The organism is Frankia sp. AgB1.9 (genome assembly GCF_016786355.1).
GTDB lineage: Bacteria > Actinomycetota > Actinomycetes > Frankiales > Frankiaceae > Pseudofrankia.
Genome location: NZ_JADWYX010000010.1, coordinates 48,373 through 106,043, shown reverse-complemented (window position 1 = coordinate 106,043; position 57,671 = coordinate 48,373). Strand labels below are relative to the sequence as shown.

The following is a 57,671-nucleotide window of genomic DNA, read 5'->3' as shown; positions in this document are numbered from 1 at the left end:
CACGAGCAGTCAGGCATAGCGGGAAATGGTGAGCCCATCGTCTGCCAGGACAACAACGGCTGGCGCTGGGAGCCGGCGTAGGCGCCGGCAGCCACCCACGCGGCTGAACTGGTCACATCGCCGGCCCAGACCCCGCCGGCTCGTCGAACGGCCCCGGTGCTCGGGGCAGTCTTGTAGGCGGCTGCTGGACTCAGCAGTAGGGCGCCTCTGTAAGGCTACGCATCGCCAAAATCTTCCTCCGGTACGGCTGTTTAACCTAAGTACCTCGTGCGACAGTGCCATCCGAGCCTATTTGGAGAATCTGCGACAAGAAAAGCGTCAACAGCGAGTTATTGGCCTTTCCGAATCGTGGATGGGCGTCGTTTTGGCCGCTTGCGCTTTTCCGAATGAGCGTTACGATGGGCGTATGTTCTACACGTTGGACGGCCCTGATCCGCCGTCACTTGATTTAACTTCACTCGATTCGCCGGCTCGTGTTTCACAGGGTCCCGATGCACGGCATCTTGACTGCCCTGCTCCGAATCGCTGGTCTGGTGCGTCCCGGCGCCACCGGTCGGCTGACTGCCGAGCGGTTGTCGATTCGCCAAGAGAAGACGGCCTCGTCGGTGCCCGCGCTGTCGACGGCTTTCCTACGCCCGATGTTGATCCCGTTGGTACCCCGCCTACCGACGGCCCGCCTACGCCCGACAGCGACGCTGCCGGTGATCTGTTTGGGCGGTTGGGGTTGGTCGATGGGGTGTTCGACGAGGTGCTGGCTGGGCTGGCCTGCTGTGACGCGTCGGCGACGTTGGCGCTGGCGGGGCGGCTCGCGCGGTTGACTGCCCGGTTGGAGGGGTTGACGGTCCACGCCCAGGTGCATCTGGCCCGTCAGCGTCCGGCCGACCCCGGCGCTGGCGACGGTGAGCGTGGTGACCTGTACTCGCCGTTCGTCGCCGATGAGTTGGCGGCGGAGCTGGGGCAGTCTCCGCGCACGATGTCGAGCCGGTTGGCGACGGCCTGGGAGATCGCTTCCCAGCTTCCCTCCGCGTTGGCGGACCTGACCGCGGGGATGCTTGATCACACCCGGCTCGCCGCGCTCCACCAGCTCACCCTCTGCCTCACCGCCGGCCAACGCGCCACCGTCGAGGCGGCGATGCTCGCCGGTAGCCGGCTGGCGTCCCCACCCCAGTGGCGCCGCAAGATCCACCGCCTTGTCGCGCGGCTTGACCCGGACGGCGCGGCGAAACGCCGCCGCCGCGCCCACACCGAACGCAGCATCGGTGTCCAATCCCTCGACGACGGCATGGCGTGCCTGACGGCGATCCTCGCCGCCGAGGACGCCCAGGCGATCTACGACCGGATCAACCACATCGCCAGGACCGACGCCCACACCGACAACCGCATGGACGGCGACACCCGCCCGATCGACGCCCGGCGCGCCGACGTCCTGACCGCCCTACTCCTGGGCAACCGCCGCGAACACGTCAGCGTCGAGCTTCAGGTCATCGCCCCCGTCGGCACGTTGGCCGGCCTCGACAACAACCCGGCCGAACTTGTGGGCTTCGGCCCGATCCCCGGCGAGGTCGGACGGGCACTGGCCGCCGACGCCCGCTGGCGACGCGTCCTGACCGACCCCGTGACGGGCACCGTCCTAGACCTCGGCCGGCGCCGGGTCCCCACCCCCGAACTGGCTCGCCTCATCCGCCACCAACAAACCCGCTGCCTATTCCCAGGCTGCGGCATGCCCGCGACCCAGACCGACCTCGACCACACCATCCCTCATGCCCGCGGAGGCCCGACTGCGCTGGACAACTTGGGACTCCTCTGTCGGCACCACCACCAAGCGAAACACCGAGGAGGCTGGCACCTGCACCAACCGCGACAGGGCGTCTTCACCTGGACCAGCCCTACCGGCCGGACCTACACCACTGACACCCACAAGAATGACGAGGAAGGACTGATCCCTGGCGAGGACCATCGCGCCGGGTCAACCACGACACCAACCCGGACGGGACGAGTGTCACCCGCCAACCTCTGCCCCACCAGAGGTCTCCCAGCGATGGGCCATGCCGTTTCTAAGCTCGACGCGGGCCTGGCCACGGTCAATACGTTCCCGATCTGCGGACGCTCCGGGCCCGCCGGGTTCGGCTGGTCTCAGCTACAGGCGGGCCGGGGGTTGCGGCGCGGGATTGCCGACGGGGACGCCGAGACGGGCCACCACGATGCGGGCCAGCGCGGTGAGCAGATCGCGCCGGTCCTTGACGTCGCGGCCGGTGATGTCAACGGCGACGGCGAGATCGCCGACGAGGATCACCGCTCGGACGTGGCCGCGTAGGTAGACCTCGCCGGGCACGGGTAGCCGCCGCCGGCGGGACATGGTCATCAGCAACGTCCTCAGCGGGCCGGCGGTGAACACCAGGCACTGGACGATCAGCTTGGGGCTGCCCGCTCGACGGACGTGGAAGCTTCTGATCTGCCTGAGCGCCGCCGGCAGGGCCTCGATCTGGCTTCCCGGAAACACCTGCCTCAGGTCCGCGACGTCGAGGAGCGCCGTCGGATCCGGCCGGGCCGCGACGACGGCCTGCGCCGGTGCCGGCTCCAGGACGTCGACCGACCAGGCGCGTGCGCCGGCGTCCCGAGAAAGGCGCACGATCGCCCCGACGCCGGGGGCGGGATCCGCGTCATGCAGCTCGATCCGGCGCGCGATCGCGTAATCGGAGGCACCGTCGTGGACCGCAATCCACCATGCGCCGGCCGGTGTGCGGCGGGCACGCACCACCTCCCCGACGGTCGGCCGCTCGCCGACCGTCCCACCGGCCGGATCGCCGAAGCCGCCGTCGTACCCGCGGCGGTCATGGTCGACGCCGTCGCTGCCGACACCTCGCGGCTCACCGTGACTGTCGGTGTCGATCGCTGGGTCGAGTCGAATGGCGACCCGCCGTGGCGTGCCGCTTCGGGCGGTCCAGGCCGCTGCCTCTGGTGACTCGTCCGGCGCGAACGGCTCGACCGCCGCGGGGGCCTGCCCCAGCGCCGCCGCGTACACGAGCCGATGATCGAGGGCGCTGATCGCCTCCGGTCCGGCCGCCGCGAGGTCTGGATCCGCGGCCAGGCCCGAGGTGGCTCGTTGCCAGCGTCCGCGCCGGCGCCTGTCGTCCTCGTTGCGCGCGCCGCCGATCAGGATCACCGAGGTCGTGGCGGTGGCCAGCAGGACGAGGATGAAGGCGAAGAACCACTGCTCGGCGGGGCTGTTGATGCTGCCCTCGGTCTCGATCTCCGGCTTCACAAAGCGACGCGAGGCCGTGAACCCGGCGAGCATCGAGGCGGCGAGGAGCAGGAAGACGCTGGCCGTGGTGAGGTGGCGGACTCGGCGCCGCCGTGGGGTCTGGAACCGGGTGGCGGCGCGTTCGGCCTCCGCCACCAACTCGTCCCGCCACTGCGCCGGCGACGGTGCCGCCTCCTGGAACAGCGCTGCGGCGGGAAGCGGTCCCGCCGTCGTGCGGACCGTCACGAGGCGTAGCACCGCGATCTCGTGCGCGGCGAGCGGTGGATCGCCGGCGCCGTCCGCGGGCCCGGCGTAGGCGTGCTCGGCCCGGTTCGACCAGGCAGGCGTCGGCCCGCGGCCCGCAGACCGCGCTCGCTCCGGCCGTACCTGGACCAGCACGCCGAACCGGTCATCGCGCCAGATCTCGACGAGTCCGCGCCGGGCGAGATCGAGAACGACGGTCGCCACCGCCGTCGACGGCACGGCCGCGGGGTCGGCGGCCAGGGCGGCGGCCAACGCCGGTTCCGGCCCCGCCGCGACCGGCCGTCCCTCGTACCGCAGCTCCCTCCTGATCCCGAACCGGGTCAGCGCCACCATGGCGGTCACCGCTGCCCAGGCCAGGAGCGCCGCCGCCGTCGCGACGTCCACCCACCCTGCCTCGATGCCCAGCACGATCATCGCGTCGGCACCTCGAAAGGTCCGCACGGTTCCGCCCTGGCGGCGGGTTCTGGCTGGGAATCCCTCTTGAGCGCGTCCTCAAGATCCGAAATCACGCCCGAAATGTCGCATGCTGGCGCAGGCGAGACAATCCGACGGCGCTGTCGCCTCCGCGACCCGACCGGGCATCGACGTCGGGCTCACGGACGGCCGTAGGGAGCGACATTCGGCGTTGCCTTCCGCTCAGCCCAGTCGGTCGACGAGGTCGGGGAGGTCTGGAGGCCAGACCGGTTCGGCGAGGCGGCGGATTTCGCCCGTTGTCAGCCACGCTCGCAGGACGATCCCGTCCTCGGGGTCTGGAAGGTGACGCGGGACGTGCCGGCTGGCGGTACGGGCCAGGAAATACGTCTCGTGCTGGGTGACGGGTTCGCCGGCGAAGAAAAAACGGTGGCGCCACTCCCAGAGCTGATCGCCTGGTTCGTCGTCGCGCCCGGTTTCCTCGAGAAGTTCTCTGCGGGCCGCGGCGAGGGGGTCCTCGCCGGGCTCGATACCGCCGCCGGGGCAGGCCCAGTGTGGCTCGTGCGGCCCGCCGTGCAGCTGGAGGAGTACCGCGCCGCTGGTATGCAGAAGAACCACCCGTGCGGCGAGGCGGACGGAATCACCAGATTGTTGTCCGGCCACGGACGCTCCCCCTGATCCACACATTTTCCGTTCGCACTGCTGCCGGCCGGCCATGACCATCCGATCCCCGGCCCGGCCCGGTCTTCGCCAGGAGGTCGGGGATCGGCGCGAGCCGCCAGCGCACCGGCTTACGGTCATCGGTCGTCCTCGTCAGCGGCCCCTCAGCCGCGGTCAGGCACGGTGCACCCGGATGTCGCCGAAGGAGGTCTGCACGCGGACCTCCACCTTGTGCTCGGCCTCGCCGGGCTCGTCGGTGACGTTGTCGAGCTCGTTGTGCACGTTGCCGTGTGCGGTCTGGACGTCCAGCCACGCCGCGGTACCGGCCGCGATGCCCACCTCGACGTTGCCGGCGGCCGTCCGGAGCGAGACGGCGCCGCTGACGACCCCGCCTACCTGGATGGCGCCGTTGGCCGTCCGGGCGTCGACGCCGGCGACCGCGCGGTCGATCACGATCTCCCCGTTGGAGTTGCGGACCCGGACCTCCCCGGTCACCGCTCCGACCCGGGTGGTCCCGTTGGAGTTGCGGACCACCGCGTCCCCGTCGACCGCGCCGACCCGCACCGAGCCCGTGCCGGTCTTGACGTCGGCGTCGCCGGTCACGCGGTCGATGGTGATCGGCCCGGCCCCGCTGCTCAGCCGGACAGGTCCGCAATGCTCCAACCGGATGGTGCCCATGGTCGTCTTGACCCTGCATTCCCCCAGCTCGCCGGAGCTGGTCACGTCGCCGACGGACGCCTCGAAGTCCACCTGGGACGTGGCCGGGAGCTCGATGGTCACGTCGACGGATCTCGTCTGGCGGGAGAAGGCCCGGGCCCGGGCCCGGGGTGCCCGCACGAGCAGCGCGCCGTCGGCGTACTCGACGCGGGTCTGCTTGGCGGCCTCGACGTCGGACTCGTCGTCCGGGTCGGTCGGGCGGACGTCGACGACCGTGTCCACGCGGTCGGTCGCGATGATTCTCGCGTTGCCGCAGATAAGCTCCAGGGTGGCCAGAATCGGTGCGGGTGTGTCGAAAATGGGCATGGCTGTCCTCACGAATGTGCCGATGGTTTGTTTGGGTGCTCGGAATGGGTTCCGGCGGACCAGGGGTGGGTGTTAGCGGACCCAGCCGGTGACGTGTTGCGTACCGCGTTTCCCGCCGGCCGGCCGGGTCGCGGCTTCCTGCGGCGACCGCAGCGCGGTGGCCGCGGCGCGGACGAGCCAGGCGTTCACCGAGCGGCCTTCCTTGGCGGCTGCCTCCTCGACGGCGGTCTTGAGCTGTTCGGGCAGTCGTACGTTGATCCGCGCCGTCGCGCCTTCCTCCGACACGGGGTCCGGCACTGCCGCGGGTGGCTGCTCCTCGGCCGGCTGGTCCGTCAGGGGCACCGCGACGACGAACTCGGGCTCCCGCCCGCGCAGCCGCAGCTCCACCGACCCGGGCGCGAGGTCCCTGGTGATCTCGTCCGCCGCCGCGGACAACGTCTCCAGCAGCGTCAGCCGGATCGCTGACTCCAGCCCGCCCGTCAGCCGCTCGACCAGCTCGCGAACGTCGTCGCCGCCGGTCTCCAACAACGTGACGAGCTCCTGTCCGAGCCTGTCCACATACTTGCTGAGCTCCATGGCGCCATCATGGCACCATCATGGCTCCGATACAAGAGTCTTGGCATCAATTTGGCACCAGAACGGTGCCATCCCGGCTGGCCTCGGCCTGCCGCTACCGCGCGAGGGCCACCAGGATCGCGTCGCGGACCGCCGATGGCTGTTCGACCCACGGAGCGTGCCCGGCCCCGTCGAACACGATCCGATCTCCATGCGGCAACGCGGCCAACAGCGAATCCGTCGCCTGCCAGGGGCGCGGATCGTCGGCGCCGAGGAGCATGGTGACCGGCACGAACAGCCCGGCGGCGACGGTGAGCAGGTCTTCCGTCTTGCGTTCCGCCCAGAGCTGTCGGTTGGCCGCGAAGTTCACCTCGGCGTCCGGGGGACGGGTGGCCCACAGCGCGGCCGCGTGACCGGCCGCCGCCGGACCAGGGGAGAAGTCGGGCCGCCACTGCAGCAGGCACCACTCCCGTTCCTCGGCCGGACTGCGGCGGCGATCGGCGAGTTCCGTCCATCGGGGCAGGTCCGCGCCCAGGCGGCGCTGCCGCTCAGCGATGTACCGGTCGCGGAATCCGTTGCCCGCGCCGACGCCGGCGACGTAGGCGACGCCTGTCACCCGGTCTGGCGAACGCGCGGCGTAACGCAGGCCCAGCTCAGCGCCCCAGGAATGCCCGACCACGCCCCAGCGGTCCACTCCGTAGGCGGCCCGAACCTGGTCGAGGTCGTCCAGGGCCTGCGCGATCGTGAACCGTCCGCCACCGCCGTCGGTGGAACGTCCGCACCCACGCTGATCGAACCGGATCACCGTGAACACGTCATCCAGCAGCCCGGCCAGCGGCGCGAGATAATCCCACAATCCTGGGCCGCCATGACACAGCACGATGGGCGGACCGGCACCGCTGGCCGTGGTCCACAGCTGCGTACCGTCGGTCAGTTTGATCACACCGTATTCCTAGCAGCCGCTCCGACACGGCCACCAGGCAATCTCCACCGGGAAAGCCCCGCGTTAGTGTTGGCGGATGGAACGGGTGACTGGCATCGGCGGCGTTTTCCAGCGAGCAGGGGGAAGCGCGAGTCTTCGGGACTGGTACGCGAAGCACCTGGGTATCGACCTGGCCGAATTCGGCGGCATCCAGTTTGCCTGGGGACCCGGTGGCTCCACCACCTGGGCGATCTTCGACGCGGATACCGACTACTTCGGTCGGCCCGAGCAGGCGTTCATGGTCAACTTCCGGGTGACCAGTCTGGACGGGATGCTCGCGCAGCTACGCGCCGAGGGCGTCGAGGTGATCGACGACGTCGCCGAATCCGAGTACGGACGGTTCGGCTGGGCCGTGGATCCGGAGGGGACCCGATTCGAGCTGTGGGAACCCCCGCCCGGCCAGTAACGAAGCCGTCGTTCGCCGTGGGTGGGGGGGGGGGGCCCCCCCCCCCCCCCGCCCCGGGGGGGGGGGCGCGGGGGGGGCGGGCCCCCCGCCCGGTCGGTCGTGCCCGTCACCGTCGGGTGGGCCGGGCCTAGCGCCTGGTCAGAGCCGCTCGACGGCGTATTCGATCGCGCCGGTGAGTGCCTGGACGTCGCTCGGTTCGATCGCGGGGAAGCAGGCGACCCGCAGCTGGTTGCGCCCGAGCTTGCGGTACGGCTCGACGTCGACGACGCCGTTCGCCCGCAGCACCTTGGCGACCGCCGCCGCGTCCACTCCGTCGAAGTCGATCGTCACGACGACCTGCGACCGCTGCGCCGGATCGGCGACGAAGGGCGTGACGTAGGGCGTCTTCTCGGCCCAGTTGTAGAGGATCGAGCTCGACTCGGCGGTCCGGGCGACGCACCAGTCCAGACCGCCCTGACCGTTCATCCAGTCCAGCTGCTCGGCGAACAGGAACAGCGTCGCCACCGAGGGGGTGTTGTACGTCTGGTCCTTGGTGGAGTTGTCGAGCGCGGTCGTCAGGTCCAGGAACGGCGGAATCCACCGGTCCGTCGCCTTGATCTCGCCCAGCCGGGCGAGCGCCGCCGGCGACATCAGAGCCACGAACAGACCGCCGTCGGAGGCGAAGCACTTCTGCGGCGCGAAGTAGTAGACGTCGGTCTCGGCCACGTCGACCGGCAGGCCGCCGGCGCCGGAGGTCGCGTCGACCAGGTGCAGCGCGCCGGCGTCGGCGCCCACCGGGCGGCGGACCGGCTTGGCGACGCCCGTCGACGTCTCGTTGTGCGGGGTCGCGTAGGCGTCGACACCGGCCAGCGGCGACCAGTCCGGGTGCGAGCCGGGCTCGGACCTGATCACCGACGGGTCAGCCAAGAATGGGGCACCTGTGGTCGTCTCGGCGAACTTGCCGCCGAACTCGCCGAAGACGAGGTGCTGCGAGCGTTCCCGGACCAGGTTGAACGCGGCCGCGTCCCAGAAGGCGGTGGACCCGCCAACACCGAGGACGACCTCGTAGCCGTCGGGCAGCGAGAACAGCTGCGCGAGCCCGGACCGGACCCGGCCCACCAGGTTCTTGACCGGCTTCTGCCGGTGGGAGGTGCCAAGGAGGCTGGTGCCGGTCGCGGCGAGGGCCGCCACCGCCTCCGGCCGGATCTTCGACGGCCCGCAGCCAAAGCGGCCGTCGACCGGGCGAAGATGATCAGGCAGAACAATCGTCGTTGACGTCTGCTGCGTATCAGGCACTTGCCACATCCCCCAGGGGCCGAGGCGCCGGACCGATGTAGCGCGCGGACGGCCGGATCAACCGTCCGGTGCGCTTCTGTTCCATGACGTGCGCGCTCCACCCAGCGGTCCGCGCGCAGGTGAACATGGACGTGAACATATGTGCCGGCACCTCGGCGAAGTCCAGCACCACGGCCGACCAGAACTCGACGTTCGTCCGCAGCGGGCGGTCCGGGTACCGGTTCGTCAGCTCCTCGATGGCCGCGGCCTCCAGGGCCTCGGCCACCTCGTAGCGGTGCGAGCCGAGGTCGCGGGCCGTGCGCCGCAGCACCCGGGCGCGGGGGTCCTCGGCCCGGTAGACCCGGTGGCCGAAGCCCATCAGCCGCTCGTGGTTGTCCAGCGCCTGCTTCACGTAGCCGACCGGGTCGCCGGTCCGCTCGACCTCGTCGAGCATGGCGAGCACCCGGGACGGCGCCCCGCCGTGCAACGGGCCGGACAGCGCGCCGACCGCGCCCGACAGCGCCGCGGCGCAGTCGGCACCGGTGGAGGCGATGACCCGGGCGGTGAACGTCGAGGCGTTCATGCCGTGCTCGGCAGCGGACACCCAGTAGGCGTCGACGGCCTGAACGTGCTTCGGGTCCGGCTCGCCGCGCCAGCGGATCATGAACCGTTCGGTGATCGTCCGAGCCTTGTCGACCTCGGTCTGCGGCACCGCCGGGAGCCCGAGGCCGCGGGCGGACTGCGCGACGAAGGACAGCGCCATCACGGACGACCGGGCCAGGTCCATCCGGGCCTGCTCGTCCGGGATGTCGATCAGCTGGCCGAAGCCCCAGTACGGCGCGAGCATGGCCAGCGCGCTCTGCACGTCGACTCTTATGTCACCGGAGTGCACCGGCACCGGGAACGGCTCGGCCGGCGGAAGGCCAGGCTCGAAGGAGCCATCGACGAGCAGGCCCCAGACGTGGCCGTAGTCGACCTTGCCGACCAGGTCCTCGATGTCGACGCCGCGATAGCGCAGCGCACTGCCTTCCTTGTCCGGCTCGGCGATCTCGGTCTCAAAGGCGATGACGCCTTCCAGCCCGGGCTTGAAATCGCTTGTCTTCTCGGCCATCGAGTCCGGATCTCCGCTCTGAGTACGCGACTGATTCCTGTTGTCGTTCGGTGTTGCCTGGTTCGGGTCGGATCCCGTGTCGCCCGGGTGGCGAGCGTCCTGCCGCCGCGGCTGTGCGTGGCTGACGGAGCCCGCCAGGTTGGGCGCCCTCCGGCCATCCCTCCATCCAACTCTTCTCGACGGACCTTCGCCTCAGTAGTGCCGCGGAGAAACCCCCATGACGACGAGGTGTCGTACCTCACATCTGGCCGAAGCCGACCGGGTGCTGAAACCGGCGTGTAACGGTCATCGGCGGTGCGTCGCCGCCGGTCTCCCGCAGGTCCGACGGGGCGCCGCGGGATCACGGGCATCGCGGCGGTGCCAGGATCGGGCCTATGGCCGCCCGCGACGCCGCACCCGCCAGGCTCCCCGGGCCAGCCGGGCCCCCCGGGCAGGCCGGCGACACGGCCAGCTCCAGCGAGCCGCCGCCGCGTTCCGCGGAACGCGAAGATCGTGGGGACGACAAGCAAGTCGGCGTCTTCCACGGCCGCCAGCGGCCTGGCCGCGCCGAGCTTGCCGGTTCCGAGGGCGACACCGCGGACGCGACCGCGAACCTTGGCGGCCTGCGGCGCGTCTACGACTCCGGCTGGCTCGACGAGCGTGACCTGGCAGCCGGCTGGGTGGAACAGTTCGCCCGCTGGTTCGCCGACGCCGAGGCCCCCGGCTCCGGGGTGCTCGAGCCGAACGCCATGGTCTTCGGCACCGCCGACGCTGACGGCCGGCCAAGCGCCCGCACTGTGCTACTGAAGGGCTTCAGCGCCGAGGGGTTCCTGCTATTCACCAACTACTCCTCGCGCAAGGGCCAGGAAACCGCCGCCAACCCGCACGGTAGCCTCGTCTTCCCCTGGTACTCGCTGGAACGCCAGGTGATTGTCGTCGGCGCCGTCGAACGGATCTCACGAACCCATTCGGCCGACTACTTCCGTTCTCGGCCGCGTGGCAGCCAACTCGGCGCCTGGGCCAGCCGGCAGTCCGCCGTGCTGGCCTCGCGTACAGAGCTGGAACGGCGCGACGCGCACTTTGCCGAACGCTGGCCCGAGGGCACCGAGATCCCTGTCCCGACCTTCTGGGGTGGCCTCCTGGTCGTGCCCGAAACGGTCGAGTTCTGGCAGGGCCGCCCCGACCGCCTCCACGACCGCCTTCGCTACCGCCGCTCCACCGCTCCCGGCCCCAATGGCCCGGAAAACTGGGTCATAGAACGCCTGTCTCCCTGAACCGCGCCGGCCGTGGTCAGGGGCGGCCCCATTGATCGCCGTTCAGGCCCTCGCGTGGTCGTGTTCGTGGCACGGATACAACCATCGGAAGGCCAAAACGGCGATCAAGATGCCGGGGGACGACGAAAGGCCGGCCCGCCCCCGTGGATCAGGGGTCGGGCCGGCCTTTTGGTCGTACCGCGTGGGCTGCTGGACCGGCTAAGTCAGGCAATGCGGGCTCGGCTGGCGAGCGCAAATCAGGAACCCCAGCCAGGCCCAGGCCGGACTTAGCGCAGCGGGCGCTCCGGGGCGGCCTGGGCCGCCTGGGCGGCGATGGCGTCCACGTCGGCGTCGATGTCGGCGGTGCGAGCCGACATCGGGACGTATGGGCGCTCGTCGTAGCCGACGTAGAGCTGGCGCGGGCGGGCGATCTTCTGCTCGGGGTCGAGCAGGCCCTCCTCCCACTGGGCGAGCCAGCCGGGCATGCGGCCGATCGCGAACAGCACCGGGAACATCTCCACCGGGAAACCCATGGCCTGGTAGATGATGCCCGTGTAGAAGTCGACGTTCGGGTACAGCTTGCGGGAGATGAAGTACTCGTCCGAAAGGGCGATCCGCTCCAGCTCCATCGCCAGGTCGAGCAGCGGGTTGGTGCCCGTCACCTTGAAGACCTCGTCGGCGATCGAGCGGATGACCCGGGCCCGCGGGTCGTAGTTCTTGTAGACCCGGTGCCCGAAGCCCATGAGCTTCTTCTTGCCGTCCTTCACCTGGGCGATGAAGGTCGGGATGTTCTCCACCGAACCGATGTCGCGGAGCATCCGCAGGACCTGCTCGTTGGCGCCGCCGTGCAGCGGGCCGTAGAGCGCGGCGATGGCCGCGGCGGCGGCCGAGAACGGGTCGGCCTCGGAGCTGCCGACCGCGCGCATGGCGTTCGCGGAGCAGTTCTGCTCGTGGTCGGCGTGCAGGATGAACAGCACGTCGAGCGCGTGCTCGAGGTTGGGGTCGGGCTCGTACTTGAGCTCCGTCGCCTTCCACATCATGTTGAGGAAGTTCCCGGCGTACGACAGGTCGTTGTCCGGGTACGCGTACGGGAACCCGACCGAGTGCCGGTAGGAGTAGCCAGCGAGCGTGGTGATCTTCGCGATCAGGCGAACGATCTGCAGGCGGCGCAGTCCCGGGTCCTTGATCTTCTTGGCGTCCGGGTAGAACGTCGACAGTGCACCGACGGACGAGACGAGCATGCCCATCGGGTGCGCGTCGTGATGGAAGCCGTCGATGAACTTCTTGATCGACTCATGCACCAGCGTGTGGTGCGTGATCTCGTCTTCCCAGGTGGCCAGCTCGTCCTTCGACGGCAGCTCGCCCGCCAGCAGGAGGTAGGCGACCTCCAGGAAGCTGCTCTTCTCGGCGAGATCCTGGATCGGGTAGCCGCGGTACCGCAAAATGCCGGCGTCGCCGTCGATGTAGGTGATCTCGCTCCGGCAACTCGCCGTGTTCGTGAACGCCGGGTCGTAGGTCATCAACCCGAAGTCATCGTCGTCGACCTTGATTTTGCGGAAGTCCGCGGCGCGCACGGCGCCGTCTTTGATCGGTACTTCGTAGCTACGACCGGTGCGGTTGTCGGTCACGGTCAGGGTGCTGACCTGCTCGGACACGCCGGGCTCCTCTCGCTGTGGCAGCGCAGTCGGTCGACGGGCTGGCACGACGCCGGCGTCCGAGTCCGGGGTTGCGGAGCCCTCACGCCGGTTTGCTGGCAGTTCGTTGCTCCCAAGTCTCGTCGCTGGAGGCGCCACATGCGCGTGATCGGTGCGGAACATCCGACGTGGGCTGCGCCACCCGGTCTGTCCCCCGTGGTCGAGTTGGTCCGTACTGTTGTGAACCCACCGCGTAGCGCCGTGACCTGGCCACCTGGCGTGTTGGTCTGGCCGGCGAACGTTGCTCGGGAAGGGTGATACCCAGCGGCGATGGGGATGTGTTGAGCGTTGTCGCGACGGCCGGCGGGCGCGCCGCGACCGGCGGCTGTTTCGGGTGCAAGTCGTCACAGTCGGTGGCAGATCGCCAAGCGGATGGTTGTTTCGTGGGCCGCAGGTCTCGCGCCACGCCGTCGGGCCGGCTCGGTCGGTTCGGTCGGCTCAGGAGCCGGCGAGCCGCTCCAGGATCGGGGCCGCTCGGCGAAGCGCGGCGATCTCGAGGTCGGAGAGCTCCGCGAGCCGTTCGGCCAGCCATTCGTCGCGACGGCGCCGGTCCGCCTCCAGCAGCGCCCGGCCGGCCTCGGTGACCTCCGCGATGACCTGCCGACCGTCGGTGGGGTGCGCGGACCTCGCTACCAGGCCGGAATCCGCGAGATTGCTGATGACCCGGGTCATCGAGGGCGGCTGCACCCGCTCATGCGTCGCGATCTCGCCCAAGGTCATCGGGCCGTGCCGCTCCAGCGTGGCGAGTACCGCGATCTGCGTCGGCGTGAGGCTGCTCGACCGCTCCTGGCGCATCCGACGCGACAGCCGCATCACCGAGAGACGCAATGCCGACGCAAGCTCGGTCTTCGCGGCGCTGTCCATCATCTGACGGTACTCATGACCCCAGTTCGGGATCTAGCCGCCGCTCGGCAAGCGCCCACCGAATCGGCTTTCACCGGACGACAGCGGACATCTGACCGGCCCGCGGGACTAAAGCTCCACCCAGCCGCCGGCGTCGCGGGAGCGCCGAGCCGCGTCCTGCAGCCGGGTCACGGTGAGCAGATCGTGGACGGTGGCGCCGCGGACCATCGCCGGGTCGTCCTGCTCGACCGCGCGCAGCAGGTCGTAGGTCGCCTCGACCAGACCCGGGCGATCCGAGACCGGCGGCGGCATCCACACGGTGCGCACACCTTCGTGGTCGGACCGGCGGACCCGGCGCCCCTCGACCACGATCCGGCCCGCCTCGCCGCACAGTGTGAAGGTCGCGTCGGTGAGCCTGGCGCCCATCTGCTCGTGGACGAGGACCGTCGCGCCGCTCGCGGTCAGCAGCGCGAGGGTCACCGGCGCGGTGCTGGTCAGCAACTGGGCCGGCATAACGGCCGGGTCGGCGCAGACCGCCAGCACCTCGCCACACCAGCGAACGGTCAGGTCGAGGATCTCCGCCCGGCCGAGCGGCCCCGACGGAGCGCCGACGACGGTCATCTGGGTGAGCCGGCCGAGCCCGGGCACCGACGCCTGCACGTGCCAGGCCGCCGGCCAGGCCCGGTCGTCGAACGCCACGACGTGCGCGAGATCCGCGTCCTCCGCGACGTCGGCGACGGCGCGCAGCGCCTCCGGGTCGGCGGTCAGCGCCCGGACCAGCAGCACGTGGAGCCCCGCCTCGGCGGCCCGCTGGGCGATCAGGTCGGACGCCGGCGGCGCCAGCTCGATACAGACCGCCTCGACGTCGTCCGACAGCAGCGCGGCGAGGTCGCCGTAGGCGCGCGGGGCCCCCACGTCGGCCGCCCAGGCCAGCGACTCCAGCGGCTCCGGCGCGAGCAGCCCGACCACGTCCATGCCGGCCTCGCGCAGCAGTCGCGCGGTCAGCCGCTCGGATCCGTCGGTGACCAGCGCCGTGGCGACCGGAAGCTGTGGGTCGCGTCGCCGGGCCGCCCGCCGCTGCTCTCGCCAGGTCTGCGCCGCGATCGGGTCGCGCGGACCGACGAGCTCGGGAACGGTGGTCATGGCACCAGATAGTGCCTCCGCCTGCGCGCCGGCGACGACCGGTTGGGCCGAGCCGTCGCCGGCAATCTTCTCGATCTCTGGCGGTCGGGCTGGTCTGACCAGGATGGGCGATGATCGGGGGCATGGCGAGGCTGTTCGTCGCCGTGACGCCGCCGGCCGAGGTCATCGAGGCGATCGGCGTGGCGGTGGCCCGAGCAAGACCGACGGCGCCGGCGCTGCGCTGGGTGGACCTGGCCCGCAGCCACCTGACGCTCGCCTTCCTCGGCTCGGTCGATGACGCCCTGCGCGCCGAGCTGGCCGAGCGGCTCGGCCGGGTCGCCCGGCGCCATCCGCCGGTGGACGCGCGCCTGGCCGGCGTCGGGCGGTTCGGCGACCGGGTCCTGTGGGCCGGGGTCGACGGCGACCTGGCCCCGCTGGCCGCGGGGATCCGGCGCGCGGCGCAGCGGTCGGGCGTGGCCGACCTGGACCCCCGCCCGCTGCGGGCCCACCTCACCCTTGCCTACGCCCGGGCCTCGACCGAGCGCGTGGACCTGCGGGCGGTGATGGCCGCCCTCGGCGAGCTGCCGCCCCTGGCCTGGACGGTCGATCGGTTCGACCTCATGAGAAGCGTGCTGGGCCCCCAGCCGGTCTACGCGGTCGAGTCGACCTGGTCGTTGACCGGGTCCTGACGCACTTAAGTCCAGTTTGTTAAGTCAAGAAGTGGAAAAGTGAATCACGCCACACTGTAGAAACGTTGGCGGGCCGGCTACGGGTGTGTTTCTGTTGGCTTGTGCTGAAGCCGGCTTACCTGGTCACCCGGGGCCACATCGACCTGCTCCGGGTCGCTTCCGCGGCCTGTCCGGTCCGCTGAGGACCCCGCCGACCCTGCCGCCAGCCACTCCAGGCCGCACCGCTCACTGACTCGGTCAGCAACGCGGCCCGCATCGCCTCCCGGGATTGCCTCCGGGGGCTAGCCGCGCCGGGCTTCGCCCGCCGCCCCTCCCCGCCCACTTCCTGGTCGGCGCGCCGTCGCGTCGCCGGGAACCTGCCGGCGCAGCCACCGGCGGCCTTCCACCCCGCGAAGCCCTGGGCGCGAGCCCCAGAGGGCCGACCGCCCGGCGGGCGGCCGCCGCGGGCGGAACCCGCCCTCGCGCGCCACCACCCGAAGCCTCTCTCGCGCAGCCGCCACGCCCAAGGAGAACGCCATGTCGCCCCAGCCCGCCACGGTCCGCGCCGCCTCGGAGCAGCTGGCCGCAACGCGCTCGCTCGCCCCGGTCGCCCCCGTCCGCCGCCTGTCCGGCCCGGCCAGCCCTGCGGCACCGGTGGCGCAGCCGGCCCGCGGCCCGCTGAGCCGGCCGGGCGGCGTCGCTCGCCCGGGCGAGCGGTTCGACCTCCGTCAGTTCAACCGTGCACCGCTGGTCGCGGGCGCGCCGGGCGGCGCCACGGCGACCAGTGCCTACGCGGCGCCCATCCCGAGCAGCCGCGCGGGCCTGGCCGTCGACCGGTCAGCCTGGGCCGCGTGGCTCGACGGCGAGCTGCTGAACCTGACCTACCTGGAGTTCGAGGTGCTGGACTTCCTGGTCCGCCACCCCGGCCGGGTGTACTCGCGTGCCGCCCTGCTGCGCCATGTCTGGGGACACCGGGTCGACGACGACCCCGGCCAGGCCGGCCGGACCGTCGACGTGCTGGTCACCCGGCTGCGCCGCAAGCTCGGTCCGGACAACCGGTCCCGGATCGAGACCGTGCGCCGCGTCGGGTACCGCTACCGCCCGGCCTCCGTCGACACGGTCGCCTGAGCGGCCTGTCGGGGTAACGCCGCCTTCGTCACGTCGCGTCCGGGGGACCGGCCGGGCAAGCCGTGTGAGACTTCGACTGGGACATTCGGCTAGTCGTTTTCTGACTCGAAGGGTGGTCATGACCAGCGTGCCGGGGGTTGCCAGGGACACGCGGCGGGCAGCCGCCGCAGGCCCGACGATCGAGCCGGACGCGCTTCGGCAGGCATTCCGCAGGCATGCCGCCGGGGTCGCGGTGGTCACGTGTGTCGGCGCGGCCGGCCCGGTCGGGTTCACCGCCACCTCGGTCGCGTCGCTGTCGGCCGCCCCACCGCTGCTGTCGCTCTCGCTGGCGGTGACGTCGTCCAGCGCTCCTGCGGTACTCGAGGCCGACACGCTGATCATCCACCTGCTGTCGTCAGGGCACGAGGAGATCGCCCGGCGGTTCGCCACCCGCGGTATCGACCGGTTCGCCGCGCCGACCCGGTGGGAGACCCTGCCGACAGGGGAGCCACTGCTGTCGGACGTCGCCGTCTGGCTGCGGGCCCGGATCGAACACCGGATCGTGGCCGGGGAGAGCTACCTCGTCGTCGCCGAGGTGATCGACTGCCAGATCGACCGGGCCGACGAGCCGCTCGTCTACCACGACGGCCGCTACGCCACGCTGACCGACGTCACCCCGCCCGACGAGCCGGCCCAGCAGCCAGAGGGCTGAGCCCGGGCCCGGCCGGACGGTTCAGTTCGCGCTGGACCGCTCGCCGCGCCGGATTCGGTCGCGCCGGCGGATGACGATGAACAGGCCGACCAGGCCGAGGCCGAAGCCGCACGCGGCCGTCGCCAGCCACCACAGGTGGCCGTCGTGGCGCAGCGTGCCGACCATCGCGATCATGACGATCAACGCGATCAGCCACAGGACGGTGCCCACGGCGACCGAGCCGACGCCGTCGTAGGGCAGCGGCGCCAACCCGCCGCCTGCCGGCGCGCCGCCGTCGGTCACGCCGTCGACCCCGTCCGCACCGGCCTCGACGGCCTTGACCGCGGTCGGCGTTCGGCCGGACGGCTGCCGTCCCGACGTGCCCGCGTCCTGGTCCAACGGCGTTTTCGCCTCCACCCCGGCGACGTTACGCTCAGCCTCCCCACAGGGGGACGCCGGAGTCGTCGAGGTCGTCCTCGGCGTCGCGGAAGGCGGTGCCGCCCGGGTCGCGCAGCGCGGCCGCCAGGGCATGCCGCCGGTGCCAGGTGCCGGCGTGCCAGGCCAGCGCGCGGGCCAGCGCGTCGGTGCCGGCGGAGGCGTCGACGTGGATCTCGCCGCCGATGCCGCCGACGACCCGCCAGCCGGTCCGGGTCGGCCGGCCGGACAGGTCCGCGACCGTGAGCCGGGTGTGCTGGACGTACGGCGTCCCGTCCGGAGCGTGCTGACCGATCGCGGCGTCCTCCGGGTCGGCGAGGATCGCGCAGTCGGCCAGCGCGGTGGCCAGCGGGACGCCCAGGACATGGCCGACCTCGGCCGAGCGGTCCAGCGGGAGCCGCAGCGGCGCCGCGTCACCGACAAGCGTGAGCAGGTCGGGCGCGTCCAGGATCACCGCGTCGCCGGTGGGGACGACGCCGATCGGGGTGCGGACGGTCAGCGGCGGGTCCAGCCTGCCGTCGGCGAGGCCGCCGCCGGGCCGGCCGTCCGGACCGGTCGCGAGCAGCGTCGCGGCGGTCACGGCGGCTACGTAGAGGGCGCGGGCACTGGGCCAGGCGATGTCCCGGTCGGCGTCGCCGAGCCGGTCGAGCAGATCGAGCACGCCGGCCAGGTCGCCGAGGACGTCGTCCAGCGTGAACCGGCAGCCGAGCGCGCGCAGCAGCTCCGGGTCGACGCCCGGCAGCGGGGCCGCCGGGGCGAACAGTCCGTCGAGCAGCGGGTCCGCCTCCGGCAGCCGCAGCTCCGGCGGTGGCAACCGGACCACCCTGGCGGCCCGCGGCCCCAGATCGTCGAGGTCGTCGTCGAAGCCGCCCCCGCCGACGCCACCGACCGAGACGCCCGACCGGGTGACGGCCCGGCTCGCGACCGGCAGCAGGGCATGGTGGGCCAGCCACCAGCGGGTGTAGGACGGCTCGTCGCCGAGGACGACGTCACGCAGCGGCGGCCGGGCCAGCTCGGCGAGCGCCCGCGGCCAGGCGGCCGAGTCGACCAGCTCCAGGTCGCGCACGGCGGCGAAGCTCGCGAGCACGACCGGGGCGCTCCCGGCGAAGTCGCCGTCACCGTAGGAGCCCCGGCCCGCGCCGGCCCGCGCCGCCGCGGCCCGGGCGGTGGCCAGGGCCGGGGACTCGGCCGCTTCCTCGACCCAGGTGTCGCTGTCGTCCAGGTCGAGCAGCACCGGCTCGTCCGGGTCGAGGGTCACGTCGCTCGCGTAGAGCACGCCGAACGTCCGCAGAACCCCGACGGCCTCCAGGACCTCCGGCGACCAGGCGTCGGTCAGCTCGGGCGCGAGGACGGCGAACGGGGCGTCGGCGGCGACCAGCCGGTCCAGCGGGCCGCCGGCGATGAGCAGCTCGGAGGCGGGGACGAACTCGCCCTCGACGTCCGGCAGCAGCAGCTCGCCCAGCCAGTCCAGCCCGCCCGCGATCTGCTCGGTGGTGAGGCCGGCGTCGCGGACCAGCGCGAGCACCGCGGCGGCGAGCGCCCGCAGTTCCTCTGGATCGTCGTCAGGGTCGGCGTCGACGACCGCCTCGTGCACCGCCGGGTCGCGCAGCACGCCCGCCGGGGTGCCCTCGACGGCGCCGAGCGTGCGCAGGGCGTCGCGGGCGCCGCCGAGACAGGCCTCAGGGTGCACCACCCGCAGCGGCAGCCCGGAGGCCGCCAACGCGACCACGTCCAGCCCGTCGGTGGGCAGCAGCACCCCGCGCGGCCCGGTGACCATCCGGACCCGCAGGGCCGCCCCGATCGCCGCCTCGTCGCCGGCGGGCGCGTCCTGGCCGGCCGTGCCGCCGGAGCCGCGGAAAGTCCGCGTGTCCTCGTCGGCCACCGTCGCGATCGGGACCGGCAGCGCGCCGAGGGCGTCCCGGTCCGGCGCGGTGATCAGAGCCGAGTACAACGCCGACCACCAGGTCGGCGGCCGGCGCAGCCCGGCCAGCACCTCCACCAGGCCGGCGCTGTCCAGCCTGCGCACGCCGAGCGCGTCCAGCGCCCGCCGCCAGTGCCGGGCGGCGTACCGCGCGGGCAGCAGGCCGGCGACGGCCGCGGCCGCCGGGTCGTCGGTCTTCCCACCCAGCTCGACGGCGACCCCGAAGCCGCTGTCGAACTCGGCGTCGACAAGGTCGGGGCTGGAGGCGACCCCGTGGTCGGTGCGATGGGCCGCGTCGACGCGGCCGAGCGGGTGCGGGCCGGCGAGCAGGGCGGTCACGGCGTCGGTGGCCGGGCCGAGGTCGCAGACGACGCATTCGCGGCCGAGCCGGCCGCCCGGCAGCAGCGCGGCCTCGGGCAGCAGCGCGGCGACGGCATCCCGCAGCCGGCCGTCGACGGCACCGGCGGGCAGCCCGGCCGGAACCAGCTCGAGCGCCGCCAGCGGATCCGGCGGTACCAGCGGATCCGCCCCGGGCACCGCGGCGGCATCCCCCCGCGTAGTGCCGGACGTCGCGGCAAAGGCGGCGAACAGGTCGTCATCCGCGCCGTCGGCCCCATTGCCCTCGGGGCCGGCGAAACCAGCGGGATCGTCGGTGGATCCGGCGGTGCCGAGGTGGATGGCGAGCGCGACGACCGCCTCGGCGAGCCGGTCGGTCAGCCAGTCGCGCAGCGGACCGGCGACGGTGTGCCGGCGGGACGGCTCCAACGGCAGCTCGACGCTGGCCAGCACCGGCAGCGACAGCGCCTCGTCGGTCGGCTGCGGCGCTCGGACCACCTTCGGCACACCGGTCGGCCAGCCGCCGTCGCGCACCATCACCCGGGCCACGTAGCCGGTCCTGGTCCGCTCCTCGACCGGGCGGTCGGCGAGCAGGCCGGCCGGGATCGTGCCGCGCCGCACGCAGCCGCGCCAGCGCTCCCCGTTCAGCAGCGCGATCTCCAGCCGCGCGTCCAGCGGCGTCTCCACGGGTCCCGAGTCCACGTCGGCGCCAAGCTCGCCGCCGCGGGCCTCGAGGACGGCGGCCGACAGCTCGGACCCGGGCTCGCCGGCACCGACGTACTCCCAGGCGCAGCTGTGCGTGCGCAGCTGGCCGTCGATCTCCAGCACGACCTCGCTCAGGCCCGGCAGCACGACCAGCAGGGTCGGGTCGAAGGCGGCGAGCAGGTCGTGCGCCGTCGCGACGGCGTCGGCGTCGCGCAGCGGGAGGCGCACGACCGTGTCGTACCCGGCGGGCGGCCGGGGCGGCGCCGAAGCGGCGAACGGCAGCCGCAGCACCGGCGCGGCTCCTTCTCTGCGGCCCAGCTCCGTGCGCAGCCCGGCGGCGCCGATCTCGTGCACCGCGGTGGCGGTCCAGTCCTTCGACCAGCGGACCCCCCGTGCGGCCTCCGGGTTCCTGGGGTCGCGCGAGACGACGGACGGGTCGTCGCTGACGGCCAGCACGGCCGCGAAGCCGGCGCCGAACCGGCCGACGGCGGCCACGTCCCGTTTCGCCGACGCGCGCAGCGTGCTGAGCGCCTCGACGCCCTCGGCGGTCAGCGGCGACCCGGTGTTCGCGACCTCCAGCAGATCCCCGGCCAGCCGGATCAGGACCCGGCCGGGGACACCGGCCGCCGCGGCGGCGTCGACCCCGTTCTGCAGCAGCTCGGCGACGAGCCGGTCGCGGTAGGCGCCCAGGGCCGCGTCCTCCTCGGCGTTGGCGTCCTCCCGGAACCGGGCCGGCGACGCGGCCCACGCGTCGAGCACCCGGGATCGGATCGCCGCCGTGCCGAACGGGTCGAGCGGGTCTGCTTGGCCGGCGGGGAGATCGGGGCCTGCCGGCCCCGCGCCGTCGATCGCGTCGAGATGCGTCGCTTCCACCGCTCTATCTTCGCGACCCGCGCGCCCGGTTGGCGGGTGGCCGTCCATCTGGGACCGAGTCGTCCCCGCCACTCGGCCACTGGCGCGTCGCTCAGGTGGTCACGACGGCCGCCGGGACCCGCGCGCGCCGGGTGCGGCGATCGGTGGGATCACGGCAGTATGGGCCGATGGCACGACAAGCTAGGGCCAGACGGCCGGACGACGCGCGGCTCGCCGAGGCGTTCGGTGAGCAGTGGCGGCTCGTCAGTGCCGGGGTGGACGCCTTGTCGGACGCCGCCTTCGACTCGGCCAGCCGGCTGCCGGGCTGGACCGTCGGTGACCTGGTCGCGCACTGCGCCCGCTCCGGCGGAGCGCTGGCCGTGGCACTCTCGGCCGATCTCGCCGGTACCGCGAGCAGAGCCGAGCTCGCCGGTACCACGAGTGGAGCGGGCGTGGTCGAGTATCTGGGCGGGGTCGGCGCACGGGCGGAGGCGGTCGCGGACACGGCCCGGTCCGACGCCACGGGCCTGGGTGCCGCCGAGCTGCGGACCCGCCTGCGGACCGCGGTGGCCGCGTCGGCCGAGGCGCTCACCGCCGCCCTCGGCGCCGGGACGCCCACCGGCTGGGACCGGGTGGTCAACTCGCCGGGCGGGCCGATCCGGCTCGGGGACTTCGTCGTGACCCGATGTGTCGAGGGGGTCGTGCACGGGCTGGACCTCGGGTTCACCCCGGCGCGGGACGCGCTGCGGATCGTCACCAGGGCGCTCGTCGACCTGCTGGCGGCGCGGGCGCCCGGCCGGTCGGTGGAGGTCCGGGTGCCGCCGTTCGCCGCGGTCCAGGTGGTCGAGGGCCCCCGACACACCCGCGGGACCCCGCCGAACGTGGTCGAGGCCGATCCGGTCGCGTTCGTCGAGGTGGCGGCCGGCCGGCTCGACTGGGCCACCGCCCTGGCCGGCGGCCGGATCACCGCCAGCGGCGATCGCGCTGACCTGCGCCCGTGGCTCCCGCTGCTGTAGCCACCTTCAGGCCAGGCCGATTTTCCAAGGTCATTGCGAGATCGGTTGCATAGTTCCGACCGGACCGGCAAAACCAGCCGACATGCCGGCCCTTGACCAGCGCTGTTCGCCGGACTTTTTCGCCGATCCGTACCAACTTGGGCGGGACGCTCAGCGCCCGGACCAGGCGGAGCGGGCGGCGGGCGCTCCGCGCCCGTTCCGGCCGACCGCCGTGGCACTGGTCACGGGTATGTCCGAAGGGAAATGCTCGCTCACCCAGCCCCTGTTAGCGTGAAAGCCGGTGGCTGTCGACGGTGCGTCCACCTTCGCGTACAAGACCGTCCATGTCCCGTGTTGCCTGCCCGGGGGGACAGATCCCCGGCACCCCTCAAACGGCCTGACGGCGAGGAGACTGGTGCCAGTGACCAAGGGGACGGCTGCTACCCCAGACGCGGGAGGCTCCGGTAACCCGACGCCTGCGCCCACCGAACCTTGCTGTAGTAACGGCGGCGGCACGGACGATCGGGCCTGGGAACGAGAGCTGCGCGACGCGGCGGGCCCCCAGGACGCCTGTGGGGTCTTCGGCATCTGGGCTCCGGGCGAGGACATCGCGAACCTCACCTACTACGGCCTCTACGCGCTCCAGCACCGCGGCCAGGAGGCCGCCGGCATGGCGGTCGCCGACGGCCGCACGATCGTGGTCTTCAAGGAGCTGGGCCTGGTCGCCCAGGTGTTCGACGAGCGGACCCTCTCCAGCCTGTCCGGCCACCTGGCCGTAGGGCACACCCGCTACTCGACGACCGGTTCGTCGACCTGGGAGAACGCCCAGCCCTCGTACCGGACCGCGAAGCTGGGCGGCGGCGTCGCCCTGGCGCACAACGGCAACCTGACCAACATCCTGGAGCTGGCCGAGGGCCTCGGCGAGAGCCGCGACGCCGGCATGCACGCCACCACCGACTCCGACCTGATCACCGCGCTGCTGGCCGAGCACCCCGGCCCGACCCTCGTCGAGGCCGCACTGGACGTGCTGCCCCGGCTGCGGGGCGCGTTCTCGCTGGTCTTCTCCGACGCCGCGACCGTCTACGCGGCCCGCGACACCCACGGCATCCACCCGCTGGTCCTTGGGCGCCTCGACGGCCGGACCGAGGGCGGCGCGGAGCATCCGTCCGGCTCCTGGGTGGTCGCCAGCGAGACCTGCGCGTTGGACATCGTCGGCGCGACGTTCGTCCGTGAGGTCGAGCCCGGCGAGCTGGTGATCATCGACGAGGCGGGGCCGCGGTCGCTGCGCTTCGCCCCGGCGGACCGGCACGGCTGCCTGTTCGAGTTCGTCTACCTGGCCCGCCCCGACACGACGATCGCCGGCCGCTCGGTGCACGCGACCCGGGTCGAGACCGGCCGGACGCTGGCCCGCGAGGCGCCGGTCGACGCGGACCTGGTGATCCCGGTCCCGCAGTCCGGGGTGCCGGCCGCCGTCGGCTACGCCGAGGCCTCCGGCATCCCGTTCGGCGAGGGGCTGGTGAAGAACTCCTACGTCGGCCGGACGTTCATCCAGCCGTCGCAGAAGATCCGCCAGCGTGGCATCCGGCTGAAGCTCAACCCGCTGCGCGAGGTGATCGAGGGCCGCCGGCTGGTCGTCGTCGACGACTCGATCGTGCGAGGCAACACCCAGCGGGCGCTGGTGCGGATGCTGCGCGAGGCAGGCGCCGCCGAGGTACACGTGCGGATCTCCTCGCCGCCGGTGCGCTGGCCCTGCTTCTACGGCATCGACTTCGCGACCAGGGCCGAGCTGATCGCCAGTGGCCTCGGGGTCGAGGAGATCCGCGCGTCGTTGGGCGCCGACTCGCTGGCCTACGTCTCGCTCGACGGCCTGGTCGAGGCGTCCAGGCAGCCGGCGAACGAGCTGTGCCGGGCCTGCTTCGACGGCGTCTACCCGGTCCCGCTCACGGACTCGGACCGGTTGGGCGGCAAGCACCAGCTGGAGGCGATGGGCAGCGGCGCCGCGACCGGGGCCGCGCTCGCGGAGGCGTTCCGCCGCCGGGTCGTGATCGGGATGAACGGCGCCGACCCGTCGCCCGATGCGCTGGACGAGCTGGCCGGCCTCGCGGGTCTCGACACGCTCGAGGACCTGGCCGTGATCGACGGCCCGGCCGCGGACGCGGCTCCGGCGGGAAGCAGGCGCTCATGACCGGCACTGACGGCGATCGCGCGTCGACCGGGGCCTCGTACCGGGCCGCTGGCGTGGACGTGGCGGCCGGGGAACGCGCGGTCGAGGCGATGCGCGGGCATGTCGCCCGGGCGACCCGGCCGGAGGTCGTGGGGTCCCTGGGTGGCTTCGCCGGCCTGTTCGCCCTGGACACCAGCCGTTACCGCAAGCCGTTGCTGGCCTCGTCGACCGACGGTGTCGGCACGAAGCTCGCCCTGGCCCGGGCGCTGGACGTCCACGACACGGTGGGCATCGACCTGGTCGCGATGGTCGTCGACGATCTGGTCGTCTGCGGCGCCGAGCCGTTGTTCCTGCTGGACTACATCGCCTGCGGCTCGCTCGACCCGAGCCGGGTCGCGTCGATCGTCGCCGGGATCGCGACCGGTTGCGAGCAGGCCGGCTGCGCCCTCGTCGGCGGCGAGACGGCCGAGCACCCGGGCCTGATGGGCGCGGACGACTACGACCTGGCCGCGACCGGTATCGGAGTCGTGGAGGCGGACGACGTGCTGGGCCCGGAGCGGGTCCGTGCCGGTGACGCGCTGATCGCGATGGCGTCGTCCGGGGTGCACTCGAACGGCTTCTCGCTGGTGCGCCACGTGCTGTTCGGCGCGGTCGACCCGGCTGCGCCCGGCGGCATCGGCCCCGCCGGCCAGGCCGCGCTGCGGGCGGTCGAGCCGACGCTCGGCACGACGCTGGGTGAGGCGCTGCTGACACCGACCCGGATCTACGCGAAGGACTGCCTGGCGGTCGCCGCGGCCGCCGAGGTGCGGGCGTTCGCGCACATCACCGGCGGTGGGCTGGCCGCGAACCTGGCCCGGGTGATCCCCACCGGGCTGCTGGCGACGCTTGACCGGTCCACCTGGACCCCGCCGCCGGTCTTCGCCCTGCTGGCCGAACGTGGCGACATCCCGCTCGCGGAGATGGAGCAGACGTTCAACCAGGGCATCGGAATGATCGCCGTCGTGGCTCCCGCGGCGGTCGACGGGACGCTGGCCGTGCTGGCCGACCGCGGCGTCCCGGCCTGGCTCGCCGGCCACGTCACCGCGGCCGAAGCAGAGGACGGCCTGACGGCCCGCCTGACCGGCGCCCATCCCTGACCCATGACCGGATGGCCTGCCCGGCGCGCCGGCCGGGCGGCCGTTCGGTGTGGTTAGGACGGCGTGTGGCGAGGACGGCACAGCCGGGTAGCGGGACGCGATCCCGCGGTGTCCTACCGGCGACTGCCGGACCTGGCTCGACCCTGGCCCGCCAAGCTCCCGGGCTGAGCCTCGGGAGCGTTGGCGCGGACTCAGGCGAACTGACTGGAAGTCAGCGAGCCGGATGGGCCGGGCTAATCATCGTCGTCGGCGAGATACGCGCTGTACTCGTCGTCGTCGTATTCATCGTCCGCGTTGGGATCATCACTCTCGGTCGTACTGCTCCGAGTAGTCGTCCCGTTAACGCCCAGATCCGCCTTCAACCGGTCGAGATCCATATTGGGCGAGTTGTACTTGAGCTCGCGGGCGACTTTCGTCTGCTTGGCCTTCGCTCGGCCGCGCCCCATGGCTCGACCCCCTCGAACGTGACGACGGGGACCCGCCCCGGTGCTCTAACTGTCTCGTGCTTACCGAGACTACAGGGATCGCGGGCCGGTCGGCACGCCAACCCCGCAGTTGCCGCTGGCGGGCGCTGGAGCGTCCGCCTTCGGGTACTTCGCGCCCTCCCGTTGCCCGGCTGGAAGCAAAGGAGGTGGGTGCGGGCAGCGGTCCTAGGAGCGGTCCTAGGGCAACAGGATGCGGCGAAGCCGGCCGATTCCGGTCATGCGGCGCTCCGCGAGCGTCACCGCGGCGGCACCCGGCGTCTGCCCCTCGGCCTCGGCGAGTTCGAAGACGCTCCGAGTCGTCCGGAAGATCCGTGCAGCGGACGCTTTGGCCCGGTCCTCCCGGTAGCCCTCGATCTCGTCGGCGACCTGGATCAGCCCGCCGGCATTGACCACGAAGTCCGGCGCGTACAGGATTCCGGCCTCGGCGAGCAGCTTGTCGACGCCGGCGTGGGCGAGCTGGTTGTTGGCTCCGCCACAGACCACCTTGGCCCGCAGCCTGCTGACGGTCTCCTCCGTGAGTGCGCCGCCGAGTGCGCACGGCGAGTAGACGTCCGCGGCCGCGCCGACCAGCTCGTCCGGGTCGTCGACGATCTCGACCTCCGGGTGCAGGGTCCGCAGCCGGGCCAGCGCGGCGGGGTTGACGTCGGTCGCGAGCACCGACGCGCCGTCCTCGATCAGGTGGCCGACGAGCCGGGCACCGACCTTGCCGACGCCGCTGACGGCCACGGTGCGCCCCGCCAGGGTCGGGCTGCCCCAGACCCGGGCGGCGCTGGCCCGCATCCCCTCGAACACGCCGTAGGCGGTCAGCACGCCCGAGTCGCCCGACCCGCCGTGGGCCGGCGACCGGCCGACCACCCAGCGCGCCTCCCGGGCCACGACGTCCATGTCCTCGACGTAGGTGCCGACGTCGCAGGCCGTGATGTAGCGCCCGCCGAGCGAGGCCACGAACCGGCCGTAGGCACGCAGCAGCGCCTCGGAGGAGTCCTTCGCCGGGTCGCCGATGATGACGGCCTTGCCACCACCGAGGTCCAGTCCGGCGCAGGCGGCCTTGTAGGCCATCGCCCGGGAGAGGGCCAGCGCGTCGGCGAGCGCCGCCGACTCGTCCGCGTAGGGATGGAACCGCGTGCCACCCAGGGCCGGGCCCAGCGCGGTCGAGAAGATGGCGATGATCGCGCGAAGGCCGGAAGCGGGGTCGGAGCAGAAGACGACCTGCTCGTGCTCGGCGCCGGCCTCGAACACCGACGACGGGACCCGCGGCTCGCCGGGATAGGCGGACGCCGTTGTCATGCCTGGAACCCTACGGCGGGTACCCGGCCTGCCGCGCTCGGGCGCGAGGCGCCCCTGCCGCGCTTGGCCTCATGTTGAACCGACGTTCCCGCCCAGGCCCCACACCGTCCATCAACCGTCAGCGGTCCCGCTGGTCGGGCCGGCGACTCAAGAGCGTGAACCAGGCACGAAACCGGCCCAGATGATGACCGACTGTGGTTTTCGCCTCATGAGACGACGAAGGTTGGGAGGGCGCTTAGCGCCCGACAGGCGGAGCGGCCGCAGGCGCGCAAGCGCCGGTTCCGGCCGATCGCCGTATGCGAGATAGCCTCGGCTCGGCGGATCAGGCTGGGGAGGGGGTCCAAGGGTGCCTGTCGTCTCTCCGGCGGCGTATCTGCGGGTCTACGAGCCGTTGGCCGCGTTCTCACCGGCCGAGCGGCTGCGTTGGCAGCGCTTCGCGGCGACGGCTCCGCCGTCCCGCCGGGCCGGCACCCGCCGGGAGCGGGTGGTCGCGCTCGTCGCCACCGTGCGCCCGTCGCTCGACGTCGCGGGCGAGTCCGCGTTCGTGCAGATGGTCGACGGCCTGATGTTCGTCTGCCCCTGGTCTACCCAGCTGCGGGTCTGGCAGGCGGCCGTCGACTTCCGCGTCGGGATGCCCGAGCGGATCGCGGACGTGTTCCTGCCGCGGCGGGTCATCGACTCGGCCGAGACCGAGCTGGACCGCTGGCGGGCCCGGCGGCCGGAGCTGAAGGTGCACATCCAGACGTCGACCTGGACGGTCCCGGCGCCGTGGTTCCTGCTGTTCGACCCGGCCGAGCGGATGCTCGTCACGGGCGACACGGCCGAGCGGTCGATGGTCTACCGGACCGAGATCGGCCTGGCCCGCCGGCGGGTCGCCGAGGCGACCGACACGTTGGCCGCGATGCGCGCCTCGATGCCGGACGGCGCCGCGGCGGAAGGCGTGACCGACCTGGCCCGCTGGCTGGACTCCTTCCATCCGCGCAGCAGGGTCGAGCTGGACTACGACGGGCTGGTCGATCTGCTCGAGGACGACGTGCTGCGCCAGGACAGCTCCGTTGAGGACCTCGCCGAGGCCGTCAGGGCGTTACGCCAAGGGCGAACAGACCGGGCGACGGAGGCCTACGAGCGCGTCCTCGTCCGCTGGCGACCCATGCAGGCACGGGAATCCGCGAGCTGAGCTCGGGCGTTAGTTAACAGAGAGTCGCCACCCGCTTCGGACGAGCTGTGACTAGTCAGCAGATGGTCCCGACGTGCCATGTCCGAAATGCCCCCGAAGGATGCACGATCTGTATGGGACGGAGCGACGCTCTGTGACGGGAGGCCAACGCAATGACGACGAGAACGCCGGACGCCGAGCCCCTGCTGACGCCGGCCGAGGTGGCGACGATGTTTCGGGTTGATCCGAAAACCGTCACCCGGTGGGCCAAGGCCGGGAAGCTGACGTCGATCCGCACGCTCGGTGGCCATCGGCGCTACCGGGAGGCGGAGGTCCGTGCCCTCTTGAAGGGTGTCCCCAGCATGGGGGGCGACCTCTAGGTGGATTGATCCAAGTCGGTTGCACGCCAACCCAGCTGTCTGGCCGCCCACGGGGACGGCGGCCGGGGGTCGGTGCGGCGCGTACCGACGGGGTGGGTTTCTGGGCAGGCACGCCAACCTGCCAGCGCCGATGAGCTGGTGGCCTCCGGGCCCTGGTCATCGGTCGTTCTGGCGTGCCGGCTCAGTTCCTTTACGTGCCCGTCCCACCGATCTGCCGGATCGGGAAAAGGGGCTTGCCCGCCGAGACTGCGCTGTCGCGTAGCTCGGCGGGGAATCCCTGCGGCGACGAACTGGTCGGCCCGTCCCAGGGCCGCCCGTTTCACCCGCACCAACACGTTTCACCCGCACCAACGCGGTCGCCGGCACCAACACGAGGACGGACGGCACTACGCCGTCCGTCCTTGTGCTGTCCGGGCCTGTCTCTGTCCGGGCCTATCGGTGCAGGTGAGCGAACCGGATCGGGCGGGGAATGCTGCAGGTAGGCACTCGGCCGGGGGCGCTTCGCCCGTGCCGGCAGACCGGTGGGGGGAAGGCCGTGGCGAGGAACCGGAAGGCGACATTCGGGCCTGTGCTGCCCGTTCCGGAGCAGGACCGCGCCATCTCCGACCTGTTGGAGGCCGTCCGGCACCGGCTGGGGATGGACCTCGTCTGGCTGGCCCGGGCCGAGGGCGAACTCATGGTCATCGAGGCCCTCGACGGTGACGGCGAGTCGTTCGGGGTCAGGCTCGGCGCGAGCATGTACCACGCGGCCACCGCCTATCCCCGCGTCATCAGCGGCGAGCTTCCCGCGCTGGTCCGGGACGTCCGTGGGCACGACGCGGTCCGGCACCTGCCCGCGGTCGGCGCACTGCGGTCCGGTGCGTACGTCTCCGCGACGGTGTTCGAACGCGACGGGGCGTTCTACGGCGTGCTCACGGCGGTGGCTCACGAGCCGTGCCCTGACCTGCAGGAACGCGACGTCCGGTTCCTGCGGCTGGCCGCCGAGATGATCGCCGACTCGATCTCGGACCTGCCCCGGATGTGGGAGCGGCGCCGGGCGTACTGGGACCGGATCAACGCCGTGATCGACGCGGGTGGGCCGGACATGGTCTACCAGCCGATCGCCGACCTGAGACCCGGAGGCCGGGTCGTCGGGGTCGAGGCGCTGGCCCGGTTCCCACCGTATGCGGACCTCGCCGGGGTCCGCCCCGGGGAGGATCCGACCCGGTTCGCCGCGGCGGCCCAGGCCGGCGGGGACCGTGCGGCGCCTGGAGGCTCCTGCGGTTCTGGAAACGGGGCCCAGACCGAGACGGAACGCTGGTTCGCCTGTGCGGCGGCGGTCGGCCTGGGCGTCGAGCTGGAGTTCGCGGCCGTACGGGCCGCGCTCGCGGAGCTGGGGCGTCTGCCGCCGGGGCTTTTTCTCTCGGTCAACGTCTCGCCCGACAGCGTGCGCCCGGGGCTGGTGGACCTGATCAGGGAGGTCGAGCCGAGCCGGCTGCTTCTGGAAATCACAGAGCACAACCAGCTCGAGGCCGAGTCCGAAGCGCTCCAGGTGATCGGGGAGGTGCGGGCGCGCGGCGTGCGGATCGGCGCGGACGACGTCGGCTCGGGTTACGCGGGTCTCGCGCAGTTCCTGGTGCTGCGTCCCGACCTCGTCAAGATGGACCGGTTTCTCACGCACGGGATCGACGCCGACCCGGCCCGGCAGGTGATCGCCCGCGCGCTCATCCAGGTCGCGGACGAGATCGGGGCGACCATGCTGGCCGAGGGCATCGAGACCCGGGAAGAGCTGGCCACCGTGCGGGCGGCGCGGGTGCGGCTCGGTCAGGGCAACTACATCGCGCCACCGGACCGGCTGTCATCGGCGCGTAAAGCCGGGCCATGGGGGGCCCAGACGGGCGGCTCGGTGGCCCGAAAGTGACGCTAGTCCGCCAATCTCCAGCGATAACGGTCCGTAACCGGCAAGTGGGACACGTCGGCCGAGATCAGACGGCCATCGGAACGTAGGCCGCCACCGGGACGGTCTCCAGCGCGAGACCGACGGCGCTGCGGTGAATACCGTCGATCGCGATCCATCCGGTCTCGACTTCCGCGAACGCCGCCCAGGCCGGGCCGTGCTGGCGAAGCAGGAACGGCAGCGGCTGACCGTCGACCGGGATGTACATCGTCGTCCAGTCCTCGGCGTCGAGGTTGGTGGACAGCCAGCCGGCCAGCTCCAGCTGGTAGCGCCACCATTCCTGCCGGTCTGCCGAGTCCATCGGGAACGGCGGAGCGACGGCGTGCAGCATGCTCTGCTGCGCCCAGCCGATCGCGTCGTCGGCGACGGTCGGTCCGTAGCCCACCTCACCGACCTGCATCGCCGGCAACCGCGGCACCGTCGTCACGATGACCCGTGGTCCCGCATGCGTCGCGTCGCCGTGCCCGAGGCTTACTCGCCAGACCTGCTCCGACCGCGGGCGCCAGGTATCCCACAGCTCGAGCCATCGCGGCTCCAGCAACCCGCGACGCAGACCGTAGACGGGGAAACCGGCGGAGGGGGGTGGCAGCAGTCCCGGCACCGCCACAGTGTGCAGCCTGGTCACCCGACGATGCGGGCCGACCCCGCCCAGATTCAGGCCAATCCGTCCCTCGATGCCCGTCGCGTCCCGATGTATGCGGCCGATCGGGAGGTGGACGAGGACGCTCCATTGGCCCTATTGCTACCCTTTCGGGTGTCCACCCATGGGCTCTATCTCATCCATCACCCACGATTCGGACGCCGTTGCCGAATCTGGCCAACACCAGCGGCGCAACAGTCCTGGTGGCGGGCGGACCTGCCGGCAGGATGGCCGGGCGGGCCGACCGGGTCTGCGCCGGTCTGTGCAAAATTCTGGTCATTCGAGGCGTGCGATGAACGCTGCGACCGCGCAGCATTTTGCCCCGATGACCACACGTGGGTCGGTGCGCTCCGCCGGTTCACGCTCCGGGTGGGGAGGAACCTTGCGACGTCGGGATCGTGATCTCGCCGACCGTGCCGCCCGCTGGATGCCGCTGACCGGTCGTCGGGTGGCTCCGTGTCGTCAGGTGGCTCCGTGTCATTGGGTGGTTCCGTACCGTCGGGTGGTTCCGTGGGGCTGCTGACGCGTCGCGCCCCCCGCGCCCGGGAGCTCGACGAGGGCGTGCCGCTCGCGCTCCCCGAGCCCGAGCCGGGTCTTCCTCGCCGCCCGAAGGATCCCGCGTTCGTCGGCGACTACCGCGTCCTGCGCCTGCTCGGCGAGGGCGGAATGGGCATCGTCTACCTCGGCGAATCGGTCGACGGCCGGCGGGTCGCGGTCAAGGTCATCCAGTCCGAGTACGCCCGGGACCCCGAGTTCCGCGAGCGGTTCCGGGCCGAGACCGCGCACGCCCGCCAGGTCGAGGAGGCCTACACCGCGGCGGTGCTCGACGCCGACCCGGACGCGGCGCTGCCCTACCTGGTCACCGAGTTCGTGCCCGGTCCCACGCTGCGCGCCGCCGTGAACGCGGGCGGGCCGCTCGGCACCGGCGACCTGGCCCGGCTCGCGGTCGGCATGGCCGCCGCGCTGACCGCGATCCACGGTGCCGGCATCGCCCACCATGACCTCAAGCCCGGCAACGTGCTGCTTGGCCCGTCCGGGCCGCGAGTGATCGACTTTGGGATCGCCAACGGCTTCGGCGGACAGGCCGCCGGCCAGCAGCACGGGCGGAGCGGCAGGGGCCGCGGCCGCGGCCGGCGCGGGCAGGCGGCGCCGGAGGCCGGCCAGATCGGCACCCCTGGTTACATGGCGCCCGAACAGGCTCGTGGCGAGGAGGTCGGTCCGGCCGCCGACGTCTTCGCCTGGGCGGCGGTCATGACGTTCGCCGCGAGCGGGGCGCCGCCGTTCGGCGACGGCACCCCCGAGCAACTGCTGCACCGGGTCACCCACGACGTCCCCGACCTCGGCGCGCTGCCGCCCGACCTGGCCCCGCTGGTTCGCGCGGCCTTCAGCAAGGAACCCGGCGAGCGGCCGTCCGCCGGCGACCTGCTGCTCACGCTGATGGGCGAGAAGTCCGCCGGCCGCCTCAGCTCCCGTGCGCCCGAGCGTCGCCTCGCGCTGCCGCCGGGCCCGGTCCGGCCGGCCGCCGAGCCGCCGGCCGCCGCCGAGCCGAGCGCGCCGCCCGCACGGATCTCCTGGGAGCCGCCGGCCGCCATCGCGCCGCCGGCGCCGCGACCGGTGCCGGCTCAGCCGGTTCCGATCGCCGCGGTTCCGGCGCCACCGGCGGCGCCGTTGGTCGAGGCCGTCGTGCCGACGCCCGCCGACGTGCCGCCGGCTGAGGCTGTGTCGGCGTCCGCCGACGTGTTGCCGGTCGAGGCCGTGCCGGCGTTCCCCGACGTGCCGCAGGTTGAGGCCGTGCCGCCGTCCGAGTCCGTTCCGGCGTTCGAGGCCGTGTCGGCGTTCGCCGCCGCGCCGGCCGCTGAGGCCGGGCTGCCGGTTGAAGTTAGGCCCTCGGTTGAGCCCGAGTCGTCAGTGGCACCCGAGCCCATGGTTGAGGCCGCGTCGGCGTTCGCCGGCGTGCCAGCGACCGGGGCCGGGCCGGAGTTCGTGGCCGACGTGGCGCCTGAGGCGCAGGCTCGGAGCGTTCCGGGCCCGGCCGCGCCCTCAGCGGACGAGGCCGTCGCCACGCCCGACGTCCCGTTCCCGCTGATGCTGCCGGTCGCCTCGCGGGAGACCGTGGACCCGGCAGCGGTCGAGACCGAGCAGGCCGGCCTGGACCCCGGGGTCCTCACCAACCTCGCCCCCGAAGGGGCATTGGAGGGTGTGGACGCAGGTCCGGCCCCCGCCGTGATCGACGTGCCGCTGGCGGGCGAGCTGGTCGCCGAGCTACCGGCCGAGCCCCTGACCGGCGCCTCAGCGCAGGCCTCGGGCGTCGACTCGTGGGACGACTGGGTGCCCGTTCTCGGCTCGATCGGCGAGGCGCTGGGCACCGTGTCCCCACTGGAGCCGTCAGACCTCGGCGCCTCAGACACCGAGCCGGCCGACCCACAGCGCGCCGACGCCCAGCCGGCGGATCTCGGGCCGCTCGATCGGGAGCCGGTTGACCTGGCCCCCGAGGCCCAGGTCGTCGATCCGCTGTTCGCCCCGCTGACCGACCTGGATCCGGCCGACGACGGTGCCGGCTCGGTGTTCGCCGACGTCGTCGGGGCCTTCCCTGCCGTCGCCGCGGGCGTCGGCTCGAAGGACGACCCGGACGTCGACCCCGCCTCCGGCCCGAGCGTCGAGTCCGTCCCCGGAGTGGGGGTCGGGCGGGGCGTCGAGGCTTCGGCCGTGGCGCCGCTGCGCGACGTCGACATCGCTTTCGAGGACCTTCTCGACGACGACCAGATCGGCGCGGACGTCGCGGAGATCACCGTTGCCGAGGTCGCGGCCGCGGAGGTCACGGTCGCGAAGCTCGCCGACGTCGGTGCCCCGCCCGCGGTCGAGGCGCCGGTCCCGGCCGCGGTGGGGTCCGAGCTCGTCCTGTCGACCGGTCCCCGCCCGATTAGCGTGCCGGCCGAGAGCGATGTGCCCGCGGACCAGACCGCCGCCCCGGTTCTGACCGGCCCGATCTCGATCCGCGCCATCACCGGCCCGGCTGGGCCGAAGTCGGCCGACCAGCCGAGTGATGACCACCCGAGTGACATCCATCTGAGCATCGGTTACCCGAGCGACGACGACCCCGGAGACGACAACCCGGATCCGTCGGAGGTGACCTACGGCGACGCCACCGTGGCCAGTCTGGCCGCCGCGGCGACGCCGTCGCGGGACGAGGCGGCCTCGCCCGGTCCCGGAACCGAGCTGGTCCTCGCGCCCTGGCCGGACCCTGCCGCCGCGCTTGCCGAGCTGCTTCCGCCCGGGGTTCTCGCCGCCCGCGCCGCCGACAACGAGATCGACGTCGACGGTGTCATCGACGTGGGCCCGGACTGGATTCAGGAGACGGGTGGCCGGTCGGAGCCGGCCCTGCCGCCCATCCGGTTCGCCGAGCTGCACGCACTGTGGGACGGCGAGGTCGATCTCGAACCCGCGGTGAGTGCGCCGGTGGCGCGCACGACCGGCACCGAGGTCGCCCTGGTCGGTTCGGAGCAGCCGCCGACGCCGCCGGCTCGCCCGTCCACCGAGCTGGAGCCCTTCCAGCCGGTAGGCCAACGGCTCCCCGAGCTGGCCGCCCCCGCGATCGCCTCCGCCACCCCCACGGAAGCACCGCCGACGGAGCCGGTCGAGCTGCCCCCAGCGAGTGATCACCCCGGGCTGTCGGTGGACAGCGCCCCGACGATGCAGCTGTTGCTGCCCGGCCAGCCCGGCGCCCGGGCCAGGGCGGCCGCGGTCCGCCGCGGCGCCCGGCGACGCCGGAACGTGACGATCCTGGTCGCCGCAGTCGTCGCGCTGATCGCCACGCTGGTGCCGATCCTGCTGAGCTCGTCCGGCGGCGCGTCGACGGCGACGGTCGTCGGCCTCACGCCCTCGGCGAGCGTTCCCGCGCCGACGCCGGCCGCGAGCCTGCCTGCGGTCGCGACGACCGGCAGCCCCGCCGCGTCGGCCAGCCCGACCGACGCGGCCACCACTCCGCCGGTCCCCCCGGGGAACCAGCCGGGCGTGCCGGGCCTGTTCCTGCAGTCGGTGCCGGGCGGCGTGACGGTGACGATCATCGCTCCGTTCAACGGCGGCCCCGTGACGTCCTACCAGGTGACCTCGACTCCGGGCGGGACGCGCACGCTGTCGAAGCCAGGGATCTTCCAGGTCCCGGTTGACGGCTGCGGCCAGATGACCGCCAGTGTCCGGGCCAGCGGGCCCGGCGGCCTGTCGGAACCGTCGGCGGCGGCGCAGGCCCTTGGCTGTGTCCCGCCTGGCCCGCCGACCGGCATCCTGGCGATCCCGGACGGCCACGGTCATCTGATCGTCAACTGGGCTGTCCCGGCGAACGTCGGCGGTAACGCGGTCAACCTGACGTATGTCGTGACCGTTTTCCGGACCAGCCCGTCCGGTGTCACCTCGGACACCTACACGATCTCGGGCCACAGCTACACCCGTACCGCTCCGACCGCCGCTGACCCGTATTTCCGGGTCACTGTGGCCGCGAAGAACGCCGCCGGCGTCGGCGAGTCCGTCGTCGCCTGGGGGCAGTAGCCGCGAGACCGCACCGGGGTGCTGGCGGCGCCGGTCTCGTCGTCGGCACCCGGTAGGCGCGGCCCAGTGCGGCCCGCTTTCGTGGACGGTCGCCGTCCGTTGCCGGAAACTGGCGGTCTGCGGCCACTAGGAGCGGCAATGGGCTTTTATGGCGACCAGGTGTTGCCGCGACTCACCAACCTCACGCTTGGCCGACCCATGGAGCCGATCCGGGCGCGCGTCGTCGAAGGCCTGTCCGGCGAGGTGCTAGAACTCGGGTTCGGGTCTGGGCGCAACCTTCCGCATCTGCCGGCCGGCGTCACCCGCCTGCTGGCCGTCGAGCCGGCGCAGGTGGGCGTCAGGCTCGCCGCCGGGCGCATCGCGGCGGCGAGCTTCCCAGTGGAGTTCGTCGGGGACAACGGCGAGGAGCTGGCCCTCGCCGCCGAATCGGTCGACCACGCGCTGGTGACGTTCAGCCTCTGCACGATCCCCGACGCCGAGCGGGCGTTGAGCGAGGTACACCGGGTGCTGCGGCCCGGCGGCACGTTGCACTTCCTCGAACATGGACGGTCACCGGAGCCCAACGTCGCCCGCCGGCAGGACCAGTTCACTCCGCTCTGGCGGCGCCTTTTCGGCGGTTGCCATCTCAACCGGCCGATCGACGCGCTCCTTGAGAAGGCCGGTCTGACGGTGCAGACCATTGACCGTCGCGGCCTCGGGCGGCCCGCGGTCGCGTCATTCCTTTACGAGGGGGTCGCGGCCAAGTCCGGCTGAGTCGCCGGTCGCGGGTGGTGGGCTTAGCCCTACCCAGGTCGGCGGCCCAGGCCCATCGAAGGGCGGGCATCGCATTCCTAGCGTGGGTGGCGTCCCTTTACGGAACACCAACACCCACCTGGAGCGACCATGTCCGCCCCGGCGATCGCGGCCTTGGAGACCAGGGACCTGACCCGAACATTCGGTCAAGGCGCCGAAATGGTGCCCGCCCTCGCGGGCGTCGACCTGACGGTCCCGCGGGGGACGTTCACCGCGTTGATGGGTCCTTCCGGCTCGGGCAAGTCCACCTTCCTCGCCTGCGTCGGCGGGGTCGAACGGCCGACCGGCGGCCGGGTGCTGCTGGCCGGGGCCGACGTCACCGACTGGGACGAGGACCGGCGGACCCGGCTGCGCCGCGACCGGATCGGGTTCGTCTTCCAGGACTTCCACCTGATGCCGTACCTGACGGCCGAGCAGAACGTCGGCCTGCCCCGCCGCCTGGCCGGGCGCCGCCCCGACCGGGCCCTGGTGCGTGGCCTGCTCGACCAGGTCGGCCTCGCCGATCGGGCGGGCCAGCTGCCGGCGCGGCTGTCCGGCGGCCAGCGGCAGCGGGTCGCGATCGCGCGTGCCCTGGTCAACGACCCGGCGATCGTCCTGGCCGACGAGCCGACCGGCGCGCTCGACTCGACGACGGCCCGCGAGGTCCTCACCCTGCTGCGTTCCTGCGTCGACGACCTGGGCCAGACCCTCGTCATGGTCACCCATGACCCGATCGCCGCCGCCCACGCGGACGCCGTGGTCTTTCTTGTCGACGGCCGGGTCGCGGGCCGCATCGACTCGCCGACCGTCGAGTCCGTGTCCGCCCAGCAGACCCACCTCGACGGCCTGGTGGTGCGGTCATGAGCGGTCTGACCGGGCTCGCGCTGCGTTCGCTGCGGCATCGGCTGACGGCGTCGACGGCGACCTTTCTGGCGGTGCTGCTGGGAACCACGCTCATCGGCTCGTTCGCGACGTTGGTGGAGACGGCGCTCGCCGGTCACGGCGGTGGCGCGGCCCGGGGCGACGACCGGGAGACCTTGCTGATCATGGGTGCCGTCGTCGGCGGCTGGGGGACGCTGATCGTCCTGTTCTCGGTCGCCTCGACGGTGGGGCTCACCGCGACGCGGCGGGCGGGGGAGATCGGGCTGCTGCGCACCATCGGCGCCACGCCCCGCCAGGCCCGCCGGCTGATCGTCCGGGAGGCGCTCGCCGTCGCGCTCGCCGGAGCGCTGATCGGCGCCGTGATCGCGGCCGGCACCGGGAGGGCGCTGCTCGGCCTGCTGCGCGGCCGGATCGTCGCCGCCACGGTGACCTTCCAGGCCGGACCGGCGTCCCTGGGTGTCGCGGCGGCCCTCGTGCTGCTCGCGGCCGCGGTCGCGGCGCTGGTCGCGGCCCGCCGGGCGACGCGGGGACCGGCCGGGGCGACGTTGCGAGACAGCGACGCGGAGACGGGCGGGATGCGCTGGTACCGCGTCGTCGGCGCGTTTCTGGCCATCGGCTACGGCCTCGTCACGTCGATCGTGACGATCACCGTGACCGCGCGGTCCAGCGACCCGTATGCCGCGATGTCTACAAGTGGAAGCAGCGCCATCCTGGTCGGGATCGGGTTCGCGCTGCTCGCGCCGGTGCTGCTGCGGTGGCTGTCGCTACCGTTCGCCTGGCTACTCGCCCGCGGTGGAGCGGCGGGTGGCTACCTCGCGGCGTACAACACGTCGAGGCGTGCCCATCGGCTGTCCAGCGTGCTCGCGCCGGTGATCGTGCTGACGGCGACGGCGATCGGCGGACTCATGCTGATCAGCATTGATGGCCGCACTCTGCCCGCCGGCAGCAAGCAGACGTCCGACACGATCAACCTGCTCAACAACGTCGTGATCGGCATGATCAGTCTTTTCGCGGCGTTGATGGTCATCAACTCGACGGCGGCGCTGCTGGTCGACCGTCGCGACGAGCTGCGCCGCCTCTGGCTGTTGGGCGCCACTCGAAGCCAGATCCATCGCTTTGTCGTCGCGGAATCGGCCATCATCGCGGCGGTCGGCATCCTGACCGGCGCGGTCGCGTCGCTCGCCACGATCGGACCCTTCGCCTACGCGCGCCACGAGGGCTTCGTGCCGAACGCCCAGTTGTGGGTCCCACCGGTGGCCGCGGCCGCGATCGCCGCGCTGACCCTGATCGCCGCCCGAGCCACTGTCCGGCTGGGAAACGCCGAGTCCGTGGGCGCGCTCAGATGAGGCGCCACATGACGATGTGCGAGCCGATCAGCGGTTCCTCCCAGGGCTCGCCGCGGGTCTCGAGGCCGGCGCGCCGGTAGAACGGGACCGCGCGGACGCGGGCGTTGCACCACAGCAGGCCGCCGCCCTGGCCACGGACGTGGTCGATCGTCGCGGACAGCAGCCTGGAGCCGATTCCCTGGCCGCGGACCCGTTCGTCCGTCGCCATGCCGCGCAGCCGCCAGCCGGGAGCACCCCAGGGCGACCCCTCGTGCAGCACCGACGCGGTCCCGACGACCGTCCCGTCCGCGAGCAGCGCGACCACGTGCGCGGTGTCGGGCTCCCGGTCATGCGGGAAGACCAGCTCGGCGGGCGTCAGATGCGGCCGTAGCACCCGCTGTCGCAGCTCCAGCGTGGCCTCGACGCTCACCCGTTCGAGGCGGACGTCCGCTGGCTGGTCGGTACTCACGGCCCGATCCTCGCCATTCCCGAGCCCGGCCGCGGGTCCGGCGGGCGGGGCGCCGCGGCGGCCGGCTCGTAGTTCGTGAACACCAGGTCCCAGCTGCCGCGATTGCGCCCGACCAGGTTGATGTCACGGCGCGTCGGGAGCCGAAGCTCATGGAAGTGCGGGCCGAACAGCTCGCGCACGAAATCGGTGTCGCTGTTCGTCAGCATCAGGTGCACCCCACGCCGGTCGGCGCGCCGCATCGCCGCGCACAGCCGGACATGGTCCTGAGCGCCGAACTGGCCGGCCGTATACCGCTTGAAGTCCGCCCAGCCGCCGAGCGGGACATACGGCGGGTCGAGGAAGACCCAGTCACCCGCCTCGGCGGCGTCGACGGCCGTCTCGAAATCCGTCTCCGCGACGGCGGCGCCGCTCAGCGCCTCGGCGGCGCGGGACAGCGTCTCCCGGTTGTAGTACGGCCGGTCGTAGGCGCCGTACGGGGTGTTGAACTCACCCTTCCGGTTGACCCGCCAGAGCCCGCGAAAACTGGTCTTGTTCAGGTAGATCACCCGGGCGGCACGCTCCAGCTCCGACAGCTCGGCCGGGTCGCGCCGCCGCGTCCGCTCGAAGTACTCGGCGGTGTTCGGCATCGTGTCGAGCAGCGCCATCAGCTCGCGAGGCTGCTGGAGAACCTGTTGAAAGCAGACGACGAGCTCGCCGTTCGCGTCGCTGAGCACCGCCCTGGCCGGCCGGAGCTCGAAGAACACCGCCCCGCTGCCAAGAAACGGCTCCCGGTACGTCCCGGAGAACTCCGGCGCCAGCGCCACGAGGGTGCCGGCATAGCGCGTCTTCCCGCCGGCCCACTTCAGGAATGACCGCTCACCGGGCGCGCGACCCGCAACCTGTACTCCCGCCGGCCGCACACGCGGCAGCCTACCGGCCCACCACCCCGGTCCCGGCGCCTCCGGTCGTCGCCGGCGCTGCCGCGCCGCCGCTTGCTGCCTTCGATCACAGCCTGATCCTCGGTGTCAAGAGTGACACTGAGAACGGTATTCGGCGTAGGGTTCCCGCAGAAGATGCGACCGGCGATCGCACTAGGAAGCGTTCGGTGGGCCTTCCTGGTTCGCGCCGTCAGCCGCACCGTCGAATCCGGAAGGGGAGGCTGATGGCCGAGGCGCTGGGTGACATCGACTGGGTCCTGTGGTCCGGGACCGTCGGCCTGCAGAGCCCGCTTGAGGGCCGAATCGACGCCGCGACGGCCGGTGGCTTCGGTCAGCTGTCGCTGAGCCCGCTCGACGTGGTCCTGGCCCAGGAGGCAGGCATTTCGCCGGTCGAGCTGGGCCGCCGGCTGCGTGACGCGGGACTCGAGATCGTGCTGGACGGACTGGCGAACTGGTATGACGGCGAGCCTTTCACCGTGGCGCGCTCCGTCGCGTTCACGGCGGACGAGGTGCTGGAACTGTGCGAGGCCCTGCGGCCGGTGTCGCTGACGGTCTTCTCCCGGCCGACCTGCGACCTGCCCGTCGAGGAGGTCGCGGCATCCTTCGGGACCCTGTGCGACCGCGCGGCCGAGTTCGGCGTCCGGGTGCAGCTGGAGTTCATGCCGATCATGGCCATCGGCGACCTGCCGAGCGCCGCGGCCATCGTCCAGGCGGCCGACCGGGCCAATGGTGGCCTGGTCCTCGACACCTGGCACTTCTTTCGGGGAAACCCCGATTTCGGCGCGCTGGAGGCGCTTCCCGGCGACCGGATATTCACGGTGCAGGTCGCCGACGGGGCCGCCGAGATCCAGGGCAGCCTCGCTCAGGACACGTTCCATCGGCTGCTGCCGGGTGACGGCTGTTTCGACCTCGGCCGGCTGCTGGGCACGCTCGACCAGTTGGGCGCCCTTCGGTCGATAGGGCCTGAGGTCATCTCGCCGGTCACCGCGGCGATGCCGCCGGCAGAAGCGGCCCTGCTCGCCCGGGACCGGGTCCGGGAGCTGGTCCGTAAAGCCCGCTCGTAGGCACCCGACGACCCATTCGTGAGGCGGTGGACATGATCGCGGCAAGATTGCACGGCCCGCAGGACATCCGGATCGAGGAGGTACCCGAACCGGAACTGGGAGCGGGCGAGGTGAAGCTGGCCGTGGCCCACAACGGCCTGTGCGGTACAGACCTGGCCGAGTTCTTCGCCGGTCCACGGGCGTGCACGACGGTGCCACACCCGCTGACCGGCGGCGTCCTTCCCCAGGTCATGGGTCACGAGTTCGCCGGGGTCGTCGCCGCGATCGGCACGGACGTCGCCGACGTCGCCGTCGGAGACCGGGTCTGCGTCGAGCCCCTTTACTCCTGTGGCGAGTGCGACCGCTGCCTCGCCGGGCTGCCGCAGCTGTGCCGGCTGGTGATGACGCACGGGATCTGCTCGCACGGCGGTGGGCTGTCCGGATTCACGGTCGTGCCGGCGACGATGGTGCATCGCCTTCCGGCATCGATGTCGCTGGCCGAGGGCGCCCTCGTGGAGCCCATGTCGGTGGCGTTCAACGGGGTACTTCGCTCCCGCATCGAACCGGGCCAGTCCGCTGTGGTGTTCGGAGCCGGGCCGATCGGGATCGGCGTCATGTTCGGCCTGCGCGCCGTCGGGGTCGAGGACATTCTTCTCGTCGAGCCGGCGCCCGCCCGGCGAGCGGCGATCGCCGCGCTCGGTGTCGCCGACGTCCTCGACCCGGAAGCCACGGACGTGGCGGACGAGGTGCGCCGCCGCACGGCGGGTCGGGGAGTCGACGTCGCGGTGGACTGTGCCGGCGCCGCCGCCACCTTCGCGGCGGCTCCCGCCGTTCTCCGGGCCCGCGGGCGGTACGTCGGCATCGCCTTCTCAGGGCAGGCGGTCTCCTTCACTCCGTGGGTGCTGACCCGTTCGGAGATCGAGCTGACCGGTTCACTGGGATATGCCCCCGGCGTCTTCGCCCAGGTGATCGACCTCATGGCCGGCGGGGCCTTTCCGACAAAGGGCTGGGTCGAACAGGTCGGTCTCGGCGAACTGCGCGAGGTCTTCGACGACCTGCGGGCCGGCCGTCGTCTGAAGATCCTCGTCGACCTCCCGACCAGCTGAGAAGGAGAGCATGGTGAAGACCGGGTTAGCTGGCCGCACGGTGGTGGTCACCGGCGGCAATGCCAATATCGGCCGGGCGATCGCGCTCGCGTTCGCCGAGGAGGCGGCCGGCGTCGTCATCGTCGGCCGCGACGAGGCGCAGGGCCGACGGGTCTGCGAGCAGTTGCTGAAGCAGGGCGCCAAGGACGTGCTGTGGCAGGCCGCCGACGTCACCGACCGCGCCCAGGTGGAGGCCGTCGTCGCCGCCGTCGGCGAACGGTTCGGCGGGATCGACGTGCTGGTCAACAACGTCGGCGGCAATGTCGACATGGACGCGTTCGTCGACTCGGATCCCGCGACCTGGGAGCGGGACGTCGCGCTGAACTTCACGAGCACGCTGAACTGCACCCACGCGGTGCTCCCCGGGATGATCGGGCGCGGAAGCGGGCGGATCATCAACATCGGCTCGACCTCGGGAATCGTCGGCGACCCGTTGCTCGCGGTGTACTCGGCGATGAAGGGCGCGGTGCACGCGTTCACCAAGGTCCTGGCCAAGGAGGTCGGCCAGCACGGCATCACCGTGAACGCCATCGCGCCCTACGGCACCCTCCCGCAGGACGCCGAACAGGCCGCCAGCTCAGGAAGTCGGTGGCACCCCAACGGGGTCTTCGCGCGCCTCGCCGCGACCCGGGCCGAACAGCTCCACTCGATCGGCCGTCGCACCCTGCTCCAGCGCCAGACCGCCTACCCCGCCGAGATCGGCGCCGCCGCCGTCTACCTCGCCTGCGACGCGGCCGCGTTCATCACCGGCCAGGTTCTCTCCGTGGACGGGGGAACCCAGCTCGCCTGACCGGAGGTCTACGGGCACGTCTGTTGGTAGGCGATTCCCGGCGCGGCGCCCGCCCATTCCTGCGGGGTCATCCCGCGGCCCGCGGCCCCGCAGGCCCAGCTGTCGATGTGACCGCTGAGATGAACGGTCCAGTCGGCGTCCCACAATGACAGCTGGCTGAAACCGTCACCAGTATCCGTACTGGTAACGAGGGTGCGGCCATCCGGGCTGAACACGGCCGTCAACACGCTGTATTTCGCGTCGACGCTGGCGGTGCGGGCCGGCACGTGGGGGTCGGTGACGTCCCAGAGCCGCAGCCGGCCGCCGGTATTGTCGGTGCCCTGGTTCTCGCTGCTACTGGTGGTCGCGATAGTTCGGCCGTCGGGGCTGAACGTGACGGCAGTGAAGCTCTGGTCGTCATCGGCGCTGCCCAAGCGGGTGGGCCTGCCCGGATGGGTGAGGTCCCAGATCTGCAGCCGGCCGCCGACCTCATCGCCGGGCTCCTCGGTGTCGGTCGTGGTCGCGATGGTATGGCCGTCCGGGCTGACGGCGACCGCGGTAAATCCCTGGCCGTCGTCGATATTGGCGGTGCGACGCGGCGCGCGCGGGTTGGTGACGTCCCAGAGCCGCAGCTGGCCGCCGGAACCAGACGACCCATTGACGGTCTCACCGCTAACGGTGATGAGGACGCGACCGTTCCGACTGAACGCGACGCCCGCCATCACCTGGTCATCGTCAATGCTGACGAGAAGCGACGGCACGCGTGGGTTGGCGATGTCCCACAGCCGCAAGCGCCCACCGATATTGAGGCGGTAGGTAACGGTGGCCAGCGTCCGGCCGTCCGGGCTGAACGCGACCCCGGCGACGGCCTGGTCGTCGTCGTCAACGGTGGCGAGGAGGGCGGGCTTGCGCGGGTCGCCTACCGCCCACAGCCGCACCAGACCACCTGCGCTCTCCGGCCCATTCTTCCCTTGCCTCGTACGGTCACCGGCAGAAGCAAGGACGCGCCCGTCAGGGCTGAAAGCGACCGCGTAGAGGGTCTGCTCGTCGCGCCTGCCAGCCAGGCGGACCAGCTTGTGCCGGTCAGCGCCATTCCAAAACTGCAGCTCCCCCTCGTCTCGGCCCACGGAGTCATCAGCTGAGGCCGAGGCGACAGTCCGACCGTCGGGGCTGAAGGCGACCGCCGTCGTCTCTCGGATCGCCGCGTCAGGCGGGTCCGGTTCGTCGTCAATGCCGAAGACAGCGGCGCGCAGGTGCCCACCGGAGGTGTCACGCAGTCGGGTTCGGCCACCGCTGGCGAGACTAAAGCTACTTGTGGCGATGCTTCGGCCGTCGGGGCTGAACGCGACCGCGGTGAGGAACTGATCGTCGTCGGCGTTCGCGAGGGGTTTCGGTGCTTGCTGGTCGGTGATGTCCCAGAGTTGAAACTGGCCGTCATTGCCGCCAGAGCTGTTACCTATGGTGGTCGCGATAGTCCGACCATCGGGACTGAACGCGAACGCCGTCATGTTCGTCCCGGCCCCAATCCTCGCGGCCGGAACCGGCGAGCGGCCGTCCGTGACACTCCAGAGCCGGACCCCGTCGTTCCACGCGGTGGACGCGAGATCGTGGCCGTCCGGGCTGAACGCGACCGCCGTGACCTCGCCGTCGTCGTCGACGCTGGCGAGGCGGGTGGGCGCTCGCGGGTTGGCCACGTCCCAGAGCCGCAGGCGGCCGGCCGCGGCGTCTTCGGACTGGCCGCTGGTGCCGGTGGCGAGGGTCCGCCCGTCCGGGCTGAACGCGACCGCATTTCCCGGCTGGTCGTCGCCGATGCTCGCGAGGCGGGCCGGATTGCGCGGATTCGAGACATCCCACAGCCGGAACCGGCCGGTGGCGGCGGCGCCCGTTTGGGCGCCGGTGGCGGTGGCGGTGGCGGTCGCGACCGTAAGACCGTCGGGACTGAACACAACCGCATTCATTTGCTGGTCATCGTCGATACTGGCGAGACGGACGGGGGAGCGCGGGTTCGTCACGTCCCAGAGGCGCAATCGGCCGATGGCGGCCTGGTTCTGGTCCTCGGCTCCGGAGGCGGTGGCGAGAGTGCGGCCGTCAGGACTGAACGCGACCGCGGCGACGTCCTGGTCGTCATCGATGCTGGAGAGGCGGGCCGGAGCGTGCGGATCGGCGACGTCCCACAATCGCCACCGGCCGTGCTTTTCGTCTCCCCAGGAGGCGGTGGCAAGGGTGCGGCTGTCAGGACTGAACGCCACGGTGGAGACGGCCTGGTCATCCTCCAGGCCGGCGATCCACGGGGTTTCGGCCAGAGTGTCGGCAAGGCCGGCTCGGGTCTCGGGAGTCGGGTCCAATTTTTCGGCGGCGAGGCCCATCCGGAGGGCGCGAAGCGGGTCGCTGCTTCGAGCTTGGTCTGCCTGGGCGACGAGGCCGCGGGCGGTCGCGACCGTCTGCTGATGCACGGCCTGTGCCCGCTGGTCGACGGCCCGATGGCGCTGGACGACAGCGAGACCCGTGGCCACCAGCGCCGCGACGAGCAACACGGACAGCGCACTGATCACGCGGGTCACCAGCCGCCGGCGGCGGGCACGCGCGGACTCGACGCGGCGCCGAGTCTCGGCGATAAACGCCTGCGCGGTGAGTGACAGGCCGATCGGGCCTGGATCGTCGTCGGCACCATCGACCGCAGGCAGGCTCACACGTGCGGCCACGAGCCGGTCGGCGTCCCAGAGATAGTGCTCAGCCCGGTTGGCGCGCTGCCATTCCAGTGCGGACTGCTCGACGGCGCGGGCCGCGCGGAGTGCGTCGGAGTGGTCGACGAGAGCAGTACGCAGCGCCGGCCAGACCGACAGCAGCGCCTCATGCGTGACGCCGACCGTCGCCGGGCCCCCTGGCACCGCGTCGATGGTGAGCAGTCGTCCGGTCACGAACGGGACCATGGTCGCGCGCACCGAACCAGGCAGATCGTCCAGACGGACCCGGCGCCGCGTCGGACGCCCCTCACCATCCACGTGGACGAGATGCAGGAGGTTCGCAAGAATCTGCTGCTCGCTGGAGCCGGTGGCGGCGACCGACTCGGCCAACGCCGTGTCCGCATGTCTGACGAGCGCGCCGCGCACGCCGCCGACCGCCTGATACAGCGCTCCCGTCAATGCGCTGGTCCTTGTCCGCTGTGCCTGGGTATACAGCTGAGCCAAGGTGTAGGCGAGATGCGGTAGTCCGTCCCCATCTCCGGTATCGGCCACCATCTGGGCGATCAGCTCAGCTTCGACGTCCAGTCCCGCCAGCCGGGCCGGCCCGGCGATCACGAGCGGGAGCAGGTCGCGGGCCAATGGCTGCAGGGCCTCCGTCCGGACCCGCAGCCCAGCTCTGGCTGTGTCGACGAGAAGCCGGTCGAGATACTCCGACCGAAGCGTGGCCACCAGACTCACCGGACCGGCGGCCGCTGCGGCCAGTACGCCGAGGAACTGCGCCCGTGCCTGCGCACTGACGGCAGGGGTCAGCATCTCCTCGGCCTGGTCGATGACTATCAGCAACCGCCGTGCCTGACCGACCGCGAGCAACTCCCGGACAACCTCGGTCACCACATCGGGTCGGTCCAGCAGAGCGGCCAGCTTCGAGACCGACCACCGCTGGCCAGACCGCAGGCGGGTGTCCACCAGCACCCCGGCCAGGGCCGCCAGCGGCTGACCGCCCGGAACCATGGGCGAGGTCACCAACCAGTCAGGATCCTCCGCCACCGTGGGGACGAGGCCCGCGCCGACCAGCGAGGACTTCCCACACCCGGACGGACCGACCACCACCAGCAGCTCGCCCCGGCCGGCCGGCCGGTCGCGCAGGCTGTCCACCAGCCGCTGGGTGTCGGCTTCACGGCCTTTGAACACCGCAGCCCTGGTCGCGTCGAACGCGTCGAGGCCCGGGAACGGCGACCGCCCCGGCTGCCAGACCGCTTCCCAGCTCCCAACCGGCCCAGGAAAGCCTGCTGGCCGATTGGGCTCAGCGGCACCGGCACGACCCACGAACGTCGGACGACGGACGGGCTTGTCTCTGGATCCGGCCGCCGCGGTCAGCAACCGCCGTTGGGCCACATCCTGTGGCACCCCGAATAGGTCCACGCCGACCAGTCGACCCAGAAGTCCCGGCCGAGAACAGTCCTCAACCCGTGCCGTCAGTAGCCGGCGGCCCGCGGCGGACGGATCCGCCAGCCAGGCGAGCTGCCACTCTGCTTCCTGATAAGCCGAGGTCAGATAGACGTTCGACAGAACCACCAGCATTCGCGCCGCTGTCGTCGCGGCGCGGTTCATCTCCCCGACGGCGTTCGATCCCGGCGTGAAGTCCCACGCGTCGATGACGACCTGATAGCCGGCGTCCTCCAGCTCCCAGGCGATCCACTCCGCCCAGCCGCGATCCTGGGCGGCGTAGGAGATGAAGAAATCCATCGACGGCGACGTACCGGCCGCCGAAGCTCCGACAATGCCCCCGGCTGGTGGGACCCCCGGATCCACCCCCATACGCCGACAGCCTGCCAGCTAAGCCCTGAGAAGTCCTAGGTTCGTCAGCCTCCCCGGAGCAACATCGCGTGGGAGTCCGGGAGCGACAAAGGATTCGTCGGTGATCCCGAGAGGTCGAGCGAAGCTCGACATCGGGGGGTCCGGGGGGTCGTCCCCCCGGGCAGACATCGCGGCCCCGGCGAAGCCGCCGAAGGCGGCGAGCACAGAGAGTCGGCGTGTACCCCCAACGGGATTCGAACCCGTGCTACCGCCTTGAAAGGGCGGCGTCCTGGGCCACTAGACGATGGGGGCCGGGAGTTCCGAACCGTCGCGGCACGTAGCCAAACCGCCCGCGAGGTCCGGGCAAGCATAGGGGACGGCGAGGCCCCTCGCCAAACGCGTCCCGGCCGCCGGGCTCGTCCCGGATCGTCCGCGGGTCGTACGCCGAAGACCCCGGCGCCGTGACTGCTGGCGCCGGGGTCTCGGACGGTGAAGCGGTGGGTCAGAGGCGACCGGTGGACGCGGCGCGCTTGCGGCTCAGCGCGTCGACGCTGGCGGCGACGGCGAGGACGCAGCCGGTGACGACGAACTTGACGCCGGCGCTGTACCCCATCAGGCCCATGCCGTTGTCGATCACCGCGACCACGGCGCCACCGAGGACGGCGTCGATGATCCGGCCCTTGCCGCCGAAGAGGCTGGTGCCACCGATGACGGCAGCGCCGACCGCGTACAGCAGGGTGTTGCTGCCGCCGGCGTTCGGGTCGACCGAGGTGGCCCGGGACGCGGCGATGATGCCGCCGACCGCGGCCATCGACGAGCAGATGACGAAGCAGGAGATCCGGATCGCGACCACGTTGATGCCGGCGCGGCGCGCGGCCTCGGCATTGCCGCCGACCGCGTAGATGTGCCGACCGTAGGAGGTGCGGTTGAGCACGTACGTGCCCACGACGACCAGCACCAGGATCACCGGGACCACGATGGGGACGCCCTTGAGCGAGACGATCGCGGTCCGCGAGCGCTCCTTGTTGAGCACGTAGACCGCGAGCCCGCCGAGCACGGCCAGCGAACCCGTGCGCAGGGCGATCACCGACATCGGGTCGGCCGACAGGCCGCCGCGCCGGCGCCCGAGGGCCCGAAGCAGCTGGGTGGCGCCGAAGCCGAGCACCACCACCGCGAAAAGGATCCAGCCGCCGTAGACGGGAAGGTTCTTGTTCGAGATCGCGACCAGGGTCTTGTCCCTGATCGAGATGTTCCCGCCGTTACCGATGATCAGCAGGACCGTGCCCTGGAAGGCGAGGAACGCGGCCAGGGTCACCACGAAGGAGGGGATACCGACCCTCGCGACCAGGAACCCGAGCACGAGACCGATCACGACCCCGGTGCCGATCCCAGCGAGGATCGACACGATCCACGACTGGCCGTGCTGGGCGGTCAGGGTCGCCATCACCGCGGCGCAGACGCCCGACGCGAAACCGGCCGACAGGTCGATCTCACCCAGTAGCAGGACGAAGATCAGACCAATCGCGATGACGGTGACCGCCGCGCCCTGGGTGAAGAGGTTGGCGAAGTTGATGGCCGACACGAAGCGCGAGCGCAGGATCGCGAACGCGACGCACAGCACCAGGAGACCGAGGACGGCCGGCAGCGCGCCCATGTCGCCGCCGCGAACCCGGCTGACGTAGTTGCGCCCGTAGTCGACCAGGCCCGGGTCCGTGGCTGGTACAGGCGCGGTTCCCTTGGCCAACGGGGCGGCAGGCTCCGGGTTGACGGGGGTAGCGACCTCGGTGGTGCTCATGCCGCTCCTCCCGCGGTGGCGCCGGCCGAGGCGTCCGCCAGGGCCCCGTTCGTGGAAAGGGTCTTCGCGGCGGAAGCACCCGGCGCGTTGCCCGTCGTGATCGTCTGTACGACATCCGCCACGGTGACGTCCTTCGACCGGACGTCGGCCGCGACCCGGCCCAGGTAGAGCGCGCAGATCCGGTCCGACACGTCCATCACGTCCCGCATGTTGTGCGAGATCAGGACGACGGCCAGGCCCTTGTCGGCGAGCCGGCGGACCAGCTGCAGCACCTGCTCGGTCTGCGCGACGCCGAGGGCGGCGGTCGGCTCGTCGAGGATGACCACGGAACTGTTCCACAGCACGGCCTTGGCGATCGCGACCGTCTGGCGCTGGCCGCCGGACAGGCTGGAGACCCGCTGGCGCAGCGACGTGACCGTCCGGACCGAGAGCCCGGCGAGTGTCTCGCCGGCCTGCTTCTCCATCGCGGCCTCGTCGAGACCAAGGAAGCGGCCGCGCCGCTCCCGGCCGAGGAACATGTTCTGGACGATGTCGAGGTTGTCGCACAGGGCCAGGTCCTGGTAGACGATCTCGACACCGAGCGCGCCGGCGTCCTTCGGCTGGTTGACCGAGACCTGCTTCCCAAGGAAGGAATAGGTGCCGGAGTCGATCGGGTGGATACCGCCGATGCATTTGACCAGCGTCGACTTGCCGGCACCGTTGTCGCCGACGAGCGCGGTGACCTCACCGGCATTGGCCGCGAAGTCGACGTCGTTCAGGACGTGCACGGGGCCGAAACTCTTGTTCACGCCGCGTAGCTCGAGGACGGGCGTCCCCGCCGGCGGTGGGTTGTCAGTCATGTCACTCCTCGCCCGGACGAAGGCACGGCCGGTCGTCGGCGCGCGTCAGCGATGGATGGCGCCTCAGGCGAATAGATAGATGTGATCCAGGCAACAGGTGGCGCCAGCAGTATGGGCGTGCCCGCGCCCGCTGAACAGGGGCTGGTGAACCAGTCCGGACGTGAGAATGCGTCCGTGGGTGGCGTCGAAGCTACCACCCACGGACGGTTCCCATGCGATCACGAATGGTGGTCGTGATCGGCCGGAGCTAGATGCCGGCGGTGGTGCAGAGCGCCGCGAACTTGCCGGTGCAGAGCTCAGCCTTGGTCACGTAGCCGTCGTCGACCACGAACTTCACGTTGTCCTTGGTGATGGCGACCGGCTGCAGCAGCACCGACGGCACGTCCCGCTTACCGGTCGGGTCGTGGATCGTCTGGGGGGCGTCGCCCTTCTGGCCCTTGACCAGGCTGATCGCGAGCGCCGAAGCGGCGTCGGCCTCCTTCTTGACGGCCTTGTACACGGTCATGCACTGGTCGCCATCGAGGATGTTCTGCAGGGCCGGGGTCGTGGCGTCCTGGCCGGTGACCGGGACCTTCCCGTTGAGCCCGTTCTTCGCCAGGATCGCGAGCGCCGCGCCACCGAGACCGTCGTTGGCGGTCAGCACGCCGCCGATCTTCGGCTGCTGGGTGAGCATCTGCTCGAAGATCGTGCCGCCCTGCTGGTTGTCCCAGTCAGGCACGGCCTGATCCGGACCCTTGACCAGGGTGCCGTCCTTGTACAGCGGGTCGAGCACCGAGTCGTAGCCCTGCTTGAACAGCGTGGCGTTGTTGTCGGTCGGCGAGCCGTTCAGCTCGGCGACGATCGGCTTCTGCGCGCCGGAGTCCTGGAGGCACTTCACCAGGCCCTGGCCCTGCAGCTTGCCGACCGCGACGTTGTCGAAGCTGACGTAGTACTGAGCGGAACCGCCCAGCGTCAGCCGGTCGTAGTCGATCGTCGCGACGCCCTGCGCCTTGGCCTTGTCCTCGATCGCCTTACCGGAACCGGAGTCCAGGTTGGTGATCATCAGAACGGTGACACCGTTCGTGATCATCTGGTCGGCGATCGTCTGCATCTGGGTGGCGTCACCCTGGGCGTTCTGGATGTCGTACTGAACGCCCGCGGCCTTGAACGCCTTCTCCAGCAGCGGCTGGTCCGCCGTCGCCCACCGAGCCGAGGACTTCGTGTCCGGCAGGATGACGCCGATCTTGCCCTTCACCGACGAGCCGCCGGAGGCGTTGCTGCTGCCTCCGCCGCCGCTGCTGCTGCCACAGGCCGCAACTGTCAGCGCGACACATGCTCCCGCCGTCGCGAACCGTAAAACCTTCCCGCGCATCTGCGTGGCCCCTTCCCTTGGGCGGTGTAGCCCAGGATGCGGATGCTAAGTTGTTTGCCAGAACATATTCATGTGATCAGTGTCATGCAAGGGGATTGCCGAAGGCAAGAGGAATTGGTGACTCTATGCACATAGCCCGCGACTTACCGGCGGCGGTCGGCTCCGGGAGACTGGACACGTGATGCGTCTTCCCCGACCGCACCCATCGCCGGCCGGGATCAAGCAGGAGGAGCTACGTCGGCACAACCTGAGCCTGCTGCTGCGTTACGTGCACCTCGCCGGCCCGACACAGCGAGCTACGTTGACCGCGCAGACTGGCCTGAACCGCAGCACGATCGGCGCTCTGGCCGCCGACCTCGCGAGCACGGCGGGACTGGTCCGGGAGGAGTCGCCGGACACCCATTCAGGTGCCGGCCGGCCGTCGCTGGTGGTCGTTCCGGAGACCGAGCGCTACCAGGTTCTCGCCTTCGACCTGGGCGTTGATCGGATCATCGCCGCGAGGGTCGGTCTGGGTGGCGCACTGCTCTCGCGGGAGGTCGTTCCGCTGCCAGCGGGTGAGCGTGGTTTCGCGGCGGTGGTAGAACTCACGGCGGCGACGGCCCGCAGACTTGCGGAGGCGCTCGGTCCGCTCACGCACTGTGCCGGAATTGGGGTCGCCGTCCCCGCGGTGGTCCGCAGCGCCGACGGCTTCGTCCGCTTCGCGCCCAACCTCGGCTGGGAGCAGCAGCCGCTCGGTGCCGCGCTGCGAGCCGCCCTCGTGGACGCGCTGCCCGACCGGGCGATCGGCGGGCCGGTCGGCAGCCCAGCCGTGCAGGTCGCCAACGACGCGGACCTCGGCGCGCTCGCCGAGCACGCGCGCGGCGTGGCCCGCGGCCACGACGACATCGTCTACCTGTCCGGCCAGGTCGGCCTCGGCGCCGGGATCATCTGCAACGGACGGCCGCTGCGCGGCCACGGCGGCTACGCGGGCGAGGCCGGCCACATGATCGTCAACCCGTCCGGCCAGCGCTGCCGCTGCGGCGCGCGTGGCTGCTGGGAGACGGAGATCGGCACCGACGCCATCCTGCGCGCGGCCGGGCACGAGCCGGGCGACGGCGGTTCCGTGCGAGCGGTGGTCGCCGAGGCGTCAGCCGGCGACGCCCGGGCCCGCCTGGCCCTCTACGAGGTCAGTCGCTGGCTCGCTGTCGGCGTCGGCAACCTCGTCAACCTGTTCAACCCCGAGCTGGTGATCTTCGGCGGGGAGCTGCGCGACCTGCTCGAGGTGGTCGAGCACGACGTCGTCGGCCGGATGGGCGCGGGCGGGCTGACCGTCTCGCGCGAGCACGTCGCGCTGGTCCCGAGCGCGCTCGGCGGCGACTCCAGCCTGTTCGGCGCCGCCGAGCTGGCCTTCGCGCACCTGCTGGACGACCCGCTCGGGGTCGCCGCCACGCTCGCGACCAAGGTCGAGGTCTGAGGTCGTCGCGGCCGCCGCCAGGGTGGCCGCGCCCACCGGCCCGAAGGACGACGGGACCGGCCTAGCCGACGGCGTGCCCGCGTCGTAGCAGCGGTAGCACGCCGGCCAGGACGTCGGCGAAGGCGGCCCGGGTCGCCGGATCCGGCTCGGCGGCCACCAGTCCGGCGGCGACCGGCCAGTCCGGCGGCGCGGCGGCGGCGGACAACGCCCACGCGGCCTGGCGGGCCGCGCCGATCGCGACCCACTCGCGGCCCGGGTCCGGCAGCGCGACCGGTAGCCCGAGCACCGCGGGGGCGATCGCGCGAACCGCCCGCGATCGGGCGCCCCCGCCCACCAGCAGCGCGCGGCGGACCTCGACGCCGTGCTCGCGCAGCGCGTCGACCCCGACGGCCAGCCCGCACAGCACCCCCTCCACGGCGGCCCTGGCCAGGTTCTCCCGCGAGAAGTTGCCCCGCGAGAGCCCCGCGAGCAGCCCGCGCGACCGGGGCAGGTTCGGCGTGCGTTCCCCGTCGAGGAACGGCAGCAGCGTGAGCCCACCGGCGCCGGGGCGCGCGGCCAGCGCGAGCGCGTCGAAGCCGTCGGGGCTGACACCGAGCAGGTCGGCGACGGTCGAGAGGACCCGGGCCGCGTTCAGTGTGCAGACCAGCGGGAGGAACCGTCCGGTCGCATCGGCGAAGCCGGCGACCAGCCCGGCCTCGTCGTGTGTCGCCACCTCGGACGTCGCAAAGATCGTCCCACTGGTGCCCAGCGAGACGACCACGTCGCCGGGCTCCGGCGCGAGACCGAGCGCGGCGGCCATGTTGTCGCCCGTGCCCGGGGCCAGCAACGCCCCTGGCGGGGCCAGCCGGGCCGCCTCCCCGACGACCTCGCCAGGGGCGGCGACGCGGGGGAGCTCCAGCGGATGGCCGAGGGCGCGCTCGACGAGGTCGGGCCGGTACCCGCCGTCCGCCGGTGACCAGTACCCGGTTCCGGAGGCGTCGCCGCGGTCCGTCGTCGCCGCGAGGTCGCACCGGCCGTCCGGCGCGGATCCGCCGCCGGCCAGCCGCCAGGTCAGCCAGTCGTGCGGGAGCAGCACGGATCTCGTCCGCGCGGCGTTGTCCGGCTCGTGGCGGGCGAGCCAGCGCAGCTTGGTGACGGTGAAGCTCGCCGTGGGCACGCTGCCGGTGGCCGTCGCCCACGTGCCCCGGCCGAGCTCGGCGACCAGATCGTCGGCGTCGTCGGCCGAGCGCACGTCGTTCCAGAGCAGCGCCGGGCGGACCGGCCGGCCGGCGTCGTCGAGCGCGACCATGCCGTGCTGCTGGCCGGCGACCGAGATCGCCGTGACGCCGTCGAGCAGCCCGTCGCCGGCGGCGGTGCACAACGCGCCCCACCAGGCCTCCGGGTCGACGGAGGTGCCGTCCGGATGCGACGCGGCGGCGGTTCGGACGATGGTGCCGTCCGCCACGTCACAGATCACGATCTTCGTTGACTGCGTCGATGAGTCGATACCCGCGACCAGCGTCATGGCCTGCTCCCGATGCGTGACCGACGCGGCAGGCGCGCCGGCGGGGTCCGAAACGCCGACTCCTGACGACCCCGCTGGCGGACGGTGACCCTCGTACGCCGCCGTCCTCGTGACAGCCGGTGACGATAGGTCGCGCGGATGGCGCGGTGCCCGTTGGTTGGGCGGTGGGATGTCCACGCGGCGCGGCCCGGGCGATCGAGGCGCGGTTCCGCAGAGTGTCGGCATTATACCTGGCGAACGACAAATAGCCCTCTCGTCGAGGGTTCCACGACTCCGGTCGGGGGGTTGCGTGGCGGCTCCCGTCCGGCTTATTTGTTGTAGACACCACCAAAATAGCCGCGAGACCAAACTAGCCGCGAGGTGACGCCATGACCAGTGATCTGACGACCGGTGCGCTGACAGCCAGCGATCTGGCAGCCAGTGCGCCGAGGGCCGGTGATCTGGTACCCACCAGGGCGGACCGGTTCAGCTTCGGCCTGTGGACCGTCGGCTGGCAGGGACGCGACCCCTTCGGTGACGCGACCCGCCCGCCGCTCGACCCGGTCGAGAGCGTGCACCGGCTCGCCGATCTCGGTGCCTACGGCGTGACCTTCCACGACGACGACCTGATCCCGTTCGCGGCGGACAACGCCGAGCGGGAGCGCTGCATCAAGCGGTTCCGGTCAGCTCTGGACGAGACCGGCCTGATCGTCCCGATGATGACCACGAACCTGTTCACCCACCCGGTGTTCAAGGAAGGCGCCTTCACCGCGAACGATCGCGGCGTCCGCCGGTTCGCGCTGCGCAAGACGATGCGCAACATCGACCTCGCCGCCGAGTTCGGCGCGAAGCTCTACGTCGCGTGGGGTGGCCGAGAGGGTGCGGAGAGCGACGCGGCGAAGGATCCGCGCGCGGCCCTCGACCGCCTCAAGGAGGCCGTCGACACGCTCTGCCAGTACGTCCGCGACCGGGGCTACGACATTCGGTTCGCGCTCGAACCGAAGCCCAACGAGCCGCGCGGCGACATCCTGCTGCCCACGATCGGCCACGCCCTGGCCTTCATCAACCAGCTCGAGTATCCCGAGATGGTCGGCCTGAACCCGGAGGTCGGCCACGAGACGATGGCCGGGCTGAACGTGGTCCACGGCTACGCCCAGGCGTTGTGGTCCGACAAGCTGTTCCACATCGACCTCAACGGCCAGCACGGGCTCAAGTACGACCAGGACCTGCGCTTCGGCGCGGCCGACGTGAAGAGCGCGTTCTTCCTCGTCGACCTGCTGGAGAGCGCCGGCTACGACGGTCCCCGCCACTTCGACTTCAAGCCTCCGCGCGCCGAGAACATCGACGGCGTCTGGGTGTCGGCGGCCGCCTGCATGCGGACCTACCTGATCCTCAAGGAGAAGGCCGCCGCGTTCCGGTCGGACCCTCGCGTCGCCGCCGCCCTGGCCGCGGCCGGCGTCGGCGAGCTCTCGACCCCGACCCTCGCCCCCGGCGAGACTCTCGCCGACCTGCTGGCCGACCCCGCCGCGTACGAGAACTTCGACGCCGACGCCGCGGGTACCCGCGCCGTCAACATCGAGGCCCTGGACCAGCTGGCCCTGGAGCATCTCCTCGGCGTCGCCTGACGCCTGGGCTCTGGGTCTGGGCTCTGGGCCTGGGTGCGGTCCCGTGGTCGGCGCCGATTTCGATACCTAGCCGACGATCACTGAGGGGCTACCTCCGCCCTCGGGCATCATGATCGCTAACTAGGTATTGAAATCGGCGCCTGGTGCCACGTTTTGCCCCTTTTATCCATACGTGGTCTGCGATCATGAGCGACCATCGGATCGGCGCCCGCTGAAGATCCGCGTCTGGGTATGGGATTTGGCGCATCGACGGCGAAGATCTGTGACAACCGATCTTGTGCCGCCTCCGACCAGGCGCGCCCCGGTCCAGGCGTCTCCATGATCTCTGTTTCGGCCCTCCGGTGGTCGTTGCCGGGTCTGCTGCGTAGCCACTAGAGGGCGCAATCGGCGATCAAGGTGACGGGCGGACTTTGACGGTCCTCGCCAGGCGGCGTGGATGACTGTCGAGGGGTGGGCTCGGTCGTCCCGGGGCGTGTTGCTGGATCGCCGTCCACCTTCGGGAGGGGGTGACGGCCCGGTCACGACCTCGGGAGAAAGATCGCGACCAACGGATGGGATCGATCCAGAGGAGGCGCCGGTAAGTCCGAGCTTGGCCGGCCGGCCTGGCCGGTTGAGGCGAGGAGGCGACGAGAGGGCTGCCGGCGGCCCGGTCAGCGTCATGCTGGGCGTACTCCCCACGCCGGGCTCCTCGACCGACGACGGCCGGTCGCTGCCTGTCTCGATCGGACCGGCCGAAGCGCCAGATCTGAGCGAAGGGGACGCGTCCGGCAAACGTCGGCCAGGTGTGGTTCGAAGGGTGGGCAACCGAGGTCTCCAAGACCCTCCCTGGGTCCTGTATGCTTCTGCTCGGCGGTCGAGGGCTCCGGTGGAGCGCCGAGCGGTGTCAACCGCGGTAGACCGGCAAGTAGTACAGTAAGACCGCAAACTGAACACACATGGTCCCGTGGTGAAGCCTGGAGTTCACGCCGCCCTGTCAAGGCGGAGGTCGCGGGTTCGAATCCCGTCGGGACCGCGCACATCATCCGGGCGGCCCGCACGGGGGCCGCCCGGTTGTGTGGTCTGGGGCTGGTAGATAAGTCGGGACGAGCG

44 protein-coding genes, 2 tRNA genes and 1 pseudogene (1 of these 47 running past the window's edge) are annotated in these 57,671 nt (G+C 71.9%); 24 read left to right on the top strand and 23 right to left on the bottom strand.

Translation table 11 applies throughout. The features are described 5' to 3' along the window. Together I6A60_RS05775 and I6A60_RS43905 are read left to right on the top strand one after the other, a co-directional pair. On the top strand, positions 1-81 hold the 3' end of the coding sequence (locus tag I6A60_RS05775) for a PASTA domain-containing protein (protein WP_203012738.1). The gene continues 573 nt to the left of window position 1, outside the view; the window shows 81 of its 654 coding nt (coding positions 574-654); its start codon lies off the left edge, out of view; its stop codon occupies positions 79-81. Beyond that, positions 26-1,774 (top strand): annotated as a pseudogene (locus tag I6A60_RS43905) (DUF222 domain-containing protein); the annotation flags it as partial. The gene I6A60_RS05775 and the pseudogene I6A60_RS43905, both read left to right, overlap by 56 nt. Positions 1,775-2,137: 363 nt before the next feature. On the opposite strand, the gene I6A60_RS43900 reads toward I6A60_RS43905, so the two are convergent. The 5 genes from I6A60_RS43900 to I6A60_RS05745 all read right to left on the bottom strand — a co-directional run bounded on the left by I6A60_RS43900 (position 2,138) and on the right by I6A60_RS05745 (position 7,097). Next, entirely contained in the window at positions 2,138-3,946 is a 1,809-nt protein-coding gene (locus tag I6A60_RS43900; protein ID WP_307874245.1) for a hypothetical protein, read from the bottom strand. A 195-nt stretch (positions 3,947-4,141) separates the two neighbouring features. After that, the gene (locus I6A60_RS05760) at positions 4,142-4,603 is read right to left on the bottom strand and encodes an NUDIX hydrolase (protein WP_238434852.1); all 462 of its coding nucleotides are present in this window, start codon (positions 4,601-4,603) and stop codon (positions 4,142-4,144) included. A gap of 147 nt (positions 4,604-4,750) precedes the next feature. Then, complete coding sequence (locus tag I6A60_RS05755) at positions 4,751-5,599, bottom strand: DUF4097 family beta strand repeat-containing protein (protein WP_203012742.1); 849 nt, start codon at positions 5,597-5,599, stop codon at positions 4,751-4,753. Positions 5,600-5,671: 72 nt separating this feature from the next. Continuing rightward, positions 5,672-6,175, bottom strand: a complete 504-nt coding sequence (locus I6A60_RS05750; RefSeq protein WP_203012743.1) for a toxin-antitoxin system HicB family antitoxin — start codon at positions 6,173-6,175, stop codon at positions 5,672-5,674. Positions 6,176-6,269: 94 nt separating this feature from the next. Further along, positions 6,270-7,097, bottom strand: coding sequence for an alpha/beta fold hydrolase (locus tag I6A60_RS05745; RefSeq protein WP_203012744.1), 828 nt, complete (start codon positions 7,095-7,097; stop codon positions 6,270-6,272). 76 nt (positions 7,098-7,173) lie between these two features. Here I6A60_RS05745 and I6A60_RS05740 point away from each other — a divergent pair, with 76 nt between their 5' ends. Then, positions 7,174-7,542: a VOC family protein gene (locus tag I6A60_RS05740; RefSeq protein ID WP_203012751.1), complete on the top strand. Its 369-nt coding sequence runs from the start codon at positions 7,174-7,176 to the stop codon at positions 7,540-7,542. A gap of 138 nt (positions 7,543-7,680) precedes the next feature. Here I6A60_RS05740 and serC read toward each other — a convergent pair whose 3' ends face one another. After that, positions 7,681-8,826: a phosphoserine transaminase gene (serC, locus tag I6A60_RS05735; protein WP_203022005.1), complete on the bottom strand. Its 1,146-nt coding sequence runs from the start codon at positions 8,824-8,826 to the stop codon at positions 7,681-7,683. Then, entirely contained in the window at positions 8,810-9,907 is a 1,098-nt protein-coding gene (locus tag I6A60_RS05730; RefSeq protein ID WP_203022004.1) for a citrate synthase 2, read from the bottom strand. Before I6A60_RS05730 ends, serC begins: the two co-directional genes overlap by 17 nt. 374 nt (positions 9,908-10,281) lie before the next feature. On the opposite strand from I6A60_RS05730, the gene pdxH reads away from it, so the two are divergent. Further along, positions 10,282-11,160 (top strand): pyridoxamine 5'-phosphate oxidase, encoded by an 879-nt coding sequence (gene pdxH / locus I6A60_RS05725; protein ID WP_307873543.1) that lies wholly within the window; start codon positions 10,282-10,284, stop codon positions 11,158-11,160. Between the two features lie 266 nt (positions 11,161-11,426). On the opposite strand, the gene I6A60_RS05720 is transcribed toward pdxH, so the two are convergent. The 3 genes from I6A60_RS05720 to I6A60_RS05710 all read right to left on the bottom strand — a co-directional run bounded on the left by I6A60_RS05720 (position 11,427) and on the right by I6A60_RS05710 (position 14,819). Continuing rightward, on the bottom strand, positions 11,427-12,794 hold the full coding sequence (locus I6A60_RS05720; protein WP_013428169.1) for a citrate synthase: 1,368 nt from the start codon (positions 12,792-12,794) through the stop codon (positions 11,427-11,429). Positions 12,795-13,271: 477 nt separating this feature from the next. Further along, positions 13,272-13,700, bottom strand: a complete 429-nt coding sequence (locus I6A60_RS05715; protein ID WP_013428168.1) for a MarR family transcriptional regulator — start codon at positions 13,698-13,700, stop codon at positions 13,272-13,274. Positions 13,701-13,805: 105 nt separating this feature from the next. Further along, positions 13,806-14,819, bottom strand: a complete 1,014-nt coding sequence (locus I6A60_RS05710; RefSeq protein WP_203022003.1) for a Gfo/Idh/MocA family oxidoreductase — start codon at positions 14,817-14,819, stop codon at positions 13,806-13,808. Positions 14,820-14,941: 122 nt separating this feature from the next. Between I6A60_RS05710 and thpR the strand changes: the two genes are divergently transcribed. From thpR to I6A60_RS05695, 4 genes are all read left to right on the top strand, one after another. Then, entirely contained in the window at positions 14,942-15,487 is a 546-nt protein-coding gene (gene thpR, locus I6A60_RS05705; protein WP_203022002.1) for an RNA 2',3'-cyclic phosphodiesterase, read from the top strand. 83 nt (positions 15,488-15,570) lie between these two features. After that, a complete protein-coding gene (locus tag I6A60_RS43895; RefSeq protein ID WP_368411151.1) occupies positions 15,571-15,669 on the top strand; it encodes a putative leader peptide in 99 nt (32 codons plus the stop codon). Between the two features lie 334 nt (positions 15,670-16,003). Next, entirely contained in the window at positions 16,004-16,594 is a 591-nt protein-coding gene (locus I6A60_RS05700; RefSeq protein WP_203022001.1) for a winged helix-turn-helix domain-containing protein, read from the top strand. A gap of 118 nt (positions 16,595-16,712) precedes the next feature. Beyond that, positions 16,713-17,285: a flavin reductase family protein gene (locus I6A60_RS05695; RefSeq protein WP_203022000.1), complete on the top strand. Its 573-nt coding sequence runs from the start codon at positions 16,713-16,715 to the stop codon at positions 17,283-17,285. A 21-nt stretch (positions 17,286-17,306) separates the two neighbouring features. Here the strand turns inward: I6A60_RS05695 and I6A60_RS05690 are convergent, their stop codons facing one another. Then, complete coding sequence (locus tag I6A60_RS05690) at positions 17,307-17,681, bottom strand: DUF2530 domain-containing protein (RefSeq protein ID WP_203021999.1); 375 nt, start codon at positions 17,679-17,681, stop codon at positions 17,307-17,309. Positions 17,682-17,697: 16 nt separating this feature from the next. Beyond that, entirely contained in the window at positions 17,698-21,534 is a 3,837-nt protein-coding gene (locus tag I6A60_RS05685; protein WP_203055570.1) for a sacsin N-terminal ATP-binding-like domain-containing protein, read from the bottom strand. A 167-nt stretch (positions 21,535-21,701) separates the two neighbouring features. On the opposite strand from I6A60_RS05685, the gene I6A60_RS05680 reads away from it, so the two are divergent. From I6A60_RS05680 to purM, 3 genes are all read left to right on the top strand, one after another. After that, on the top strand, positions 21,702-22,529 hold the full coding sequence (locus I6A60_RS05680; RefSeq protein ID WP_203014599.1) for a sterol carrier family protein: 828 nt from the start codon (positions 21,702-21,704) through the stop codon (positions 22,527-22,529). A gap of 400 nt (positions 22,530-22,929) precedes the next feature. Further along, positions 22,930-24,693 (top strand): amidophosphoribosyltransferase, encoded by a 1,764-nt coding sequence (gene purF, locus I6A60_RS05675; protein WP_203014649.1) that lies wholly within the window; start codon positions 22,930-22,932, stop codon positions 24,691-24,693. Then, positions 24,690-25,808, top strand: a complete 1,119-nt coding sequence (purM, locus tag I6A60_RS05670) for a phosphoribosylformylglycinamidine cyclo-ligase (RefSeq protein ID WP_203014600.1) — start codon at positions 24,690-24,692, stop codon at positions 25,806-25,808. The genes purF and purM overlap by 4 nt, the downstream gene beginning before the upstream one ends. A 233-nt stretch (positions 25,809-26,041) precedes the next feature. On the opposite strand, the gene I6A60_RS05665 is transcribed toward purM, so the two are convergent. Together I6A60_RS05665 and I6A60_RS05660 are read right to left on the bottom strand one after the other, a co-directional pair. Beyond that, entirely contained in the window at positions 26,042-26,254 is a 213-nt protein-coding gene (locus I6A60_RS05665; protein WP_203014601.1) for a DUF3073 domain-containing protein, read from the bottom strand. Between the two features lie 216 nt (positions 26,255-26,470). Next, positions 26,471-27,580: a Glu/Leu/Phe/Val dehydrogenase gene (locus tag I6A60_RS05660; protein WP_203014604.1), complete on the bottom strand. Its 1,110-nt coding sequence runs from the start codon at positions 27,578-27,580 to the stop codon at positions 26,471-26,473. Positions 27,581-27,926: 346 nt separating this feature from the next. Between I6A60_RS05660 and I6A60_RS05655 the strand changes: the two genes are divergently transcribed. The 3 genes from I6A60_RS05655 to I6A60_RS05645 all read left to right on the top strand — a co-directional run bounded on the left by I6A60_RS05655 (position 27,927) and on the right by I6A60_RS05645 (position 31,016). Continuing rightward, a complete protein-coding gene (locus tag I6A60_RS05655; RefSeq protein WP_013428156.1) occupies positions 27,927-28,757 on the top strand; it encodes a hypothetical protein in 831 nt (276 codons plus the stop codon). A 152-nt stretch (positions 28,758-28,909) separates the two neighbouring features. Further along, complete coding sequence (gene bldC, locus I6A60_RS05650) at positions 28,910-29,116, top strand: developmental transcriptional regulator BldC (protein WP_013428155.1); 207 nt, start codon at positions 28,910-28,912, stop codon at positions 29,114-29,116. A 568-nt stretch (positions 29,117-29,684) separates the two neighbouring features. Beyond that, on the top strand, positions 29,685-31,016 hold the full coding sequence (locus I6A60_RS05645; RefSeq protein ID WP_307873542.1) for an EAL domain-containing protein: 1,332 nt from the start codon (positions 29,685-29,687) through the stop codon (positions 31,014-31,016). A 64-nt stretch (positions 31,017-31,080) separates the two neighbouring features. Here I6A60_RS05645 and I6A60_RS05640 read toward each other — a convergent pair whose 3' ends face one another. Further along, complete coding sequence (locus tag I6A60_RS05640; RefSeq protein ID WP_307873541.1) at positions 31,081-31,677, bottom strand: hypothetical protein; 597 nt, start codon at positions 31,675-31,677, stop codon at positions 31,081-31,083. 525 nt (positions 31,678-32,202) lie between these two features. Here I6A60_RS05640 and I6A60_RS05635 point away from each other — a divergent pair. From I6A60_RS05635 to I6A60_RS05620, 4 genes are all read left to right on the top strand, one after another. Beyond that, positions 32,203-36,234 (top strand): protein kinase, encoded by a 4,032-nt coding sequence (locus I6A60_RS05635; RefSeq protein WP_203014611.1) that lies wholly within the window; start codon positions 32,203-32,205, stop codon positions 36,232-36,234. Between the two features lie 138 nt (positions 36,235-36,372). Continuing rightward, positions 36,373-36,987: a class I SAM-dependent methyltransferase gene (locus tag I6A60_RS05630; protein WP_203014614.1), complete on the top strand. Its 615-nt coding sequence runs from the start codon at positions 36,373-36,375 to the stop codon at positions 36,985-36,987. A 129-nt stretch (positions 36,988-37,116) separates the two neighbouring features. Continuing rightward, positions 37,117-37,869, top strand: coding sequence for an ABC transporter ATP-binding protein (locus tag I6A60_RS05625; RefSeq protein ID WP_203014616.1), 753 nt, complete (start codon positions 37,117-37,119; stop codon positions 37,867-37,869). Continuing rightward, the gene (locus tag I6A60_RS05620; RefSeq protein ID WP_203014618.1) at positions 37,866-39,233 is read left to right on the top strand and encodes an ABC transporter permease; all 1,368 of its coding nucleotides are present in this window, start codon (positions 37,866-37,868) and stop codon (positions 39,231-39,233) included. The genes I6A60_RS05625 and I6A60_RS05620 overlap by 4 nt, the downstream gene beginning before the upstream one ends. Here I6A60_RS05620 and I6A60_RS05615 read toward each other — a convergent pair. Continuing rightward, positions 39,226-39,681, bottom strand: coding sequence for a GNAT family N-acetyltransferase (locus tag I6A60_RS05615; RefSeq protein ID WP_203014620.1), 456 nt, complete (start codon positions 39,679-39,681; stop codon positions 39,226-39,228). The two genes, I6A60_RS05620 and I6A60_RS05615, sit on opposite strands and share 8 nt — an antisense overlap. Further along, a complete protein-coding gene (locus tag I6A60_RS05610; protein ID WP_203014623.1) occupies positions 39,678-40,580 on the bottom strand; it encodes a Dam family site-specific DNA-(adenine-N6)-methyltransferase in 903 nt (300 codons plus the stop codon). The genes I6A60_RS05615 and I6A60_RS05610 overlap by 4 nt, the downstream gene beginning before the upstream one ends. Positions 40,581-40,822: 242 nt before the next feature. Between I6A60_RS05610 and I6A60_RS05605 the strand changes: the two genes are divergently transcribed. From I6A60_RS05605 to I6A60_RS05595, 3 genes are read left to right on the top strand one after another with little or no spacing between them, the layout of a single operon-like run. Beyond that, entirely contained in the window at positions 40,823-41,662 is an 840-nt protein-coding gene (locus I6A60_RS05605; RefSeq protein WP_203014626.1) for a sugar phosphate isomerase/epimerase, read from the top strand. 32 nt (positions 41,663-41,694) lie between these two features. Next, complete coding sequence (locus I6A60_RS05600; RefSeq protein ID WP_203014629.1) at positions 41,695-42,747, top strand: zinc-binding dehydrogenase; 1,053 nt, start codon at positions 41,695-41,697, stop codon at positions 42,745-42,747. A 13-nt stretch (positions 42,748-42,760) separates the two neighbouring features. Then, entirely contained in the window at positions 42,761-43,576 is an 816-nt protein-coding gene (locus I6A60_RS05595) for an SDR family NAD(P)-dependent oxidoreductase (protein ID WP_203014632.1), read from the top strand. Between the two features lie 8 nt (positions 43,577-43,584). Here the strand turns inward: I6A60_RS05595 and I6A60_RS05590 are convergent, their stop codons facing one another. The 5 genes from I6A60_RS05590 to I6A60_RS05570 form a co-directional block, all read right to left on the bottom strand. Next, on the bottom strand, positions 43,585-47,985 hold the full coding sequence (locus I6A60_RS05590; RefSeq protein WP_238434831.1) for a TIR domain-containing protein: 4,401 nt from the start codon (positions 47,983-47,985) through the stop codon (positions 43,585-43,587). A gap of 290 nt (positions 47,986-48,275) precedes the next feature. After that, positions 48,276-48,348: transfer RNA gene (locus I6A60_RS05585), tRNA-Glu, on the bottom strand. 190 nt (positions 48,349-48,538) lie between these two features. Then, positions 48,539-49,831 carry a sugar ABC transporter permease gene (locus I6A60_RS05580; RefSeq protein ID WP_203014634.1) on the bottom strand — a complete coding sequence of 431 codons (1,293 nt, stop codon included), beginning with the start codon at positions 49,829-49,831 and terminating at the stop codon, positions 48,539-48,541. Continuing rightward, the gene (locus I6A60_RS05575) at positions 49,828-50,670 is read right to left on the bottom strand and encodes an ATP-binding cassette domain-containing protein (RefSeq protein ID WP_203014635.1); all 843 of its coding nucleotides are present in this window, start codon (positions 50,668-50,670) and stop codon (positions 49,828-49,830) included. The genes I6A60_RS05580 and I6A60_RS05575 overlap by 4 nt, the downstream gene beginning before the upstream one ends. 247 nt (positions 50,671-50,917) lie before the next feature. Further along, a complete protein-coding gene (locus tag I6A60_RS05570; RefSeq protein ID WP_203014636.1) occupies positions 50,918-52,021 on the bottom strand; it encodes a sugar ABC transporter substrate-binding protein in 1,104 nt (367 codons plus the stop codon). Between the two features lie 181 nt (positions 52,022-52,202). Here I6A60_RS05570 and I6A60_RS05565 point away from each other — a divergent pair, with 181 nt between their 5' ends. Beyond that, positions 52,203-53,474: an ROK family protein gene (locus I6A60_RS05565; protein WP_203014637.1), complete on the top strand. Its 1,272-nt coding sequence runs from the start codon at positions 52,203-52,205 to the stop codon at positions 53,472-53,474. 61 nt (positions 53,475-53,535) lie between these two features. Here the strand turns inward: I6A60_RS05565 and xylB are convergent, their stop codons facing one another. Further along, positions 53,536-54,978: a xylulokinase gene (gene xylB / locus I6A60_RS05560; RefSeq protein WP_203014638.1), complete on the bottom strand. Its 1,443-nt coding sequence runs from the start codon at positions 54,976-54,978 to the stop codon at positions 53,536-53,538. Between the two features lie 368 nt (positions 54,979-55,346). Here xylB and xylA point away from each other — a divergent pair, with 368 nt between their 5' ends. After that, on the top strand, positions 55,347-56,582 hold the full coding sequence (gene xylA, locus I6A60_RS05555) for a xylose isomerase (protein ID WP_238434830.1): 1,236 nt from the start codon (positions 55,347-55,349) through the stop codon (positions 56,580-56,582). Between the two features lie 937 nt (positions 56,583-57,519). Then, positions 57,520-57,594 (top strand) — tRNA-Asp (locus I6A60_RS05550). Positions 57,595-57,671: the final 77 nt, after the last annotated feature.

Excerpts from the sequence above, each read along its gene's own strand:
- I6A60_RS05565 (WP_203014637.1), top strand. The coding sequence starts at position 52,203 with ATGCGTCTTCCCCGACCGCACCCATCGCCGGCCGGGATCAAGCAGGAG.
- purM (WP_203014600.1), top strand. The coding sequence starts at position 24,690 with ATGACCGGCACTGACGGCGATCGCGCGTCGACCGGGGCCTCGTACCGG.
- I6A60_RS05665 (WP_203014601.1), bottom strand. The coding sequence starts at position 26,254 with ATGGGGCGCGGCCGAGCGAAGGCCAAGCAGACGAAAGTCGCCCGCGAG.
- I6A60_RS05620 (WP_203014618.1), top strand. The coding sequence starts at position 37,866 with ATGAGCGGTCTGACCGGGCTCGCGCTGCGTTCGCTGCGGCATCGGCTG.
- I6A60_RS05605 (WP_203014626.1), top strand. The coding sequence starts at position 40,823 with ATGGCCGAGGCGCTGGGTGACATCGACTGGGTCCTGTGGTCCGGGACC.
- I6A60_RS05760 (WP_238434852.1), bottom strand. The coding sequence starts at position 4,603 with ATGTGTGGATCAGGGGGAGCGTCCGTGGCCGGACAACAATCTGGTGAT.
- I6A60_RS05570 (WP_203014636.1), bottom strand. The coding sequence starts at position 52,021 with ATGCGCGGGAAGGTTTTACGGTTCGCGACGGCGGGAGCATGTGTCGCG.
- I6A60_RS05630 (WP_203014614.1), top strand. The coding sequence starts at position 36,373 with ATGGGCTTTTATGGCGACCAGGTGTTGCCGCGACTCACCAACCTCACG.
- I6A60_RS05750 (WP_203012743.1), bottom strand. The coding sequence starts at position 6,175 with ATGGAGCTCAGCAAGTATGTGGACAGGCTCGGACAGGAGCTCGTCACG.
- I6A60_RS05700 (WP_203022001.1), top strand. The coding sequence starts at position 16,004 with ATGTCGCCCCAGCCCGCCACGGTCCGCGCCGCCTCGGAGCAGCTGGCC.
- I6A60_RS05680 (WP_203014599.1), top strand. The coding sequence starts at position 21,702 with ATGGCACGACAAGCTAGGGCCAGACGGCCGGACGACGCGCGGCTCGCC.
- xylB (WP_203014638.1), bottom strand. The coding sequence starts at position 54,978 with ATGACGCTGGTCGCGGGTATCGACTCATCGACGCAGTCAACGAAGATC.
- I6A60_RS05575 (WP_203014635.1), bottom strand. The coding sequence starts at position 50,670 with ATGACTGACAACCCACCGCCGGCGGGGACGCCCGTCCTCGAGCTACGC.
- I6A60_RS05590 (WP_238434831.1), bottom strand. The coding sequence starts at position 47,985 with ATGGATTTCTTCATCTCCTACGCCGCCCAGGATCGCGGCTGGGCGGAG.
- I6A60_RS05660 (WP_203014604.1), bottom strand. The coding sequence starts at position 27,580 with ATGACAACGGCGTCCGCCTATCCCGGCGAGCCGCGGGTCCCGTCGTCG.
- I6A60_RS05695 (WP_203022000.1), top strand. The coding sequence starts at position 16,713 with ATGACCAGCGTGCCGGGGGTTGCCAGGGACACGCGGCGGGCAGCCGCC.
- I6A60_RS05625 (WP_203014616.1), top strand. The coding sequence starts at position 37,117 with ATGTCCGCCCCGGCGATCGCGGCCTTGGAGACCAGGGACCTGACCCGA.
- serC (WP_203022005.1), bottom strand. The coding sequence starts at position 8,826 with ATGTGGCAAGTGCCTGATACGCAGCAGACGTCAACGACGATTGTTCTG.
- thpR (WP_203022002.1), top strand. The coding sequence starts at position 14,942 with ATGGCGAGGCTGTTCGTCGCCGTGACGCCGCCGGCCGAGGTCATCGAG.
- I6A60_RS05600 (WP_203014629.1), top strand. The coding sequence starts at position 41,695 with ATGATCGCGGCAAGATTGCACGGCCCGCAGGACATCCGGATCGAGGAG.
- I6A60_RS05710 (WP_203022003.1), bottom strand. The coding sequence starts at position 14,819 with ATGACCACCGTTCCCGAGCTCGTCGGTCCGCGCGACCCGATCGCGGCG.
- I6A60_RS05715 (WP_013428168.1), bottom strand. The coding sequence starts at position 13,700 with ATGATGGACAGCGCCGCGAAGACCGAGCTTGCGTCGGCATTGCGTCTC.
- xylA (WP_238434830.1), top strand. The coding sequence starts at position 55,347 with ATGACCAGTGATCTGACGACCGGTGCGCTGACAGCCAGCGATCTGGCA.
- I6A60_RS05730 (WP_203022004.1), bottom strand. The coding sequence starts at position 9,907 with ATGGCCGAGAAGACAAGCGATTTCAAGCCCGGGCTGGAAGGCGTCATC.
- I6A60_RS05580 (WP_203014634.1), bottom strand. The coding sequence starts at position 49,831 with ATGAGCACCACCGAGGTCGCTACCCCCGTCAACCCGGAGCCTGCCGCC.
- I6A60_RS05740 (WP_203012751.1), top strand. The coding sequence starts at position 7,174 with ATGGAACGGGTGACTGGCATCGGCGGCGTTTTCCAGCGAGCAGGGGGA.
- bldC (WP_013428155.1), top strand. The coding sequence starts at position 28,910 with ATGACGACGAGAACGCCGGACGCCGAGCCCCTGCTGACGCCGGCCGAG.
- I6A60_RS05755 (WP_203012742.1), bottom strand. The coding sequence starts at position 5,599 with ATGCCCATTTTCGACACACCCGCACCGATTCTGGCCACCCTGGAGCTT.
- pdxH (WP_307873543.1), top strand. The coding sequence starts at position 10,282 with ATGGCCGCCCGCGACGCCGCACCCGCCAGGCTCCCCGGGCCAGCCGGG.